70 protein-coding genes and 2 pseudogenes (1 of these 72 only partly in view) are annotated in these 53,441 nt (G+C 44.7%); 40 read left to right on the top strand and 32 right to left on the bottom strand.

Annotation, left to right across the window (positions count from 1 at the left end; translation table 11 throughout):
- Positions 1-190 precede the first annotated feature (190 nt).
- Positions 191-1,774 (bottom strand): S41 family peptidase, encoded by a 1,584-nt coding sequence (locus J6I44_RS01475; RefSeq protein WP_265764163.1) that lies wholly within the window; start codon positions 1,772-1,774, stop codon positions 191-193.
- 217 nt (positions 1,775-1,991) lie between these two features.
- On the opposite strand from J6I44_RS01475, the gene J6I44_RS01480 reads away from it, so the two are divergent.
- Positions 1,992-2,411 carry a hypothetical protein gene (locus J6I44_RS01480; protein WP_265764164.1) on the top strand — a complete coding sequence of 140 codons (420 nt, stop codon included), beginning with the start codon at positions 1,992-1,994 and terminating at the stop codon, positions 2,409-2,411.
- Positions 2,412-2,963: 552 nt separating this feature from the next.
- Here J6I44_RS01480 and J6I44_RS01485 read toward each other — a convergent pair.
- Entirely contained in the window at positions 2,964-3,857 is an 894-nt protein-coding gene (locus J6I44_RS01485) for a DUF72 domain-containing protein (protein ID WP_265764165.1), read from the bottom strand.
- Positions 3,858-3,943: 86 nt separating this feature from the next.
- Between J6I44_RS01485 and J6I44_RS20740 the strand changes: the two are divergent.
- Positions 3,944-4,042: pseudogene (locus J6I44_RS20740) on the top strand (AraC family transcriptional regulator); the annotation flags it as partial.
- A 118-nt stretch (positions 4,043-4,160) separates the two neighbouring features.
- On the opposite strand, the gene J6I44_RS01490 reads toward J6I44_RS20740, so the two are convergent.
- On the bottom strand, positions 4,161-5,225 hold the full coding sequence (locus tag J6I44_RS01490) for a hypothetical protein (RefSeq protein WP_265764166.1): 1,065 nt from the start codon (positions 5,223-5,225) through the stop codon (positions 4,161-4,163).
- A gap of 284 nt (positions 5,226-5,509) precedes the next feature.
- Here J6I44_RS01490 and gdhA point away from each other — a divergent pair, with 284 nt between their 5' ends.
- The gene (gene gdhA, locus J6I44_RS01495) at positions 5,510-6,865 is read left to right on the top strand and encodes an NADP-specific glutamate dehydrogenase (protein ID WP_265764167.1); all 1,356 of its coding nucleotides are present in this window, start codon (positions 5,510-5,512) and stop codon (positions 6,863-6,865) included.
- 21 nt (positions 6,866-6,886) lie between these two features.
- Here the strand turns inward: gdhA and J6I44_RS01500 are convergent, their stop codons facing one another.
- From J6I44_RS01500 to J6I44_RS01540, 9 genes are all read right to left on the bottom strand, one after another.
- Positions 6,887-7,276, bottom strand: coding sequence for a VOC family protein (locus J6I44_RS01500; protein ID WP_265764168.1), 390 nt, complete (start codon positions 7,274-7,276; stop codon positions 6,887-6,889).
- Positions 7,277-7,303: 27 nt separating this feature from the next.
- Positions 7,304-8,068 (bottom strand): SDR family NAD(P)-dependent oxidoreductase, encoded by a 765-nt coding sequence (locus J6I44_RS01505; RefSeq protein WP_265764169.1) that lies wholly within the window; start codon positions 8,066-8,068, stop codon positions 7,304-7,306.
- Between the two features lie 60 nt (positions 8,069-8,128).
- Positions 8,129-8,962 (bottom strand): arylamine N-acetyltransferase family protein, encoded by an 834-nt coding sequence (locus J6I44_RS01510; RefSeq protein WP_265764170.1) that lies wholly within the window; start codon positions 8,960-8,962, stop codon positions 8,129-8,131.
- Positions 8,959-9,549, bottom strand: a complete 591-nt coding sequence (locus J6I44_RS01515; RefSeq protein ID WP_265764171.1) for an NADPH-dependent FMN reductase — start codon at positions 9,547-9,549, stop codon at positions 8,959-8,961. Before J6I44_RS01515 ends, J6I44_RS01510 begins: the two co-directional genes overlap by 4 nt.
- Positions 9,550-9,573: 24 nt before the next feature.
- Positions 9,574-10,170: a DUF6506 family protein gene (locus J6I44_RS01520; protein WP_265764172.1), complete on the bottom strand. Its 597-nt coding sequence runs from the start codon at positions 10,168-10,170 to the stop codon at positions 9,574-9,576.
- Between the two features lie 29 nt (positions 10,171-10,199).
- Complete coding sequence (locus J6I44_RS01525) at positions 10,200-10,616, bottom strand: hypothetical protein (protein WP_265764173.1); 417 nt, start codon at positions 10,614-10,616, stop codon at positions 10,200-10,202.
- Positions 10,617-10,669: 53 nt separating this feature from the next.
- Positions 10,670-11,113: a Rid family hydrolase gene (locus tag J6I44_RS01530; protein ID WP_265764174.1), complete on the bottom strand. Its 444-nt coding sequence runs from the start codon at positions 11,111-11,113 to the stop codon at positions 10,670-10,672.
- Between the two features lie 22 nt (positions 11,114-11,135).
- A complete protein-coding gene (locus J6I44_RS01535) occupies positions 11,136-11,474 on the bottom strand; it encodes an antibiotic biosynthesis monooxygenase family protein (RefSeq protein ID WP_265764175.1) in 339 nt (112 codons plus the stop codon).
- A gap of 67 nt (positions 11,475-11,541) precedes the next feature.
- Positions 11,542-12,147, bottom strand: coding sequence for a superoxide dismutase (locus J6I44_RS01540; protein ID WP_265764176.1), 606 nt, complete (start codon positions 12,145-12,147; stop codon positions 11,542-11,544).
- A gap of 200 nt (positions 12,148-12,347) precedes the next feature.
- On the opposite strand from J6I44_RS01540, the gene J6I44_RS01545 reads away from it, so the two are divergent.
- From J6I44_RS01545 to J6I44_RS01555, 3 genes are all read left to right on the top strand, one after another.
- Entirely contained in the window at positions 12,348-12,974 is a 627-nt protein-coding gene (locus J6I44_RS01545) for a helix-turn-helix transcriptional regulator (protein ID WP_265764177.1), read from the top strand.
- A gap of 210 nt (positions 12,975-13,184) precedes the next feature.
- A complete protein-coding gene (locus J6I44_RS01550; RefSeq protein ID WP_265764178.1) occupies positions 13,185-13,430 on the top strand; it encodes a hypothetical protein in 246 nt (81 codons plus the stop codon).
- A 31-nt stretch (positions 13,431-13,461) separates the two neighbouring features.
- On the top strand, positions 13,462-13,950 hold the full coding sequence (locus tag J6I44_RS01555) for an anthrone oxygenase family protein (protein ID WP_265764179.1): 489 nt from the start codon (positions 13,462-13,464) through the stop codon (positions 13,948-13,950).
- Positions 13,951-14,130: 180 nt separating this feature from the next.
- On the opposite strand, the gene J6I44_RS01560 is transcribed toward J6I44_RS01555, so the two are convergent.
- On the bottom strand, positions 14,131-14,532 hold the full coding sequence (locus J6I44_RS01560) for a DoxX family protein (protein WP_265764180.1): 402 nt from the start codon (positions 14,530-14,532) through the stop codon (positions 14,131-14,133).
- 223 nt (positions 14,533-14,755) lie between these two features.
- Here J6I44_RS01560 and J6I44_RS01565 point away from each other — a divergent pair, with 223 nt between their 5' ends.
- Positions 14,756-15,124, top strand: a complete 369-nt coding sequence (locus J6I44_RS01565) for a winged helix-turn-helix transcriptional regulator (RefSeq protein ID WP_265764181.1) — start codon at positions 14,756-14,758, stop codon at positions 15,122-15,124.
- 141 nt (positions 15,125-15,265) lie between these two features.
- Here J6I44_RS01565 and J6I44_RS01570 read toward each other — a convergent pair whose 3' ends face one another.
- Together J6I44_RS01570 and J6I44_RS01575 are read right to left on the bottom strand one after the other, a co-directional pair.
- Positions 15,266-16,141, bottom strand: coding sequence for a DUF3078 domain-containing protein (locus J6I44_RS01570; protein WP_265764182.1), 876 nt, complete (start codon positions 16,139-16,141; stop codon positions 15,266-15,268).
- A gap of 287 nt (positions 16,142-16,428) precedes the next feature.
- A complete protein-coding gene (locus tag J6I44_RS01575; protein ID WP_265764183.1) occupies positions 16,429-17,412 on the bottom strand; it encodes a GlxA family transcriptional regulator in 984 nt (327 codons plus the stop codon).
- A 156-nt stretch (positions 17,413-17,568) separates the two neighbouring features.
- On the opposite strand from J6I44_RS01575, the gene J6I44_RS01580 reads away from it, so the two are divergent.
- The 7 genes from J6I44_RS01580 to J6I44_RS01610 all read left to right on the top strand — a co-directional run bounded on the left by J6I44_RS01580 (position 17,569) and on the right by J6I44_RS01610 (position 21,811).
- Positions 17,569-18,063 carry a DinB family protein gene (locus J6I44_RS01580; protein ID WP_265764184.1) on the top strand — a complete coding sequence of 165 codons (495 nt, stop codon included), beginning with the start codon at positions 17,569-17,571 and terminating at the stop codon, positions 18,061-18,063.
- A 113-nt stretch (positions 18,064-18,176) separates the two neighbouring features.
- Entirely contained in the window at positions 18,177-18,602 is a 426-nt protein-coding gene (locus J6I44_RS01585) for a VOC family protein (RefSeq protein WP_265764185.1), read from the top strand.
- 66 nt (positions 18,603-18,668) lie between these two features.
- On the top strand, positions 18,669-19,091 hold the full coding sequence (locus J6I44_RS01590; RefSeq protein ID WP_265764186.1) for a VOC family protein: 423 nt from the start codon (positions 18,669-18,671) through the stop codon (positions 19,089-19,091).
- A gap of 66 nt (positions 19,092-19,157) precedes the next feature.
- On the top strand, positions 19,158-19,565 hold the full coding sequence (locus J6I44_RS01595; RefSeq protein ID WP_265764187.1) for a VOC family protein: 408 nt from the start codon (positions 19,158-19,160) through the stop codon (positions 19,563-19,565).
- 47 nt (positions 19,566-19,612) lie between these two features.
- Positions 19,613-20,287, top strand: a complete 675-nt coding sequence (locus tag J6I44_RS01600; protein ID WP_265764188.1) for a DUF899 domain-containing protein — start codon at positions 19,613-19,615, stop codon at positions 20,285-20,287.
- 150 nt (positions 20,288-20,437) lie between these two features.
- Entirely contained in the window at positions 20,438-21,322 is an 885-nt protein-coding gene (locus J6I44_RS01605) for an alpha/beta fold hydrolase (RefSeq protein ID WP_265764189.1), read from the top strand.
- Positions 21,323-21,418: 96 nt separating this feature from the next.
- A complete protein-coding gene (locus J6I44_RS01610) occupies positions 21,419-21,811 on the top strand; it encodes a VOC family protein (protein WP_265764190.1) in 393 nt (130 codons plus the stop codon).
- 82 nt (positions 21,812-21,893) lie between these two features.
- Here the strand turns inward: J6I44_RS01610 and J6I44_RS01615 are convergent, their stop codons facing one another.
- Entirely contained in the window at positions 21,894-22,232 is a 339-nt protein-coding gene (locus tag J6I44_RS01615) for a TfoX/Sxy family protein (RefSeq protein WP_265764191.1), read from the bottom strand.
- A 16-nt stretch (positions 22,233-22,248) separates the two neighbouring features.
- Positions 22,249-22,629: a nuclear transport factor 2 family protein gene (locus J6I44_RS01620; RefSeq protein WP_265764192.1), complete on the bottom strand. Its 381-nt coding sequence runs from the start codon at positions 22,627-22,629 to the stop codon at positions 22,249-22,251.
- A 108-nt stretch (positions 22,630-22,737) separates the two neighbouring features.
- On the opposite strand from J6I44_RS01620, the gene J6I44_RS01625 reads away from it, so the two are divergent.
- The 8 genes from J6I44_RS01625 (at position 22,738) to J6I44_RS01660 (ending at position 27,804) form a co-directional block, all read left to right on the top strand.
- Complete coding sequence (locus J6I44_RS01625) at positions 22,738-23,142, top strand: winged helix-turn-helix transcriptional regulator (RefSeq protein WP_265764193.1); 405 nt, start codon at positions 22,738-22,740, stop codon at positions 23,140-23,142.
- A gap of 250 nt (positions 23,143-23,392) precedes the next feature.
- Positions 23,393-24,166, top strand: a complete 774-nt coding sequence (locus J6I44_RS01630; RefSeq protein WP_265764194.1) for a DUF899 domain-containing protein — start codon at positions 23,393-23,395, stop codon at positions 24,164-24,166.
- A 129-nt stretch (positions 24,167-24,295) separates the two neighbouring features.
- A complete protein-coding gene (locus J6I44_RS01635) occupies positions 24,296-24,784 on the top strand; it encodes an SRPBCC domain-containing protein (protein ID WP_265764195.1) in 489 nt (162 codons plus the stop codon).
- Between the two features lie 72 nt (positions 24,785-24,856).
- Positions 24,857-25,762, top strand: coding sequence for a VOC family protein (locus tag J6I44_RS01640; RefSeq protein WP_265764196.1), 906 nt, complete (start codon positions 24,857-24,859; stop codon positions 25,760-25,762).
- Positions 25,763-25,865: 103 nt separating this feature from the next.
- Positions 25,866-26,534, top strand: a complete 669-nt coding sequence (locus J6I44_RS01645) for a dihydrofolate reductase family protein (protein WP_265764197.1) — start codon at positions 25,866-25,868, stop codon at positions 26,532-26,534.
- A gap of 8 nt (positions 26,535-26,542) precedes the next feature.
- Positions 26,543-27,100 carry a dihydrofolate reductase family protein gene (locus J6I44_RS01650; RefSeq protein ID WP_265764198.1) on the top strand — a complete coding sequence of 186 codons (558 nt, stop codon included), beginning with the start codon at positions 26,543-26,545 and terminating at the stop codon, positions 27,098-27,100.
- Positions 27,101-27,109: 9 nt separating this feature from the next.
- Positions 27,110-27,331, top strand: a complete 222-nt coding sequence (locus tag J6I44_RS01655) for a hypothetical protein (protein WP_265764199.1) — start codon at positions 27,110-27,112, stop codon at positions 27,329-27,331.
- A gap of 86 nt (positions 27,332-27,417) precedes the next feature.
- Entirely contained in the window at positions 27,418-27,804 is a 387-nt protein-coding gene (locus J6I44_RS01660) for a nuclear transport factor 2 family protein (RefSeq protein ID WP_265764200.1), read from the top strand.
- Positions 27,805-27,810: 6 nt separating this feature from the next.
- On the opposite strand, the gene J6I44_RS01665 is transcribed toward J6I44_RS01660, so the two are convergent.
- Positions 27,811-28,122 carry a Dabb family protein gene (locus tag J6I44_RS01665; protein WP_265764201.1) on the bottom strand — a complete coding sequence of 104 codons (312 nt, stop codon included), beginning with the start codon at positions 28,120-28,122 and terminating at the stop codon, positions 27,811-27,813.
- A 163-nt stretch (positions 28,123-28,285) separates the two neighbouring features.
- Here J6I44_RS01665 and J6I44_RS01670 point away from each other — a divergent pair, with 163 nt between their 5' ends.
- The 7 genes from J6I44_RS01670 (at position 28,286) to J6I44_RS01700 (ending at position 31,963) form a co-directional block, all read left to right on the top strand.
- The gene (locus J6I44_RS01670) at positions 28,286-28,636 is read left to right on the top strand and encodes an ArsR/SmtB family transcription factor (protein WP_265764202.1); all 351 of its coding nucleotides are present in this window, start codon (positions 28,286-28,288) and stop codon (positions 28,634-28,636) included.
- Positions 28,623-29,129 (top strand): SRPBCC domain-containing protein, encoded by a 507-nt coding sequence (locus J6I44_RS01675; RefSeq protein WP_265764203.1) that lies wholly within the window; start codon positions 28,623-28,625, stop codon positions 29,127-29,129. The genes J6I44_RS01670 and J6I44_RS01675 overlap by 14 nt, the downstream gene beginning before the upstream one ends.
- An 18-nt stretch (positions 29,130-29,147) precedes the next feature.
- Positions 29,148-29,522 carry a DoxX family membrane protein gene (locus J6I44_RS01680; protein ID WP_265764204.1) on the top strand — a complete coding sequence of 125 codons (375 nt, stop codon included), beginning with the start codon at positions 29,148-29,150 and terminating at the stop codon, positions 29,520-29,522.
- 9 nt (positions 29,523-29,531) lie between these two features.
- Entirely contained in the window at positions 29,532-30,023 is a 492-nt protein-coding gene (locus J6I44_RS01685) for an SRPBCC family protein (RefSeq protein WP_265764205.1), read from the top strand.
- Positions 30,024-30,075: 52 nt separating this feature from the next.
- The gene (locus J6I44_RS01690; protein WP_265764206.1) at positions 30,076-30,555 is read left to right on the top strand and encodes a helix-turn-helix domain-containing protein; all 480 of its coding nucleotides are present in this window, start codon (positions 30,076-30,078) and stop codon (positions 30,553-30,555) included.
- A gap of 134 nt (positions 30,556-30,689) precedes the next feature.
- Positions 30,690-31,259 carry an ATP-dependent Clp protease proteolytic subunit gene (locus J6I44_RS01695; RefSeq protein WP_265764207.1) on the top strand — a complete coding sequence of 190 codons (570 nt, stop codon included), beginning with the start codon at positions 30,690-30,692 and terminating at the stop codon, positions 31,257-31,259.
- A 272-nt stretch (positions 31,260-31,531) separates the two neighbouring features.
- Positions 31,532-31,963: an immunoglobulin-like domain-containing protein gene (locus J6I44_RS01700; RefSeq protein WP_265764208.1), complete on the top strand. Its 432-nt coding sequence runs from the start codon at positions 31,532-31,534 to the stop codon at positions 31,961-31,963.
- On the opposite strand, the gene J6I44_RS01705 is transcribed toward J6I44_RS01700, so the two are convergent.
- The 7 genes from J6I44_RS01705 to J6I44_RS01735 form a co-directional block, all read right to left on the bottom strand.
- Positions 31,956-32,417, bottom strand: coding sequence for a nuclear transport factor 2 family protein (locus J6I44_RS01705; protein ID WP_265764209.1), 462 nt, complete (start codon positions 32,415-32,417; stop codon positions 31,956-31,958). The genes J6I44_RS01700 and J6I44_RS01705 overlap by 8 nt on opposite strands.
- A 43-nt stretch (positions 32,418-32,460) precedes the next feature.
- On the bottom strand, positions 32,461-32,940 hold the full coding sequence (locus tag J6I44_RS01710; protein WP_265764210.1) for a nuclear transport factor 2 family protein: 480 nt from the start codon (positions 32,938-32,940) through the stop codon (positions 32,461-32,463).
- A gap of 26 nt (positions 32,941-32,966) precedes the next feature.
- Positions 32,967-34,424, bottom strand: coding sequence for an efflux transporter outer membrane subunit (locus J6I44_RS01715; protein WP_265764211.1), 1,458 nt, complete (start codon positions 34,422-34,424; stop codon positions 32,967-32,969).
- A 5-nt stretch (positions 34,425-34,429) separates the two neighbouring features.
- Complete coding sequence (locus J6I44_RS01720; protein WP_265764212.1) at positions 34,430-37,606, bottom strand: efflux RND transporter permease subunit; 3,177 nt, start codon at positions 37,604-37,606, stop codon at positions 34,430-34,432.
- Positions 37,603-38,781: an efflux RND transporter periplasmic adaptor subunit gene (locus tag J6I44_RS01725; protein WP_265764213.1), complete on the bottom strand. Its 1,179-nt coding sequence runs from the start codon at positions 38,779-38,781 to the stop codon at positions 37,603-37,605. Before J6I44_RS01725 ends, J6I44_RS01720 begins: the two co-directional genes overlap by 4 nt.
- A 377-nt stretch (positions 38,782-39,158) precedes the next feature.
- Positions 39,159-39,641, bottom strand: coding sequence for a MarR family winged helix-turn-helix transcriptional regulator (locus J6I44_RS01730; protein ID WP_265764214.1), 483 nt, complete (start codon positions 39,639-39,641; stop codon positions 39,159-39,161).
- A gap of 191 nt (positions 39,642-39,832) precedes the next feature.
- Positions 39,833-40,741, bottom strand: a complete 909-nt coding sequence (locus J6I44_RS01735; protein ID WP_265764215.1) for a LysR family transcriptional regulator — start codon at positions 40,739-40,741, stop codon at positions 39,833-39,835.
- 370 nt (positions 40,742-41,111) lie between these two features.
- Between J6I44_RS01735 and J6I44_RS01740 the strand changes: the two genes are divergently transcribed.
- A complete protein-coding gene (locus J6I44_RS01740) occupies positions 41,112-41,723 on the top strand; it encodes an NAD(P)H-dependent oxidoreductase (protein ID WP_265764216.1) in 612 nt (203 codons plus the stop codon).
- Here J6I44_RS01740 and J6I44_RS20745 read toward each other — a convergent pair.
- Both J6I44_RS20745 and J6I44_RS01750 read right to left on the bottom strand, forming a co-directional pair.
- Complete coding sequence (locus J6I44_RS20745) at positions 41,716-42,300, bottom strand: AraC family transcriptional regulator (protein ID WP_265764217.1); 585 nt, start codon at positions 42,298-42,300, stop codon at positions 41,716-41,718. The genes J6I44_RS01740 and J6I44_RS20745 overlap by 8 nt on opposite strands.
- Before the next feature lie 60 nt (positions 42,301-42,360).
- Complete coding sequence (locus J6I44_RS01750; protein ID WP_265764218.1) at positions 42,361-42,573, bottom strand: AraC family ligand binding domain-containing protein; 213 nt, start codon at positions 42,571-42,573, stop codon at positions 42,361-42,363.
- A gap of 152 nt (positions 42,574-42,725) precedes the next feature.
- Between J6I44_RS01750 and J6I44_RS01755 the strand changes: the two genes are divergently transcribed.
- From J6I44_RS01755 to J6I44_RS01770, 4 genes and pseudogenes are all read left to right on the top strand, one after another.
- Positions 42,726-43,760, top strand: a complete 1,035-nt coding sequence (locus J6I44_RS01755; protein WP_350356665.1) for an aldo/keto reductase — start codon at positions 42,726-42,728, stop codon at positions 43,758-43,760.
- Between the two features lie 52 nt (positions 43,761-43,812).
- Positions 43,813-43,992 (top strand): annotated as a pseudogene (locus J6I44_RS01760) (oxidoreductase); the annotation flags it as partial.
- A gap of 140 nt (positions 43,993-44,132) precedes the next feature.
- On the top strand, positions 44,133-45,164 hold the full coding sequence (locus J6I44_RS01765) for an SDR family oxidoreductase (protein WP_265764221.1): 1,032 nt from the start codon (positions 44,133-44,135) through the stop codon (positions 45,162-45,164).
- Positions 45,165-45,182: 18 nt separating this feature from the next.
- The gene (locus tag J6I44_RS01770; RefSeq protein WP_265764222.1) at positions 45,183-45,752 is read left to right on the top strand and encodes a Crp/Fnr family transcriptional regulator; all 570 of its coding nucleotides are present in this window, start codon (positions 45,183-45,185) and stop codon (positions 45,750-45,752) included.
- A 145-nt stretch (positions 45,753-45,897) separates the two neighbouring features.
- On the opposite strand, the gene J6I44_RS01775 is transcribed toward J6I44_RS01770, so the two are convergent.
- The 4 genes from J6I44_RS01775 to J6I44_RS01790 all read right to left on the bottom strand — a co-directional run bounded on the left by J6I44_RS01775 (position 45,898) and on the right by J6I44_RS01790 (position 49,141).
- Positions 45,898-46,614, bottom strand: coding sequence for a ThuA domain-containing protein (locus tag J6I44_RS01775; RefSeq protein WP_265764223.1), 717 nt, complete (start codon positions 46,612-46,614; stop codon positions 45,898-45,900).
- A gap of 312 nt (positions 46,615-46,926) precedes the next feature.
- Positions 46,927-47,862, bottom strand: a complete 936-nt coding sequence (locus J6I44_RS01780; RefSeq protein WP_265764224.1) for an NAD-dependent epimerase/dehydratase family protein — start codon at positions 47,860-47,862, stop codon at positions 46,927-46,929.
- A 114-nt stretch (positions 47,863-47,976) separates the two neighbouring features.
- Positions 47,977-48,813, bottom strand: a complete 837-nt coding sequence (locus J6I44_RS01785; RefSeq protein WP_265764225.1) for an AraC family transcriptional regulator — start codon at positions 48,811-48,813, stop codon at positions 47,977-47,979.
- Between the two features lie 25 nt (positions 48,814-48,838).
- Positions 48,839-49,141 (bottom strand): ArsR/SmtB family transcription factor, encoded by a 303-nt coding sequence (locus J6I44_RS01790; protein WP_265764226.1) that lies wholly within the window; start codon positions 49,139-49,141, stop codon positions 48,839-48,841.
- 115 nt (positions 49,142-49,256) lie between these two features.
- On the opposite strand from J6I44_RS01790, the gene J6I44_RS01795 reads away from it, so the two are divergent.
- The 6 genes from J6I44_RS01795 to J6I44_RS01820 all read left to right on the top strand — a co-directional run bounded on the left by J6I44_RS01795 (position 49,257) and on the right by J6I44_RS01820 (position 53,243).
- Positions 49,257-49,640 carry a nuclear transport factor 2 family protein gene (locus J6I44_RS01795; RefSeq protein ID WP_265764227.1) on the top strand — a complete coding sequence of 128 codons (384 nt, stop codon included), beginning with the start codon at positions 49,257-49,259 and terminating at the stop codon, positions 49,638-49,640.
- A 41-nt stretch (positions 49,641-49,681) separates the two neighbouring features.
- Positions 49,682-50,446 carry an SDR family NAD(P)-dependent oxidoreductase gene (locus J6I44_RS01800; protein WP_265764228.1) on the top strand — a complete coding sequence of 255 codons (765 nt, stop codon included), beginning with the start codon at positions 49,682-49,684 and terminating at the stop codon, positions 50,444-50,446.
- A 231-nt stretch (positions 50,447-50,677) separates the two neighbouring features.
- On the top strand, positions 50,678-51,520 hold the full coding sequence (locus J6I44_RS01805; protein WP_265764229.1) for a sigma-70 family RNA polymerase sigma factor: 843 nt from the start codon (positions 50,678-50,680) through the stop codon (positions 51,518-51,520).
- A gap of 80 nt (positions 51,521-51,600) precedes the next feature.
- On the top strand, positions 51,601-52,062 hold the full coding sequence (locus J6I44_RS01810; protein WP_265764230.1) for a carboxymuconolactone decarboxylase family protein: 462 nt from the start codon (positions 51,601-51,603) through the stop codon (positions 52,060-52,062).
- A gap of 213 nt (positions 52,063-52,275) precedes the next feature.
- Positions 52,276-52,638 carry a hypothetical protein gene (locus J6I44_RS01815; protein ID WP_265764231.1) on the top strand — a complete coding sequence of 121 codons (363 nt, stop codon included), beginning with the start codon at positions 52,276-52,278 and terminating at the stop codon, positions 52,636-52,638.
- A 44-nt stretch (positions 52,639-52,682) separates the two neighbouring features.
- A complete protein-coding gene (locus tag J6I44_RS01820; protein ID WP_265764232.1) occupies positions 52,683-53,243 on the top strand; it encodes a dihydrofolate reductase family protein in 561 nt (186 codons plus the stop codon).
- Between the two features lie 98 nt (positions 53,244-53,341).
- Here the strand turns inward: J6I44_RS01820 and J6I44_RS01825 are convergent, their stop codons facing one another.
- On the bottom strand, positions 53,342-53,441 hold the 3' end of the coding sequence (locus J6I44_RS01825) for a cupin domain-containing protein (protein WP_265764233.1). The gene runs 341 nt beyond the window's last position; 100 of the gene's 441 nt are visible here — the last part of the coding sequence; its start codon lies off the right edge, out of view; it ends in the stop codon at positions 53,342-53,344.

The raw sequence follows: 53,441 nt of genomic DNA on the forward strand, positions 1-53,441 counted from the left end.
GTATTTAGCAGGGGACATTCTATGGTCTATTATAATCCCCATTATATAGTAGGACCGAAAAAGAGGGGAATCCTTACAAATTAATTTAAAAAAGGTCTATTTTTCCAAACAAAAAAGCCCTACATCGCCGGAGAGACGATACAGGGCTGTATTTAAAAAGTATTTTCAAGGAGCTACGGGGTGCGTTAGGCTATTGTTCAGAACCATCTGGCACCATAAAGGGCTCGATGTACATGGTTTGACCGTGGGGGCGTAGGTTCTGGATGCCATCCTTTATCTGTACTTCCTGAAGAACAGTAGGCGCTGCACGTCGTTTAGCCGGCTGGCCGGTGATAATGGCAATGGCACGGGCCAGCAGTGGCTCATCTGTATCACCAATAGCAGGTTTGTTAAGCAGATTCTCTAACGTAACTTCGGGAACGTTGTATTCACCGGTAGGATTGAAGGCATTGACCGTGATTGTGTTTCCATTATATTGAGTGGTGTATTCATAAGGATAGGTTTCTCCGTCAGCGTTAATAAACTGCAATACAATGGGTTGGATAGCTACTTTATGCTCTTCATTAGCTTCAGAGACATCTAAGTAGGGAACAGGGGAATCGGTAAGCAGTAAGGACCCCACATCTTTACCTGACGTCAGGGTCCCGATAACTTCTACATTAATATTATGGGCACGCAAGCCGTTCATTAGGGCTTCACTGGCCGAAGCGGTACCGGCAGAGGTTAACACATAGATGGTATTTAGGGACAGGTTGTTGATGGGCTCCGAGTTCATAAAGCCGCCTTGTGCATCCGTTTCAAACTCTCCATCGCTGTTTTGGAGGGGTACTTCGTCCAAAAAGTACACGCTTCGGTCCCGCTGTTGCGAGCGCTTTTGATTATAGGTAAACCGGGCAAATTCGTCGTTGCTGCCCAATCCAGAGACCAAGCTGGATAACAGCTGGCTGGTCAGAACGGAACCGCCGCCGTTGTACCGAAGGTCGAGCACCAGCTCATCAATATTTTCGCTTTTAAATTCCCCAAACACCTCATTAAGCCGCTGATGTGAATTCCCCTGGAAAGCGTTATACATCAAGTATCCAATTTGAACACCGGTGGTATCAATGACTTCATGGTGGTACACAGGATCTTCAATAACCTGCCTTGAAGCAATCGTAACGGTAGAATCTGTAGGAAAAGAGAGGCCCCCATTGCTGGTATCGATATGGGCCATCGTCAATTCATGCGCGTTATTATTTGTCAAGAGGTCAAGGTAGTTATTTACATTCAGGTCGGTGCCATCAACGGCGGTAAACAGGTCAAGACGTTTTAAACCTGCCTCATCAGCGGGAGAATCCGGAATAACATACCGGACGTAGCCAACCAAGTCTCCTGCTGCGGGGGTTGATTCATAGAAAAAGTTGTAATTAAAGCCCAAGGCTGCATACACGCCGTCGCGTTCATCCTGGTACTCTTCGTAATCGTCAATAAAAAAGGAAAAGCGGTCGTCTTGGTACAACAAATCTTCATAAAGTGCTTCAGCATCGCTGTAATCCAACAAATACTGGTTAAACTCAGCACTATCATCATCAAAGCTGTCATCAAGATCTGGCACATTGTCTTGCCAGTAGTACCAATAATTCATAGCATTCCAGACAAACTTTTTTTCGGCAGAGGCTTCTTCTCCCTGGTTGGGGTTGGGATCTGGATTTGTGTTGGTCGGAGAGTCGTCACCACAGCCCCAAATAAAGAAGACCATAAGTAAGGCGACCCATAAATAATGTGATTTTTTCATAATATCGATATTTTCTCTAACTGCCTTTGCCATTTAACGAATGATCGTGCATTTTTATTTAATACGATAGATAATAAGTCACAGATTTCAAATCAGTGTGCAAAATTTTTACTGATACTATACGTTTATCAATCTCGCTATGATAAAATAGTATACTTTATTTTAACTTCGTACCGTAGCACTTGTTCATTATAATAATCTCATAATCCTTGCTTCTATGAAAATAACTATAATTATGGCCCTTTCGTTTTTTTTATTGCAGGGATGTTCCTCATCAGAGAATATGACTGATGAAGAAAGCATGAAAGTAGTGTACGCAACCTATAAAAAATGGTCTGAACCCTCTCCTGTGGGATCAGATGTACCGGAAAGGGGAACAGATTTAACCCTGAGTGTTCAGCATTGGCCGGAGGAATATACGCCTCAATACATTATTTATGAAAAGCGACAGTCGCATGGCGCTGAGATCGCCAATAAGGCCGGGGTTACGGTGTTTATTGAGGCGCGTATTATGAAGACCTCGTCGGTAATCCAAGGGACGGCCGAGGCGGTGGACCTTTCTGATCGGCTGGTCTATACCAATGCGGAAGGCGATACCAGCTTTGTAGAAATTGAGGAATGGAACCGCGAAGAGTAACTTTTACCGCTTTTGTATCGACATTCCGAATGCACCTAACCAACAAGCTGGAAGGTGGTGATATTAAATTTCTACCTCAATTTTCTATCACCTTTTGCCGTGTCCCGTCCATACGGGGGCTTGACCCATCCGAAGGATCGGAACCAGCGATCTGGGCTCATAAAAACTCTCCCGAGTACTCGGGATAACTCCTCGGTGCTGACAGATTTCATTGTCGCTGATAACGGTTTCCAGTCAGCCCCCTCGTCATACAGAAATTCTTCCGGTGGTTCTTGTCCCTTTGAATCAAAATAAAACTTTCTTCTCCGGCCTAACGAATCATGGGCGGAGGCTCGAAGGATGATCTGGATCATTTCACACCGGTGCTATTTGGGAAACTGTTCCGTAATGGGAAGGACCATTGAAATGATCCCATCCGAGACCGGAGCGGGCCATGATTCTCCGCCGGTGAGTTTTTTGGTTACTTTTTTGCTCATTCAAAAAAGTAATAGAAGTGCGGCATTGTGTTAAAATAGAGCAATAGTTCTCTATCGTCTTTTGGCCGCCCTTAAACTAAAACAAGTTGCCCTGTTCATCGCCGCCGACGACCGGAATGGACAGATCCGTACCCACTTCTTCATTCATCTGTTGAATAAAATGGGCTGCCAATGCGGGTGACTTCTTTTCCTTATTCTGGTGCACAAAAAAGTGAATGTTTTTCAATCCCTGCTCATTCCATGCCTGTAGTCGTTGAGCCCACTCATCCAGGCGGGGTACATCGGTAGGATGGTTGGCACCCACATAGCGGATAAAGGCTTCGTTGTTGGTAAGGCGCATATGCAGCAAGTCGCGCCGGCCGGCGGTATCCACCAGCACATTGGCAATGTTATTTTCTTCCAGTAGACCGTACAATTCGTCGGCTACAATGTCATCATCAAACCAGTCGGGGTGGCGAAACTCTATCGCCAGCGGGATGCCTTCGGGCCAGTGCTCCAAAAACGACTGTACACGGTCAAAGAATTTGGGCTTAAAGTTACCGCGTAGCTGCAGGAAGATCGTGCCCAGCTTCTCTTTGAAATGCACAATGCTGTCAATAAAATTATCGGTAGCATCTTCGATGCCATTGAGCCACTTAAGGTGACTGATATATCGGTTTACTTTGGGAAAGAACTTAAAGTTTTCCGGTACCTTGTCGTGCCACTCTTTAATTTGATCAGCATCGAAGGTATTATAAAACGTGGCGTTGAGTTCTACAGAATTAAACTGCGAACCATAATAGGTAAGCTCATCGCCGGCTCCATCCGGATAAAAATTATTTAAATCCTTTTTGTTCCATTTGGCGCATCCCACATACAAATCAGGCGTTCCTTTTGATCCTTTGTCCGAAAGAACGGTTGCTGTTTCAGGATGGTCTACCGGAAGTGAATAATCAATGTTACCGGGGGTATCTGTGCTGCCAAATTTCATAACGGTGGATTAAGCAGGTTGGGGTTGATACAATTGAGCCAGAAAGTTATTTATATTTTTGATCATTTTCGAGTAGCAGATCGGTACCTAATATCCTGTGGAACGAAGATAAAGATACCACATCACCGGCTTTTAAAAGCGAAATATGGATACCAGTTAAAGAAAGTAACATGTTTAGCAGTTAAAAATCATCCTATATATGATGGAGGACCTGATTATATGATATAGTAGATCCGCAAATTTTTTAAAACTTTGCGGATTTTAATTCAACTCATATTAACATGTATAGCTGCTTTTGTATGCTTAAAAAAGTTCAACCCCCAGCGTTCCGCCGATCCACCAGCGTAACTCGTTGCTGCCCGATGAATGTTTGTAAATAGTGTAGGGCAGGTGTTGAGTAGATAACTCCTCATCGGTGATCAACAGGTTGACACTGGGACCAATAAACAGCCGTACATTCCGGGTGTAGGCGTGTACATAGTGCATCCGCCACTGGATGTGGTTGCTGGTTTCGGACGTCCATTTTCCGTCATAATTCAGGTGATAATTCATGATATCCGTTTCTAATCCCTTGCCTTTTTGATTAAAGGAATAGTGGTAACCGAGGCCGAGACCTACCTGCCACAGGTCATCGCCATAGAATGGATTATAGCCGATGCTGAGCACATTGTAGACTTCTTTGGTGCCGATCCGCATCCCACCGTTGACAAATCCGGTTTCGCTGCCCCATATGTCTACATCAAATCGCCCGTTCCTGACAAAGCTGAGAAGTCCGATCGGTGTTCCTCCATCATTTTCTCCCACGATGTTAATAATTCCGATCTGGGTTCCTTCCTGCCGGTTGGCAGTGTTGATGACACCGAATTGCGTTCCCATCTGGTTGTTTGCCACATTAATAGGGGCGAATGCCACACCTTTTATTTCACCTGCTACATTAAGTCCGCCGGCCATCAATAAACCGCGGGTATGCTTGCCTACAATATTGGCGGCACCGGCCAGTGATATTCCGCCTGTAAACGTATCCGAAATATTGAGTGCTCCTGACAGCAGTAGTCCCCTCGCCTGTTGTCCATTATAGTTAACAGCTCCCGACATCTGCAATCCGCTGATATCGTACCGGTTGCCGTTAAAAACAGATCCCAACTCAATGCCGTGGAACGCTCCGTTATAGCCTCCTATGATATTGAAGGAAATCCGGGAGGTAGAATACGAGTCAGAGGTACTTAATCCGGGTACAAAAGAGACCTGGAAGGTGCTTTCTTTGTCCGGCTTTTGATCGGTGGATTGAGCTACTGCGGAATAACAAAATCCGAAAATTATAAATAGTAGGGTGATGCTGTGCGAGATGAAAGTGCGAGCTGATTTCATAGCTTTATTAATTCTTCTCCTGAAAAATTGTTGATTGGAGTTTATGCCTGATGTATGCTGAATTAACAGCTGTACATATTTACAGAAAAATGTTCTGCCAAAACCAGCTGCTTAACAGGTAATACTACACCCGACAACAAGGCAATAACTATCTTCAGCAAGAATAATTTTCATCTGATTTGAAGATGGAGGGAGGCGACTGCTTTTAACACTACAGGTGGGACTTTTTGCACAACATTAATTGTTCTCCTTCTCTAAAACCATAGTCAAAAGATAACGCAGCCATGGATACAGATAATATAGTTGCCGGCATCAAAAAGAGGAATCCTCATCAGCCTACTTTTTACCAAGCTGTAGCCGAGGTTCTTGATTCTATAAAACCGGTTCTGGATAAAGATGGGCAATACAAGGAGCATAAAATTATTGAACGTCTTGTCGAACCCGACCGGATCATCAGTTTTAAAGTCACCTGGCAGGACGATGACGGGGAAATTCACGTCAACCGGGGCTATCGCGTGCAAATGAACAGTGCCCTGGGGCCCTACAAAGGTGGCCTACGGTACGATCCGTCCGTAAACCAGGATATCCTGAAGTTTCTGGCCTTCGAGCAAACCTTTAAGAATGCGCTGACCGGCATTCCGCTGGGGTCGGGCAAAGGGGGATCTGACTTCAATCCAAAAGGGAAATCAGATGATGAAATTATGCGATTTTGCCAGAGCTTCATGTCAGAACTGTACCGGTATATTGGTCCGGATGTGGATGTACCCGCCGGCGACATAGGGGTCGGCTCTCGCGAAATCGGCTACCTGTTCGGTGCATACAAAAAGTTAAAGAACGAATTCAGCGGGGTATTGACGGGTAAAGGGGTAAACTGGGGCGGCAGCCTGATCCGTACTGAGGCTACCGGCTATGGACTCATCTTTTTTGCTCTCAACATGTTAGCTGAGCAGAATGAATCCCTAAAAGGAAAGAAATGCCTGGTATCGGGGGCAGGGAATGTAGCTCAGTATGCTATTGAAAAGATTATCCAGGAAGGCAGTATGCCGGTTACCGTATCGGACTCTGACGGCTTTATTTATGATGATGAAAGCATCAACGAGGAAAAACTGGAATTCATCAAACGACTAAAAAATGAGCAAAGAGGTCGCATTAAAGAGTATGCCGACGAATTTTCGAGTGGCGAGTATACCGAGGTGGATGGGAACTCCGATTCGAACCCCCTGTGGGATATTGAAGCCGACTGCGCCTTCCCCTGTGCCACCCAGAACGAAGTACAGGAAAAGGACGCCCGGCACTTAGTGGATCATGGTATCCAACTCATTGCTGAGGGGGCCAACATGCCGTTAACACCCGAGGCCCTAGAGGTTATTCGGAATGCTGATGTGCTATACGCGCCGGGCAAAGCGACCAATGCGGGCGGGGTAGCGATCTCCGGGCTGGAAATGACGCAGAATAAGATGGGCGTGTACTGGTCCCGCGACCGGGTGAGCTCTGAGCTGCAAGAAATCATGCGCGAGATCCATGAAAAATGTATAGAAGCAGCCAGTGAATATGATTTGGGTACCGATTACCTTGCCGGGGCTAATATCGCCGGATTTAAAAAAGTAGCTCAATCCATGATTGCCCAAGGCGTGGTATAAGCGAAAAGTGGCATCCGACTTCTAATCCCACATGCCTTGGGGTACAATCTCCAGGGCATGCCCGTCGGGATCTCGGAAGTAAAAGGAATAGTAGTCCTCAAACCAGTGCTGTTCATGCTCGATAGTAATTCCCCAGCATTGAACCTGCTCTTTCATGGCTTTATACTCACTTTGTGGTACCTCAAAGGCAATATGGAGGTTGCCTTCTCCATGATGCGGCGGTAGTTTGTCATCCTGTTGGGTTGCACCGGACAAAAAGCATAGCAATACCGAGGAGCCCACTTTGAAAAAGACATGGCGCCCTTCTTCTTTGGCTATCATCTTAAAACCAAGCTTTTCTTTGTAGAAAGTTTCTGTACGTTCTAAATTCTGCACATACAGGCTGGTCTCTTTGATCTGTGTAATATTCATTACGGCCTTTTTGTCTGCTCTTTTTCGTCATTCTGCTTCACTTACCTCTAATGTAATACCTTCTTCGGCCAGTTGTTCGGTTGATTTTAACTGGATGGACCGGCCATGCTTGTCGCTTATATCCCCGGATGCCAAATGAGAAGCATAGACGCCCGTAGCTTCCCCCGGAATTGCACTACTTGGTTGTGTTTTATGGTTGCGAATATATGCGAAGTTAATCAGTTCGGTCACCGTTACCGGACTGTCGTCCAGCTCCTGGGCCATAACCTTGAACATCATCTGTTGCCCTGCGGTGGCTGAAGAGACGAGTCCCGCGCCCATACCTTCAGGAGAACTCAACGCCAACGGACCATTAATAAAGACATACTGACCTTTGCCACGCTCTCTGAACCGTTTCAGAAAAGTTTGGGCCGTTACAAAATGAGCCATCAAATAATCATTAATAACTTCGCAAAAAGTATCTACAGAGACATCAATCATTGAGGGAGCCCCTTGAAAACGTCCTAATGATGCAATAGCCGCATCGGGTTGCCCAACCTGCTTAGCGATTTTATTTAAAAGCGATTTGGAGGTGGATGGATCTCCTATATTACCGACCATGGTATGAAGCTGTTCAACAGATGTTTTATCCAGATCATGATTTATAATGTCATTCAATTGTTGAAGGCTATCCTTTGAACGAGAGGGTACCACCACAGTAGCCTGCCGCTTTAAAAGCTCTTTAACAATAAAAGATCCTACATTTCCAGTTCCTCCTGCTACGACAACAATCTTATCTTTCAGTGATTCCATAATCGTATAAGGTTTTTAGATTATAACTTATTGATTTATCAGGGGCCTTTGCAAAGCTCCCTATAAGACAGTTTCCTGGTGACCCGTTTTTTGCTTCAGGGTCGATCTTAGCTTTTCTACATTCGGTAGAGCGAGTTTAAATTCATTTTCGAGCACAATCCGTAATTCATTGGCCGTTTCAAGGGTTTGCTCCTCGGTTGGGCCCTCCAAATGGTGGATCTTAAACGTATTGCCAGATAACACATAACGACGCCCCGGAGCGGTTCGGGCTGCTATCAGATCATTCACGAAATGGGATTCCGGGTGATGAGAGAGGTACCAGCTGGTGAGTTCGTAGTCCGGCTGATAATGTTCCTGCAGACCAAACTGGTAAAGCGCCTTCCATTCTTCTTTTATCTGTATCTGTAACAGGTATTCTTCCTCTTTTTGAACAAGCCGATAGGGCTCATGTGGGGTCTGTTGAACCATATCCGGCTCCAGCAACATTGGGGCTGAAAGCGTCGATCCGCCAAAACCCACATCTGCGATATAGCTTCTACCTTCCACCTGAACTAACAGGAGCATATGTCCGCGGGGTGTCATCTCCTCTTCCGATTTATTCCACCGAACCCGGGCGGCCAGCCCCTTCACTTCAAAACCAATCTGTTGCAACACATTGCGGAACAGTAGGTTCTGTTCAAAACAGTAGCCGCCCCGTTGGTTTTGGATCATCTTGTCTTCCAGCGATTGCAAATCCAACTTCACCGGCAATGCCAGTAGTGGATTAAGATTCTCGAATGGGATGGCTTCCGTGTGCTTCTCATGGAGAATGCGTAACGTATCCAGGGTGGGCGTTGGTGTTCCTTCATATCCAATTCGTTCGAAATAGTTGTCCAGATTTATTGCTGACATCATGCAGCCTCCTCATTAATATTAAAACGCAAAGCATCATCAATCTTTTTCTGATATAAGGCATCGGCAAACCACAGGAATTCATCCAGAAATTTTTGTCCCGAACTTTCTATTTTATCACTCTTCGGGCAATAGTTTTCATCAAAGGAACGATGAACCCGGGGCACCAGCCATTTTAACGGCATCGGAAAAGCGCCTATACTCAAAATTATTTGCTGAAGGTGTCGTGATGCATTGATACCACCCATTTTACCTGACGAAGTAGCCACAGCACCAATAGGTTTCTTCTGCAACTCACTCCAGAAATAGTCTAACGTATTTTTGAGCACACCCGAGATGCTGCCATGATATTCTGGTGTAATAAAAATGAGAGCATCGGCCTCGTTCATCCGTTGGCTTATCTTGGAAGCCTGCGTGAGACTGTCTGGATGATTTTGGAGCTTTTCTTCAAATATGGGCAGCGAAGTTTCAGCCAGATCAATCAGATCACTTTTGATATCTCGATCCTGAAGTTCATTATGCAGGTAATAGGCAGCTTTATGTGTTTGTCTTCCCTTTCTAGCGCTGCCCAAAATTATAGCAACTTTCATAATATCAAATGTTTGTGGTTTGTGTTATGATTTATCGGGGAACCCGAATCCAGCATAGAATCCAAAAGTTGCAATGCCTATGGGAACATCCCCATTGGTTACTTCATGGATAGTATCCGCAGTTTCAAAATCGAACCCGCCATATAGTTCAATAAGTGTAGCACCATCTTCGGCTACCTTGCTGGCCAGCCTGACGGCCTGCAGGGTATCACTAACAGCTACGTAAGTCACTTGACCACCCTCATACCGTTCTTCTATGCGGTCGGTTTGTGGATCAGCATGTTCGTCCAGGATAATGAATACTTCCTTTTCTTCTGTCTGGTTAGCTGTGGATTGGTACCGTTCTTTCAGTTTTGCGATATCGATGAGTACCTCAAAAGGATAAGTCACCAGTCCCACGGGAATATCATCCTCCACGACCGAACGAACAGCGGAAATCCAACCAAGGCCTGTGCCTCCACAAAGTTCGATGGATGCCACTCCCTTGTCTTTGGTTAACGTACCGGCAAGTTCTGCTGCTGAGGATGGGTTGGGCGCATAGGCAATGTAGTTATGATTCAGAGCGCGAAGTTCGGAGTATTCTCCAGCAAAAATAAGGGCTCTGCTTCTGTTCTTATCCATAGCTTTTCAAGTATTAATAGTTATTTATTTTAGGATTCCGGACGCGTAGGTTGCACACGCAGCATCGGTTTATATGCAGGCAAGTAGGCTACCAACAGATATAAATTGAGTACAGCTGCTACTACACCGGGTACAATACTGGCGGGAGCCAGCGACAGATGGAAACCGATGATATTTACGATTACGGGCACCAGCAGAATGAGCGCCAGTGGAACGAACCGGTTAGCAAGGAGTGAAATGCCGGCGAAAAGCTGTACCGCAAAAACAAGCGGCATCATATACCCGGATTGGACCAGGGCACCCATAAACTGAGCCGCTTGCTCGGGCATGGCTGGCTGAGGCAAGAAATGGAAAAATCCATTGAGGCCGAAAACGAAGAACATAAATCCTAACAAAAATCGGCTTACTGTTACTACTTTCTTGGGAAATAATGAGTGGTTAAGCATAATAGGTAGATACTATTTGGTAATTAAAATTAATTAAGAGGTTAACTTTAAAATTAGTCTTGGTTCTTATCCTGCTGCTTGGCAGCGATGGCTTCTACTTCAAACAACATACCTTCTACAGCCAGCCGTGATACAGGAATGAGGCTTTGGGTTGGAAATTTCTTGTCTGACCAATGGTTTAGAGACTCTTCAATGAGCACCCGGTGTTTATCCTTATTGTGGTTAACCACCAGCGTAGTAAGCTTCACAACATCCTGCATAGAGCTATTTTGGGAAGCAAGCGCCAGCCTTAGATTTTCAAAGGCCTGATGCACCTGGCTTCGGAAGTTGGCAATAGTATCTTGCTGGTGCTGCCCGCCGCCTTGTCCGGCTACATAGATCATGGTACTGTTGGGCGGTACGGTAGCTATATGCGAGTAGCCGAAGTCCGTAGGATCATATAATGTTGTTGGGTTGGATATTTCGTGCTTCTTCTGTTCAGCTTGATTGGTGTTCATAGTTTCTTGCGTATTCTCAGAGTTATATATTTTCTTTCATTATAGAGTAAACTCCACGATCGGCGGTAATACCGAGGCGTTCAAACATTTCAGCAGGATCGAAATTCTCTTCCTCATACGCAGCCTTCACGGTCTTCTTAGCATTTTCCAGTGCTTCTGCGCTTTCCCACTCAGCTATCGTCATGCAAATTAGGTTGCCCGACTCATCCCTCCGCTGATACACCTCGTGCTTAATAAATCCGGGGAGCTTTTTGATGATATTCGGGTTTTTCCGCAGTCGTTTGGTGAACTCCTCAATTCCTTGCTTTGGAACTGTAAACTTGTCAATGTGGATGCGTTTTTCTGGTTGACCCATGGGCATAATATCAGAGATTAAACCTCCGGGGATTTTGAATTCCCCGGAGGTTTCGGAATTACAGTTTTAGTCGTTAAGCTTCTTGGTAGTTTACCTCTACAGCATCCCAGTCTACGACCTTCCAGAACGCCTCGACATAGCTACCGCGCTTATTTTGATAGTTGAGATAGTAGGCGTGCTCCCAGACATCAAGCCCCAGGATCGGTGTGCCCTGCGTACCTGCGACATCCATCAATGGATTGTCCTGATTAGCTGTAGATGTAATCACCAACTCATCATCAGCAGTCACGACCAGCCAGGCCCATCCCGAACCAAATTGACTGCCGGCTGCATCCGCAAATTGTTCTTTAAAGGCCTCAAACGAGCCGAACGCCTGATCAATAGCTTCCGCTAACGCTCCTTCAGGTGCCTCTTTTCCTTCAGGAGCCAAAATACTCCAGAAAAGACGGTGGTTATAATATCCACCACCGTTGTTACGGACAGCATCCGAATGTTCAGATGCATTGGAGAGGACCTCCTCAATGGAGGCATCCTCCAACTTAGTACCTGCTATAGCATTATTGAATTTGTTGGTGTATCCCTGATGGTGTTTGGTGTGATGGATCTCCATTGTTTGGGCATCGATAACGGGTTCCAGGGCGTCGTATTCGAATGAAAGTGTTGGAAGTTGGTAACTCATAATTGATCTTTAGTTTCAAGTATTGTTCCTGTTCACCCGCTAATCTAAAAATTCTCGCTATTAAACCAAATAAATGCTTTGTTTATTGTGATAATTTCTTTTTATGCGGTCGATAAATAATTGCAAAGGGGCTTTTAATTTCTTTTTGAAGGCTTATTCAGTACTTTGAAAAAGTTGTCCAATTAAATGCTTTGTTTATTATGAAAAATGAATTGCCAAGTCATGAACGCGCCGTCTGGATTCTGAAGACCCGGGGGGCTCAGCCTCTTTCTGCTATCGCGGAAGAGATGGATGTGACCAAAGAGGGGGCTCGATTTCATCTTCTGAAGTTGGAAAAAGAAGGATTAGTGCAGTCGCAGTCGAAAGCAGAGGGACGTGGCCGGCCTAAAAAAATTTGGTCACTCACAGAAAAAGGACATGCCCGGTTCCCTGATCGACATGCAAATATGACTGTCAACCTTATAGCCATGATGCGACAAACACTGGGGGATGAAGCCGTTCAAGACGTTATCAATGCGAACGAAAAGCGTACGCTGGCTGAATACGAGGAGGAGCTCAAAGAATGCGATACCCTGGAAGGAAAAGTGGCTAAACTGACGGAAATCCGAAGCCGGGAAGGCTATATGGCCGAGTACCAGGAGAAAGAGGATAGTTTCCTGTTTGTTGAAAATCACTGCCCCATCTGTGCAGCTGCTGAAACATGCCAACAATTCTGCCAGGCTGAACTTAATATTTTTGAAGAGGTGCTGGGAGAGGAGGTCGATATTCAACGAGAGGAACACATCATAAAGGGAGCGCGGCGCTGTGCCTACCGTATTGCCAAATAATGACAGCGGTGACTTTTCGATATCTAGGAAGGCCTCTCATAGATCAAAAAAATGTCGCATTTGTACAATTTGGTATGGTCATTGATAGCTAAATTGGGGTAATACCCTGTTACAAATGCTATAAGGATAACTTTTCAGATTATTGACATAGGGTTGTCAGTTCGAGCATTTATCATTGAAAAAAGACAACTATTGGTGTAAATACGATCTATGATGGGAAATAACATTATCGCGGATAACCTGAAGGTTCTGGTCTTTAAATCAAACATTGATACTCCGGCTAAGGTCAATCATATTCAAGGCACTTTGCTTGATGATGATTACATTTACCAAGTAGATGTGGATTTAGAAGATTGTGACAATGTGTTAAGGGTAGAATGTCATCCTCGAAGTAGTGCACAACGTATGATTGAACAGCTACATAAAGCCGGCTTCACCGGGGCTCGATTAATGTGAACTGGAAAAAAAACTTTTTAAAAGCATTTCTATGGAAACGATAAAGCTGATTATCCTTATTGGTATGGTAACCTTTACGGGACTTACGGCCGGACTGTTTTTTGCCTGGTCGTGCTCGGTAATGCCCGGATTATCCCGGGTCCCAGACAGGGTGTTTATAACAGCTATGCAATCCATGAATCGAGCGATTCAAAATCCACTCTTTTTTAGCATTTTCTTCGGTGCAGCCCTGCTTCTTCCGCTATCGTCATACCTATTCCATGGTGTTGCATTGGTTTTTGAGTTATTGGTCGGCGCCACCATTGTCTACTGGGTCGGCGTCATAGGCGTAACTATTTCTGGTAATGTACCACTTAATAACAAGCTTGAAAGTTTTCAGTTAGCCTCAGTTTCCGAAGATGACATGTTTAAGATTCGCGAGGGATTTGAATCTCGCTGGAACCGATTAAACCATGTACGAACAATTGCTTCTACCGTAACGCTGGTGCTGACCATTACCGCAACCCTTCTTTTGCATTAGCAATTTTAAAATCCATTGACAAAGGGAGCTGCACAATTCCTTGGCTTAATCTACAGGCCAGCAAGGAAGCTGTCGGGAGTAATGTTTTAGAATTTCCCCGGAATTTTCCGGGGAGCCAAGTTTAGGTTATGTGTTCATAGTAGAAGTAATTTTGTGTTGACTAAAGTGACATTAATAGCTCTATCTAAGGACCAATTTAAACTTCTCATCTGTCCAGAGAATGACCAGTGGCATGGTACAGACCAGCAACGAATTCAAATAAACGGAGAATGGATGATGATAACTCATATGGACGGTGAAGGCGCCTATCGCAAATGGCCATAACAAGAAGAGCGATATTATTTTGAGGGGCCGGTAGTAAAGACCAGCAATAATGCCTATTACACCAAGGGTTTCGGCAAGCCCTATGAGAAATGTAATAGTGGTTCCAAAGCCCATGCTGGCCATTCCCTCCATCATACTGGGAACACCCAAAATCTTGTAGGGTCCGGCATAGCCAAAAATATAAATGACAATAGCTAATGCAATCCAATGAACTGCTTTTCTTAATGATTGTGGAACGGATATTTTCTGACTTTTCATAATGTGTGCTTATTTACGTTTAGCGTTTTCTGTGGCTAAACCTATCCGTTTTAAAAGTCGTATGTAAGTACTTACAGAGTTTATAACTCCTTACAATTTTGTAAGTTTTGGCTCCAGAGCATGTAAACAGTGAATACCATTTTAAGTTGAATGGTTTGGGCGATTATTTTGATTATGTAACTGACAGAAGTTTTTGAACACTTGGAAATAGTTAATAATAGCTATGAGAAAAAAGAACTCAACCAATTGGATTAATGAAAAAAAGATAACCGCCAATTGCGGGATGGGCTACACGCTGAACTTAATTGGCGGGCGGTGGAAGGCCGGGATCCTATGGGCTATTGTAGAGAAGGGGACCCTGAGATTCAGCGAAATTCGAGATCAGCTTTCCGGCATCTCAGAACGTATGCTTGCCAAACAGCTGGATGAACTGGAAGAAGATGAGCTTATCAACCGTATCGTCTACCCGGAAGTGCCCCCACGCGTTGAATATGAGCTGACCAAGCTGGGTGTATCCATGCGTCCCATGCTGCAGCAGATGTCCGAATGGGGAGAGATGCATCAAAAACAAACGGAAGAGGCCGCTCAGTAGCTAAATGATATCACATTCCTATTTTAATACCTCAGGGCAGAGCCCCGAGGATTATTTATTCTTAATAAGATAGAATTCTGGCAAATAGTACACTAACTATAGCTGATATCACTCATCCGATGAGCAGGAAATATCGAAAACTTAGATTAGGATAAACGAAACCCCGAGCGATAGCACTTGTAACATCTGAACCTCTTCCGAGAAATCGTCATCATACACCAGTTCAAACCGGAGCGAGGTATTCATAAAACTGTTGATCTTTCCGGTAAGCTGATTTGAAAAATATATGTCCGTGCTTGAAATAGCCCGATTGACGTTGGTAAAACTTTCTAAGCTCGAGCTGAGTACAAAGTTTTTAACAATGGGATGTTCATAGCTGGCCCCAAGGGTAATGCCTGCTTCATTTCTGATGTTTGACCCTTCATCTAACCCATAGACTGTTGCCAGATTATCATCCGTCACAATGGTCTGTTGCATTCCCAAACCAGCTTCAAAACTATAAATATCATTGGGTACATAGGCTAAGCCTGCATTCTGGGAAAAATAAGCCGGCGCCATAAATTTTGATATCAATACATCTCCTCCCTCAGGACCAGCACCATATTCGAAGCCTTTGTCGAATTGTGTTCTGAAATCAATATTTCCGAACAGAGAAAAGTCACTTTCTTCTTTTGCAAGATTGTAAAGGAACCGATTTTTAAGTAATAGCAGGTCATCAGTTTTTCGCGTCCCTTGATCTTCAATTTTTGATTTCCCATACCGGGTACTCAAAAGAGAGCCATAAGAAAACCGACCTTCTCGATACTTGCCGGTGATGGCTGAATGTGCATTTCCACTAATATTATTAACCCCTCCTTTAGCCCAATTCGAGTAGGAAGCTTGTGAGCCATTCAATCCTGCTACCCAGCTGTAATCCCACCCGGAAAGGGTGTCGCTAAATGTAATCTCTTGAGCCTTTAGTTGGTTGGTACTTGCTGCAATGGCAATAATAAAAATTAATAGAAGCGTTTTTTTCATCTTACTAATATTTGTATATGTGACTATTATCGTTGATAGGATTTACTGAAATAAAATTTGATAAAATATTATCTGCCTGTAAATATAAACTTTATTAGGAGGTATCGTTAATACTAATTGATGGTAGTATTGATACCTATTTTATGTCCCCTAATATGCCTATATATTATAATGGAGGTTAGCAAAATTAGTTCCTCGTAAATAGACTGTGTGAACCAAAGGAATATTTTAGCCGTTCCAATTTTTAGATAATGAGAAACAAGATGACTGAGAAAAGCTAAGTAATTTTAGACCGCCACTGCTTCTTTGTTATATTTCTCACGGTATTCCACCGGCGTCAATCCCGTTATACGACTAAATAAATTGCGGAAGGACTTTGTATCTGAATAGCCCACATCATACATCACCTGGGAAACATTTTTGCGACTGGTTTCCAACTCTCGCTTGGCCGCTTCCACTTTTACTCGCTGCTTGTATTCCGTTACCGTGTTATGGGTAGCCTTTTTAAACCGGCGCTCCAGGGTTCGTCGACTCATGGCCAGTTCGTCAGCGATGTTATCAACCCGAATTTTCTCCTGGTAGTGACTTTCGATATACTGCTGGGCCTTTTTAATTGCTTCATCCTCGTGATCTTTTTGTCCCTCGAAAATGATAAAATCCGACTGGCTTTCCCGGCTGATATCCAGAGAAAACGCTTTTGAGGCCATAATGGCTTCTTCGCGACCGGCATACTTTTCGATAAGGTGCAGCAACAGATCCGTGAATGCATAGGCTCCACCGCTAGTATAGATGCCGTCTTCCTCTGTCATAATTTTTTCATCCACCAGATTAACATTGGGATACATCTGTTTAAAGTTTTGGGCATGCATCCAGTGGGTGGCACACTGCTTGCCATCAAGCAGACCGGTTTCCGCCAGGAAAAACGCTCCCACACACATGGTTGCTACTTCAGCACCCTTTCTGTACTGATCGATTATCCATGGCACAAACTCCTTATTCTGTTCATACCCTTTTTGCGGATCATCGTGAATGGCTGGAATGATCATCAAATCTGTCTTATCCACATCCTTCAGCAGGCAGTCCGGCCGTGCCGAAAATAGCCCGGTCGATTGCGGAACCTCTTTGTCAAGCCCCACCAGGTGCACATCAAAAACGGGCGGCTTACCCATATCAGCACGTATTCCGTTCACCTGATTAAAAATCTGGTGCGTGCCTGCAATATTGACTAAGCTGGTGTGTCCCCTCGGGATAAGTATAGATATGTGTGTCATGGCCTTGAATCTTAAGTAATAGTTATCTGCATTTTACAGAATCAGTTTGTCGTATTCAACCCGTGAGGTTGGCGCATTTACACCCCGCAACATAGTGCCAGGAGTTATACATTAATATTGAAAGCCAAGAGAAGTTTAAAAACAGGAAAGGGACTTATGATGAAGAATCAACTTTTGACGCAATTCGATTTACACCAACGCTTGTATAACAACGTGCTGGATGGGTTTACCGATACCGAAACCAATCAACGGCTTTATGATGATTCCAACATCAACCATGTAAAATATTTGGCCGGACATATTTTGAACTCTCAGTACGGCATTGCCCTACTGGCGGATGCAACCTCCATTGTACCTAAGTGGAATAAGTTATTTGCCGGTGCCGGGCAGTCGGAGGCCAAAGATGACATCGATTATCCATCAATCAACGAGATAAAAACCGAATGGAACTCAGTTCATGATCCCATCCGGAATAAGCTGGTTAACCTAAGCCCAAAATTCCTGAGTCAAAAACCACCGGCACCGATGGATGACTTTGCAGATTCGCGCGGTGAACTTTGGGCCTTTCTCAATCATCATATTGCCTACCACATCGGTCAAATAGGTATCCTGCGGCGGGGATTTGGGAAGCCACCCATGAGTTTTGATTAAGCAAAAAGCTATGAATATGAAGCCGTCAGCTTTTAGTGTATTCATACTGAAAGCTAATGGCTGATCGCTAAAATTACACTTAGTATTAACAACCATTACCAAATAATAAAATCATGAAATCAGTAAATCCATATCTCAACTTTGACGGAAATTGCGAAGAAGCCTTTAAATTCTATCAATCTGTATTTGGCGGTGAGCTCGATATCGTTCGCTTTAAAGATATGGGCGATAACATGGGAGCATCGGGCGACGACCTGGATAAAATTGCTAATGCAGGGCTACCTATCGGCGGGGGCACTATGCTCTTGGGCTCAGATGTTATGGGCTCGTGGGGACAGTCGTATGATCCCGGCAACAATTTTTATATCAATCTTGAAGCGGAAAGTTTGGACGAAACAAAACGATTGTTCCATGATCTGTCGGATGGTGGAGAAGTAGAAATGCCGCTCGAAGAACCCGAATGGGCGGAACTGTTTGGCATGGTTATCGACAAGTATGGTACCCGCTGGATGGTGTACTATCCCGGAAATAAAGCGTAGAAGCTAATTTTAAAGATGCCAGTCAGCCTTTAAAAGACTAACTGACCTATAAAAAGAAAAGTTATCATGATACAAGCGAATCCATATTTGACCTTTGGCGGCAACTGTCGTGAAGCCATGACCTTTTATCAAACTTGCTTTGGAGGTGAATTGACCTTCCAAACCATTGCCGAAACACCCATCGCCGACCAGTGTCCTGAGGGCATGCAAGATCAGATTATGCATTCCCTGCTTTCTAAAGGCGATTTTGTGTTAATGGCAACGGATATGACCCAAGCCGATGAAATCATCACAGGAAATGACATGGCTATCTCTCTAAATTTTGATAACGAAAAGGAAATCAAGCGGTGCTTTGACGAGCTCTCCGATGGCGGTACTATCATCGAGCCACTGGAAGAAAAATCCTGGGGTGCCCTTTTTGGAGTAACAAACGATAAATTTGGAAAAGTGTGGATGCTAAATTTTGATAAAAAGGAAAAGCATAAATAAAAGAGCTTCTCAGGGCTATGAACGAAATTTTGATAACAATCCAACTCAAAAGAGGAAAAAATGATTATGAAAACAAAACAAGTTTGGGCCAACCTGTCGGTAAAAGATCTGGAACGTACCCACAAGTTCTATACAAAGCTGGGATTTAAGCCCAATGGGGAATTTTCCAAAGAAAATGAACTGGTTAGCTTTTTGGTCGGTCAGGATGAATTTGTGGTTCATTTTTTCTTGGAGGAAAGCTTGAAACCATCCATGGGTGGAGATATAGCGGATTTGGAGAACGGCAATGAAGTGATGTTTACCCTTTCCGCAGATAGCAAGGAAGAAGTGGATGAATGGGCGGAAGCAGTTAAAAAAGCAGGCGGCACCCTGTTTAGCAAGCCGCAGACAATAAAGGGGAATAAGCATTGGTATGGCTGTGGCTTTGCAGATTTAGACGGCCACAAATGGAATGTGTTTTATAACGGTAAATAACATTTACCGGAAATACTCTGTCACTTTACAACTTAGGAGAAACCACTATGAAAAACGAAAAAGAAGCACTACCCGAAATTGTATCACAAGAGGAATGGCAGGAAGCCCGTAACAAACTTCTTGCCAAAGAAAAAGAATTGACTCGGGAGCTGGATAAACTGGCTGCCGAACGCCGTCGCCTGCCCATGGTTCTTGTAGAAGAGGACTACACTTTCACTGGGCCTGAAGGAGATGTTACCCTGCTGGACCTTTTTCACGGTCGTCGGCAGCTTATCGTTTACTGCGCAATGCTTGAACCCGGCGCCTCGCCCTGTGAAGGCTGCTCCATGGTCATGGATAACATCGGTCATAACCTGGTACATGTAAATGCACGCGACACCACCTTTGTATTTACGTCACCGGCACCCCAAGAAGAAATCACTGAATTGCAGCAGCGGATGGACTGGGATGCCCCCTGGTACACGGACCAGGGTCGTCGTTTTGCTGATGATTTCGGTGCTGGCAAAGGGTTCGCGGTCAACGTTTTCATTCGTGATGATGAAAATAATGTGTATCGCACCTACTTTACCACCGCGCGTGGCGGAGAATTGTTTGATACCAACTTCAGGCTGCTCGACCTCACGCCCTACGGACGGCAAGAAAACTGGGAGGATTCACCGGAAGGATGGCCACAAAGCGAGCCCTATACCTGGTGGAAACTTCATGATGAATATGAAGACTGAGAGGTGAAGCTATGTGTCCTGCATGCATCGCTTTAATCATAGCCGGAGGTAGCTCGGCAGGAGGGCTGACGGCCTTCACAATAAAAAAAGCTCGTCAACAGCAATCTTCAAAACAGAACAGAACCCAATCCAACGTAGAAAACAATCAGCATGAATAGTCAATACGTTATTATCAGCGAAGAAACGACCAAAAATTGGCTATTTGTCTTACCAGTGGTCTTGTGGTTTGTTGCCTGTGCCCCAGCTTTTGCACAGACTGATAAGCCTGTTACTGGTTATGCTCCCATCAATGGGCTCAAGATGTATTATGAAATTCACGGAACAGGAGGCACACCGCTGGTCTTGATCCATGGTGGCGGTTCAACTATCGAAACCAGTTTTGGGAATATCCTCCCATTTCTTGCTGACGATCGTAAAGTCATTGCAGTTGAACTGCAGGCCCACGGACGTACCAGTGACCGGGCAGGAGCTTTATCCTTCGAACAGGATGCAGATGATGTAGCCGGCCTGATGGCTCACCTTAATATCAAGAAAGCAAATTTTTTTGGCTTCAGTAATGGTGGTAATACGGCTATGCAAATTGGAATCAGGCATCCGGATGTGGTTAATAAACTGATTGTTGCCTCAGCCCTTTATGAAAAAGAGGGATTAGTACCGGGTTTTTGGGAACAGATGAAAAAAGCAACACTGGAGAATATGCCTGCACCTTTAAAAACAGCCTATATACAAGTGGCCGCTGATATAAATAACCTGAAGGTTATGCACGATAAAGACAAGGAGCGGATGCTCACATTCCAGGATTGGCCGGATGATGACCTGCGCTCCATAAAAGCAAGCACCCTGATTATGGTTGGAGACCGTGATATTATAACAGCTGAGCACGCCGTAAAAATGTCGCAGCTCATACCCGATGCACGACTGATGATATTACCGGGCACCCACGGTTCCTATATCGGAGAAGTCGTTACCACAAAAGAAAATAGCAAAATGCCTGAAATTACTGCTGAACTGATCGATAAATTTCTAAATGAATAAACGATCAATAGTTGAAAAACCTATTTCGAGATAAGAACACAATTAGCGTCAATCATCATTTCTTATATCGAGCTGACGTTAAAAAATAACATTACCATGATTATTAAGTCGAGCCAAGTTAGCATTCCGGTAAAAGACCTGGATGAAGCCAAAGAATTTTACACCGGAAAATTAGGATTTGTTGTCCGGACAGAAATGGAATTTTCGCCGGGCTGGCGATATTTGACGGTGGCGCCATCCGAGAAAAGCGAAACAGTGCTTGAGCTTCAAAAAGTCAATGATCCCGAAAGGCAGAAACGCATTGGAAAATCACCGGTCATGGCGCTTGTCATGTTTGAGACCGATGATATTGAGAAAGATTATCAAGTCATGAAAAAGCGGGGTGTCTCCTTTATGAATGCTCCTCGGGAAGTACCCGGCGGCAAAGGCGCAGCATTTGTAGATCTGTACGGCAATAAGCTTGACCTGTACCAGCCAATGGACCATTAATGAAAAGTTGTCTTATAGCAACACATTTTTTGAAATCAAAGGCTTGTAATAAACGGAGTACAATTCAGCGTTGGACCTGACTTTACTCCTCGTCCATAGAGACCAACTTTTTATTATAGTCAAGCGCCAGATCTATCCAGTAGTTAAAATCAGCCTCGGACTGTATATTTTCTTCATTTACATACACCCATCCTTTGTATTCCCGCTCTCTCATAATTACAGTCTGGCAGCCTTCTTTATCGATCACAGTTTCATGCATATCCGGGGCAATACGGCACATGATCCGATCAGCACCTGCTGTTACACACATTTTCCCATGAACCATAAACGCCAGTCCGCCAAACATTTTTTTCTCCTCAACGTCCCGCTGGTGGCCAAGCGCCTGCCGGATTCTATCCGCCAATTTTTCGTTATAAGCCATACTTGAAAGTTAAATGTTATGTTGGCGTATTCTCTTCAAAGGTAAGGGTGTCGAAAAATATGCGCAATGAAGCAAGCTTCCCGTTCTTTGCCTCCCAGACTTCTGCTACATCTCCATTCATACTTACTCCGTTGGGAAACATCAGGTCATAATTCCCAACTACAAAAGCACTGTCTCCTTCAACAACCATTTTCTTAACGCGCATCGTTTGATATACTTTGGAAAATCGATTGATCACTTTTATGTAGGCGTCTTTTCCGATGGTCGGAGTGGTCTCGGTCATATCTCCCCCAATGTACTCAAAGTTCTCGGCAATGACCGACTCCCACCCGACCTTTTTTGCAAATCCCTCATAATATGTTTCCAGAAGCTTTCTTGTCGATTCTGAATTTCCCATTTTATTGTTTCGTATTAAATATTTAGTATTTATTTCTAAGTGCTTGCATTACACAAGTACAATAATTAAAGTCATTGCAAATTGCAAGTACTTAAAACTATTGACAGCATGAAAAAAGCCAGATCAAATTGTCCCATAAGTTGTTCTTTGGAGATATTCGGAGATAAATGGACCCTGCTTATTCTCAGGGATGTTATGCTACGGGGAAAGTCTTCTTATGGAGAATTTTTAGAGTCAGAAGAAAAGATAGCAACGAATATCCTTGCAGACCGGCTAAAACTGCTTGAATCAGAAGGGGTTTTATCCAAAAAAGTATCCCCGGAGAATAAATCGAAATATATTTACAGTCTTACAGAAAAGGGGGTAGATCTTCTGCCTGTCATCATAGAGATTATGGACTGGGGAGCAAAGTATAACGCTAATTGTCCCCGCAGAGAGCTCGGCAAACGTATCGAAAAGGATAAAGCAGAAGTTATTGAGGAATATCTTGCAAAACTAAAAGGAGACGTCTAACAGAGAACTCTATCCATACCTATGTAATTCCTTCTGTGCTGAGACTCAAGGTGGATCATATCCTCCAAAAGAAGAATTTAATTAAAAACTATCAGCTTCATACTCGTCCAGCTGTTCTCTCTTTAGCCCTTTATATCTTGGAACTCTCACACTGTCGCAATTAGCCCGGAAGGTTGGCGTATTTCCACCGCACATACCACCTGAAAAGGTGCTAACTTTATTTTGTAAATAATCACAAAATAGGGGAACTATGAAAACAAATACTATAACACTCCCGGAAATCACATCGCGGGAGAAGTGGTTGGATGCCCGCAAAAAACTCCTTAAAAAAGAAAAGCAACTGACCCAAGCCAGGGATGCTGTGGCCGCTGAACGCCGCCGATTGCCCATGGTAAAAGTTGAAAAGGATTATCAGTTCAACGGACCTGAAGGTGAAGTTGAGCTGTTAGACCTGTTCAATGGACGCCGGCAACTCATTATTTACCACTTTATGTTTGATCCGGACTGGGATAAAGGCTGTCCAAGCTGTTCTGCGTGGGCCGATCATATTGCCAGGGGGCATCTCAACCACATCAATTCCCGTTCCACCACGCTGGCATTAGTTTCAAGAGCACCATTCCATAAACTAAAGATATTTAAACAGCGGATGGAGTGGAAAATTCCCTGGTACTCCTCCTACGGCAGTGACTTCAACTATGATTACCACGTAACAACCGACGAATCGGTGACGCCCGTGACGTACAACTATCGGGATAAAGCCACCCTGGAGCACTTAGGGCAACATTATCATGTGGAAGGAGAACAGCCCGGAATAAGTTGCTTTTTACGTGATGGAGAGCAGGTCTATCATACCTATTCAACTTATGGACGAGGAATGGAAGCGGTTGGGGGTGCCAACTACTTCCTCGATCTGACGGCCTTCGGCCGCCAAGAGGAATGGGAAGAACCCAAAGGCCGTGCCACCGGACTGGGAACCCCGGCCGGAAGCGGAAAAATTCGCTATCCCAATGAATATGACGAGTAACGTCTCATATTGTCGCAATCGGCCCGTAAGGTTGGCGTATTTCCACCGCGCAAGCTTCCTATCCATCAACTATACTACTTAACAGGATATACAAACGACGCACTTAATCTAAAAAACAGGGATAAAACCATGACCAATGAGAGCACGGAAGTAGCGAGCAAGGAAATCGTAATTAGCCGCACATTTGATACGCCGCGTCAAGACCTTTGGCAAGCGTGGACTCAACCTGATCAAATAGAACAGTGGTGGGGACCGCGTGGATTTACAACCCGGGTAGATGAAATGAAGTTTGAGCGCGGCGGTAACTTCAAATATACGATGCTGGATGCGGACGCAAATGAGTACCCGTCAGTGGGTGTATTTCAAGAGATAACTGAGCCCCAACGTATTGTTGCAACTGACGAGTTTGGAGATTCTGCTAATAATGACCAGGCTGCCCCGGAAGGCTTGCCCACCGGTATGATTACAACGACCGCCTTTGATGAAGAAAATGGAAAAACAACCGTGACCATTTCCATTATGCACCAATCCGTGGCGGATCGCAAAAAACATGAAGGGATGGGCGTAGTGACCGGTTTTAACGAGCAGCTCGACAAACTTGAGGAATATTTAGGTTGAACCTTAGTGTATTGGTTATCCGGTTAACTATTAACAAATAACCATTGACTTCAATAAACAGGGATTATCACCATGACAACACAAAACACAAAGAACATAAGCACTTGCCTGTGGTTCGATGACCAGGCTGAGGACGTTGCTAACTTTTATGTTTCTATATTTGAGAACGCCAAAATATTACACACCATCCCTTATCTTGTTGAAACTCCATCAGACAAGCCCGTCGGTAGTACGATGAGTGTGGACTTTGAACTGGAAGGCCTGCGATTTACTGCCCTGAACGGGGGGCCACTTTTTACCCCGAACCCTTCCATCTCTTTCTTTGTAAACTGTGACACCGAAGAAGAAGTAGATCGGCTTTGGGAAAAACTTTCGGATGGAGGAACTCCTTTAATGCCGCTGGATTCCTACCCCTTCAGTGATAAATACGGCTGGGTGCAGGACAAATATGGCATCTCCTGGCAAGTAATGATAGCAAATTGGGAACATGGTCAGCCGCCAACATTGGTACCATCTATGATGTTCACCGGCCCGAATGCCGGCAAGGCCCAAAAAGCAATCGATTATTATCGATCAGTGTTTAAGGACTCACAAAAGGGTACGTTCTTTCCTTACGGCCCTGACCAGCCCCCAAATAAAGAAGGCACGGCTGCATACGCTGACTTCATGCTTGAAAACCAGTGGTTTGCCGCCATGGACAGTGCTCAAAATCATGATTTCAATTTCAGTGAGGCCATTTCGCTTGTGGTACACTGCGAAACCCAACAAGAGATCGACTACCATTGGGAGAAACTCTCCGCTGATCCCAATGCCGAGCAGTGCGGCTGGCTGAAGGATAAGTTCGGCGTTTCGTGGCAGATTGTGCCGGCAGAAATGGGTACTATGTTTCAGGATGATGAGCAGGAGAAATCCAAACGAGCGATGGAGGCTATGCTCAAAATGAAGAAACTGGATATTAAAATGTTGAAAAACGCTTAAGAACTAAGGAGTTAGGACTCACCATTCAGAATAAAAACTCTTGGTTTCTGAATCCTGAATTCGTTGCTTTAATACGTATGAATTTCTACTAATAGGATTAAAAATGCAAAAATTACGTGTCGAAAGTTTTTCTATTTCTATTGATGGTTTTGGGGCCGGTCCAAACCAAAGCCTTGACAATCCTTTAGGGGAAGGGGCGGAAGACCTGCATCAGTGGTTTTTTCCTACTAAGACATTTCAACAAAGTAGTATGGGTAAGGATGAAGGTACCACGGGCACCGATAATGATTTTGCTTCCCGGGGATTTACCAACATCGGGGCATGGATTATGGGGCGGAACATGTTTGGTCCTATACGTGGTCCATGGCCGGATGAAAAATGGAAGGGATGGTGGGGAGAAAACCCTCCATATCATGTCCCGGTTTTTGTTTTAACCAATCACAAACGCCGGCCCATTGAAATGAAAGGGGGAACTACTTTTTACTTTGTAACCGAAGGCATTCATAACGCGCTTGATCGAGCGCGTGAAGCTGCCGGAGATAAGGACGTTAGACTTGGTGGTGGGGTTAGTACGATCCGGCAATATCTTACTGCTAAACTGATAGATGAGATGCATCTCGCCATTTCTCCTGTACTTTTAGGAAGAGGAGAGCATCTTTTCTCAGAAATTGATCTACCGGCGTTAGGCTATTTATGTACGGACCATGTAACAACAGACCAAGCCACACATGTAGTGATAACAAAGGAGCTTGCGAATTCTTCTGGTAAATAAATAATGATATGCGAAAAATCATCTATGCCCAACTGGTTTCTGCCGACGGATACATCGAAGACGACGAAGGGAAAATCGATTGGACCGAACCGGGAGAAACGTTGCACCGTCACTTTAATGAGCTCGAAAAAAGTATTGCGATTAATTTCTATGGCAGAAGAATGTCCGAAACGATGGACTATTGGTTAACCGCCGATCAAAATCCGGATCTGAAAGACTATGAACGTGAATACGCCCGATTGTGGCAAAACACGCAACGAATGGTATTTTCAAAAACCCTGGATAAGGTAGAGGGTAAGGCTCGGCTGTTGCGCGAAGTGGATCCGGAAGAAATTACAAAACTTAAAAGTAAGCCTGGAAAGAATATGGCAGTTGGTGGCGCAAACCTTGCTTCAACCTTTATTAAATATGGTTTGATTGATGAATTTCGGCTGTATATCCATCCGATTGTGCTGGGCAAGGGTAAACCCATGTTTCCAGAGAATGCCAACATTAATCTTGAGCTCCTCAAAACCCAGACTTTTCCCCGTGGAGTGGTTCTTTTGCAATATCAACCTAAGCACTAACATTATTTCATGGAAAGAATTGGCGTTTATCAAACCGATGTAAATGATCTATCAGAAGCAGATTCAATTTTGGATGAAATACGGCACAGGCTTCCCGGAAGCGATGCAAGCTTTGATTTAGACGACTGTGACAATGTTCTGCGTATTGAATACAATGCACCAGAGGCGGATAGCACAAAAGTTGTGAGTATACTGGAAGACAATGGATATCAAATTAATCCCCTGCCCTGATTCTTACATTTCTTGACTGGTCTATTTTTAATTTCAAACATCATCCGGTTCCACCGAGACATTGAATGACACAGAAAAGAGGCACTATGGCAAAAATTACAGTTAGTGAAGATTGCGGCAACTCACCAAAAAAATTACACCTTAAGAAGTTTAATATTGCTTTTGTAAAAAATGACCGGACATTTATTAACCAGAACGTTACCGATGATATTAGCTGGAATATGGTCGGAGAAAAGCATCGCCAGGGCAAGGAACAGGTCGCTGCTGAACTGAAAAAGATGAGAAGTATGGATATTACTGAGCTGGTAATCCACAATATTATTACTCATGGCTACAATGGCACCACCAATGGCCTGCTCAAGTTCAAAGGTGGGGTGACCCTTGCTTTTTGTGATGTATATACCTTTAGTTCGCCCAGAAATAATGCGAAAATTAAAGGAATAACTTCGTATGTGATTGAAGTAAAAGCGTAATCCTTATTAAGTATCAATCAGCTCTGTATCATAGACCTTTACATCTGCCCAAAGCGAATTGTATTGGTCAATGAAATCCAGGTGTTCCGGGTGCTCGGCATATGTTTCACAATCTTCTATGGTTTCGAACCAGGTGTAAATGGCATAGGCAAACGAATGATCGGTTACGTCGCGCTCTTTGGTATCTGCGGGCGTACCCAGCTCAGCGTGATGTATTTCAGCTATTTGTAACAGCTCTTTGAGTCCTTCTTCGAACTGCTGTTTTTCTTTGGATGTAACATCTTCATTCAGGTAAAAATAGACGGTATGCTGTAGCATGTCTGTTGTATTTTTAGATTCATTTTGAATGATAACTCTATAAAGCCGTCATAAAATACACCTTGTAAACTATTTTGCAATAAGAATGTACTTGGTTTATATGTTTTCAGGCATTACTTTACTATCAGGTTAAATAACCAGGTAGTAAAATACAGAATCATTTATGTCATCCGATCAACTGAGTAATACTTTTTCAGCACTTGCTGATCCAACACGCCGGGCCATCCTGGCTAAGTTAACAACCGGTGAGAAAACCGTTTCTGACCTGGCCGAGCCATTTGACATGACGATGCCTGCCATCACCAAGCATCTGAAAGTATTGGAAAAGGCACATTTAATTGAGCGCAGCAAGCAGGCACAATATCGGCCCTGCAAACTCCATCCAGAGCCACTCAAAGATATCGATGAGTGGATGGAGCAGTACCGCCAATTTTTTGAGGCGAGCTTTGACCGGCTGGATGACTATCTACAACAACTTCAATCAAAAAGTGAAGACATCAATGGGAATGAATAAAATGAATGTAGAGACCAAAGAACGGGAACTCATAATAGAACGTATTTTCGATGCTCCACCCGAACTCGTTTTTGAAGCTTATTCCAGCTGTAACCATTTGAAACACTGGTGGGGACCCAAAGAGTGGCCCATGGAAGAATGTGAAATGGATTTCCGGGAAGGAGGCAAATGGCATTACTGCCTGCGCGGGCCGAATGAAGGAGATGAGTCGTGGGGCAAGGCAATCTACAAGGAGATTGATAAGCCGGGGAAGCTTGTATATGAGGATTACTTTTCGGATAAGGATGGCAACATCAATGAAGAGATGCCGGGGATGCTGATAACAGTTGTGTTTATTGAGCACGGAGGCAAAACCAAACTATCCAGTACTACACTTTTTGACAGCCCCGAAACACTCAAGAAGGTTGTGGAGATGGGAGCTGTTGAAGGAATGACCAGTTCGCTGGATCGACTGGATGAGTACCTGGCTCAACTCACGACCAACAATCAGTAAACAAAGGAAAATACTATTATGAAAAAGAAAATTCTATTCGTTGCCTGCCTGCTTTTTGGACTGATGTTCATCAACGCAGGGCTGAACAAATTCTTCAACTACATGCCTGTGCCCGAAGATATGCCCGAACAAGCCACGACGATGTTCAACGCCATGATGCAAATAGGCTGGCTGATGCCGTTACTTGCCGTAGGTGAAATTGCGGGCGGTTTGCTTTTTATTATCCCGAAGACCAGGGCGCTGGCCGCGGTGATGCTGGTACCGATTATGGCAGGAATATTGTGTTCTCACTTTTATTTGGGAGAAGGATTTGTGATTCCGTTTGTGATGACAGCCGTCTTGGCCTGGGTGATTGTAGAAAACCGGGAAAAATATCTACCGATGATTAAGTAATTATAAGATATGAGCAACAAAAATAATAACATTTCAGATACCAGGGATAGAGAAATCCGTCTGACACGCGAATTCGATGCTCCTCGCGAACTCGTATTTAAAGCTTTTACGAATCCGAAGCATATTGGTCAATGGTGGGGACCTGATGGTTTTTCTACCACTACTGAAAGTATGAGTTTTAAAGTAGGCGGCGAATGGATTTTTACCATGCATGGACCCGATGGAACTGATTATCCTAACCATATTGTTTACACAGATATAAAAAAGCCGAAATATTTAAAATATGATCACTATGGTCATAAAGATCAGGAGGGCGATCCACCGCATTTTAAATCAACCATTACTTTTGAAAATTTAGGAGAGAAAACAAAGATCGAGATGCAAATGTTCTTCCCCACTGCTGAAAAACGAAATGAAGCGGCTGAGTTTGGTGCCATAGAAGGAGGAAAGCAAACATTGAATCGATTAGCTGAATACCTTAAAGAACAGTCGGCCTCGTGACGCTCAACCGGAACTGAACCAAAGTATAAATACCGAATTAACCAAGAAAACTATGACAACCCTCGACCCAATTAAACATGATTACCAGCTTTTTTTGTCTAAATTACAGCTCCTGCTAACAGGATCCGGAATTAAATCGGGTCGGCCGACATTCCAATATGAAAGGGATCCAAAAGAAGAACAGTCATCGGATACGAATCAAGCTCTGCCGCGGGTAGGACGTGTCATTGTTTATATAGAGGAGAATCTAACCGAACAGCTCAGCCTTGAAAAGTTAGCGGAAGAAACACAACTCAGTAAATACCAGCTAATACGTCTATTCCGGAAAGAGCAAGATACTACTCCATGGAAATTTCTGATTGCCAAGAGAATTGAAAAAGTAAAGGAGCTCCTGAAAGAGGGAATGTCCCCTGGACAAGCTGCTGTTGAGGCCGGCTTTTACGATCAGAGTCACTTAAATAAGACCTTTCGGGAAAAAGTAGGACAGACGCCTAAAGAATACCAGGAGCAAAATTTTAAAAATCGAAATTAAACTGAAATTCCTGAATATGAATGGTGCTTAAGTTTTTGGAGCCTGACTTTTTCTTTTTTCTGCAATATTTTACAATACGTTCATTGAAAGATATTATAAGCTTGTATTCCATCTCGTTAATAAAACCTTAAACTATGGAACAAGAAAAAAAGAACCGCCTTCATAAATCAGTAACCGAACGACTCTTTAAGTCTCGCATTGTCATTATCAACGGGGAAATTACTCAAGAACTGGTGGGCCGAGTGGCCGGAGAGTTATTAGCCCTGGCATCAGAATCCGATGAGCCCATCACGTTGTTTATTCATTCACAGGGTGGCCACGTGGATTCCGGACATGCTATTTATGATGCTATTCGCTTCATTGATGCACGGGTCCGGATGGTTGGCAACGGATGGGTAGCCAGCGCCGGAGCTTTAATCTATGTGTCCGTTCCGCCCGAAGATCGCTACTGCCTGCCCAACACCCGCTTTTTACTACATCAACCGAGCGGAGGTGTGCAGGGTAGTGGAAGCGATATCGCTATTGAAGCAGAAGAAATCGTCAAAATGCGTCAACGGTTGAATGAAATTCTTGCGGAAGCAACAGGCCAACCTCTCGAAAAAGTACAGGACGATACCCAGAGAAACTTCTGGCTCACTGCAGAAGAGGCCAAAGAATACGGATTGGTGGGCTCCATTGTTGAACATATCTCAGAGGTAAAATAGACTAGTAACACCAATCGTTTTAACTGAAGTTGGGGTCCCTCCAACGATAAAAATTAATAAGCTAAGCCAACAGTTTTGAGATACCTTTGGTGCCTGGCGTTTTCAACGCATTGTAAAGCGGGTGGACCTAACTTGTAATGATTCGGAAAGTAAAATCGTCCTTAGAAATCGCTGGATAAATTTTCCAAATTTTAGGCTTTCAATTGTTGAATAATTCTTTTAGAATAGTTGTGTTTTAAAAGAATTTATTTTAAGTAATAATTGTAAAGTTTATGAGTAAGGGCTCTGCTTGCCTTGGCATATGTAGTATCTTATTGGGTATCTTAGCTTTGGCAGGATGTGAGGTCACAGATGTACCGGAAGGAGGACCTCTGAACGTCAGTTTTAAAGTGGAAAAAAGTAATTATGAGATTGGTTCTTCCATTAAAACCATACTCAAGAATGGCTCGGGGCTACGGATTACCTATAATCCCTGCTCCTCCACGCTAGTTCATAAAAATGAAGAAAGCTGGCAAGAAATGGACTCCTTTTTACTTTGTACCTATGATCTAAAAAGTCTTGCTCCCGGTGACTCAGCTTCGTATCATATCGATCTAACGGACAACATGAACTTGCCAGAAGGCGTTTATAAAGTCAGAACCAACATAGAGGCCCAAGAAGAAAAAACGATTGCCACCCAATCTTTTAAGGTTACCGTTAATTAACATTAACGGCTTGGGCCACCGCAAAACTATCTTCATAGAGCCGGTATCGGACAATTAGCCCGTTGCGCACCTCAAACTCAATGGCAAATTCGCTTTCAATAATTTGTCCTGTATCATTGACACGCGACTTTAAAGATCCCAGAGCTACGGCTTGTTCGTCATCCACCAGGGTTGAACGGACCGAAAAGTCAATGGGTTCGATCTTCGTACGCAGATCACGAATAAAATTTGTGACCCCAACCCGTCCTTTGCGACGCCCAACCCAAGGCACATCCTCTGTATTTCCGGGAATATAAAAATCTACACTCTTGCTGAACAAGGATGCAATGGATGCGGGATCTATGTTCGACCGTACAGCTTCCAGGTAAAGATTAACGACATTTTCTGTTACTTCAGTTTTTGTTTTTTGCTGCGAACTCTGCAATGAAGAATGAGGATATTGCTGGTTAATCATATTAGACAGAAAAGTTTAAATACTGATGACATTTAATTTCTACTCAGTTGGATATATTCGCATATTTTTGCTCTTCAGGCTTATCTTCCAAGCGAGTAATATCGTTCTTGTAGATCCGGAAGCGCGTTATTTCTCCATTATGAACCGTAAACTGGAAAGAAAACTCCTCATAAATAGCCTCACCCGTTTTGCGTTGTCGGGCTGTCAGCTTTGCTAATACAACGGCTTCTTCGCCATCTATATCCATGGATTTAATATTAAAGAAAATAGATTTCATCTTAATTTTTAGCTCCTGGACACAGTTTATCACTTTTTTATATCCGTCAGTCATAGCATTTGTCGGCTTATCATGGTCGGGTGAATAAAAGTTGACGTCCTTGCTAAACAATGAAGCGATGGTATCCGACTCAGCACCTGTATTCATCGCTTCAAAGTATTTTTCGATTACATAACGCGTTACATCGCTGGTTACTTTACGAATAAATGCTTTTTTAAACTCGTCAGTATAATTTTGAGCCTTCATAACATCACCATCTTAAGATATTTTCGTTACTGCTTCTTAACATTTTGCTGGTCCGCATACTGTTGATTACTTACCTGCCATCCTCCGCCTAACGAGCGGTAAATCCGAATCAAATCGGTGGCTACTTGAATCTCGCTAATGGCCAGCTGATCCTGGGCCTGCAACAATTGGCGTTCGGCATCCAGTACATCCAGGAAGCTGTCGATGCCCGCCTCATATCGCTGACGGGCGAGCTCGGCCGCTTTGGCACTGGATCGGGCTGCAGTAGTCAACCGGCGGCGCCGTTCTTCTTCCCGGCTGAAATCAGACATCGCAGTGGATACCTCCTCCAATGCCTGCAATATTACCTGCCTGTACGTGGCTAAGCGTGCTTCGGTTTCAGCGTCAGCCGCATCCACACGAGCATCAACCCGACCCAGGTCGAAAGCCGACCAACTAATAGAGGGACCCACTGCCGCGCTTAAGGCTCCGCCCGAGAAGAGGTCCCCGAACGTGGTAGCGATAAACCCGAGGTTCCCCAAAATACTTACGCGGGGAAAATAGTCAGCAGCCTGTACGTTATAACGGGCTACGGAAGCGGCCAGCTGTCGCTCCGCCTCCCTGATATCCGGGCGCCGCCGCAACATCTGTTCGGGCTTACCCACCGCAACCGACAGTGGAATGGAAGGCAGGGGTTGCTCTTCTTCCAACCAGCCATGTAATGTTGATGGAGCTTGCCCGGTAAGTACGCTCAGGCGGTTCATCACCTCTTGAACCTGCGCCTTGAGCGGTGGTATCGTGGATTTTGTGAGTTCCAGTTGTGCACGCGAGCGTGACACATCCAGCTCGGAACCACTGCCGTTTGTTTCAAGCTGCTTGCTCAATTCATAGGTCTCCTGCTGATTTTCAACATTTTGTTGGGCGACATCCAGCCGATGCTGGGCACCCCGCAATTGCATATAATTTAAAGCCACTTCAGAAGCTACGCTCACATAAGCTCCCCGCAGTTGAGCAGCACTCGCCTGATAAGTGGCTTTAGCTGCTTTTTTACGCTGGGAGACTCGTCCAAATAAATCCAGTTCCCAGGAAGCACTCAGACCGACGTCATACGTTTCAATGTTACGATCGGCGATTGGGACGCCGGATTTCTCGCTTTGCCGCTGCCAGCTATATCCACCTTCGGCCTGCACAATCGGAAACAGCTCAAAACCTTTTTCACGGAGCTGGGCCCGGGTCTGGCGCACATTGGCCACGGCCACGGCAATATTCAGGTTGTGATTGAGTGCCTGACTCACGAGTGAGTCCAACGTTTCATCCTCAAACCGGCTCCACCAGTCCTCTACCGGCTCGGCCACTTCAAATCGCTTGCTTTGCTCCAGCTCATACCGCTGCTGATCCGTCATCGAGGATGACGAAGGCTCTTGATAATTCCGCACGCTGCAAGAAGCTAAAAATATAGCAGCAGTGAGGATTAATACGATGTTACTGTTTTTGATTCGATACATATCAATTATTCTTCTGAAGTTGATGATTCAATAGCAGGGGTTGGAGGCCGGGTATTACGCTGATCTTTGGCCAAACTTCGCACCACCACATAGAAAACGGGGGTCAGAAATAAGCCCAGTAGTGTAACGCCCAACATACCGGCAAACTCGGTCAGGCCAATGGCAAATCGCATCTCCGATCCCGCGCCGGTAGATATCAGCAGAGGAATCATGCCAAGGATAAACGCAAAGGCGGTCATCAGGATGGGACGCAGGCGAATCTTAGCGGCCTGCACGGCAGCTTCCCATCGACCTACCTGCTGATTTTCTTCAATCTGTTTGGCAAATTCAACAATCAGAATCGCATTTTTACTGGCCAGTCCTACCAGCACAACCAAACCGATTTGTGTGAGCACATTCACATCCTGTCCCATCAGTCCCAGCCCAATAGCAGCCGAGAGCACACACATCGGGACGATGAGAACGATGGCCAGCGGCAGCAGCCAGCTTTCGTACTGAGCTGACAAGATCAGGAAGGCAAATACGACAGCCAGAATAAATACCAGGATCGCCATATTGCCAACCTGTTTTTCCTGGTAGGCCAGCTCCGTCCACTCATAGCTGATACCTTGCGGAAGGGTCTCGGCAGCAAGTTTCTCCATCTGGTCCAAGGCTTCGCCGGTACTGTAACCAGGCGCAGCTTCGCCACTCAGGGCTGCTGCAGGGAATAAGTTAAACCTGGGAACCCGCGGCGCGCCTGTAGTTTGATCTACATCCGAGACCGAGCCCAGGGGAACCATCCCACCCTGATCGTTGCGAACCCTCAGGTTAAGCAGGTCGGATGGTGTACTTCGATACGACGCATCCGCCTGTGCCGTAACCTGATAGGTGCGCCCCAAGTAGTTAAAGTCATTGACGTACGAAGATCCGACCATTAAATTCAGGGTTTGAAAAAGATCAGAAACATTCACGCCCAGTCGTTCGGCACGCTCTCGATCCACATCCAAAAATATTTTGGGAGTATTGGTGCCAAAGGTTCTGAAAGCATTGACGATAGCCGGATCCTGGTTGGCCGCCATTGCCAGTTTTTTCGTGGCTTCATCCAATGCCTTCGAGCCAACACCTGACCGGTCCTGGACCATCATTTTAAAGCCGCCGGCATTCCCAATACCCTGCACCGGTGGAGGTGGAATGACAAACACATTGGCCTCCTGGATTTGCGCGGCGGTCTGGTTCAACTGGCCGAGTAAAGGACCAAATCCAATGCCATGCTCCTCTCGATAAGAAAAATCTTCGAGCGGGAGGAAGATCACCGCTTCGTTTGGAGCATTGGTAAATGTGGCCCCGGATAAGCCGGTAAAGGCAATGGTGTTCTCTACCCCCTCAATGTCTAAAAACTTGTCGGTCGCCTGTTGTACCACCGCATCGGTACGATCCAGAGAAGCCCCCGGCGGAAGCTGCACAACCGTAATAAAATACCCCTGATCCTGGGGAGGGATAAATCCACCGGGCAGCCGGTTGAAGAGGAAAAAGGCCAGCCCAATCAATACCAGGTAGACCAGCAAGACCGATCGCTCCCGTCGGACGCCCTTCTCAACGACCGATGCATATTTCCCGGAGAGCCGGTCCATAAGGCTGTTGAACTTTCCAAACAGGTAGTCTACGGGTTTAAGCAGTCCTGAGCGCTTAACGTTCGACTCGTCTTTCAAAATCAGGGCACTTAAAGCCGGGGTGAGCGTCAGTGAAACCACCAGCGACCACAGCGTAGCCGTGGAAATCGTCAGGGCAAACTGGCGAAAAAACTGTCCGGAGATGCCCTCTAAGAAGGCCGTGGGAATAAACACACCCGCCAACACCAATACCATGGAGACCAGCGCCGCGCCGACTTCATCCATCGTTTTGTGGACCGCCTCCCGCGGGCTCATGCCTTCCTCGATATTGCGGGCAGCGTCTTCGACCACGACAATGGCATCATCCACCACAATACCGATAGCCAGCACGAGACCAAACAGCGTCAGGTTATTGAGCGAGAAGCCCAGCAAATTCATGATGGCAAAGGTCCCGATCAGCGAGATAGGGATAGCCAGGATGGGGATGATAGATGCCCGGAACGACTGCAAAAACAAAACGATGACGATAACCACCAAGATGATTGCTTCGATAATCGTGCGGTACACTTCATTCAAAGATTGCTCTACGTATTCGGTCGGATTGTACAATACCTTGTATTCCAGTCCGGCTGGAAAATCTTCCGAAAATTCCTCCATTCTCGCCAACACCTCATCTGCGGCTTCAATGGCGTTGGAACCGGGGCGCTGAAAGACACCCAGGGCTACTCCTGGATTCTTGCCCAGATAGCTGCGGGTAGTGTACGATTGGGCGCCGAGCTCAACCCGGGCGATGTCTTCCAACCGGACAATTCGCCCGTTTTCTTCTTTAACAATAACCTGCTCAAATTCCTCTTTTGATTCCAGTCGCCCTTGCGTCTGCACATTAATCCGGAAGGCTCCACCCTCCGCATTATTGGGCTCCTGGTTGAGGTTACCACTCGCTACCTGCACATTTTGAGCACGCAGAGCTCCCAACACATCACCGGAAGTAATATTCAGTGTCGTCATACGATCGGGATCAACCCATACACGCATGGCATACTCGCTACCCCCGAAGACCATCACATTACCAACGCCGTCGATACGAGACAGCTGGTCGCGGATGCGGAGGGTGGCATAATTTGAGATGTACAACTGGTCGTAACTCTTATCCGGTGACAGCAAATTTACCACCATCAAAAAGTTGGGCGAATTTTTTAAAGTAGTCACGCCCAGCTGGCGTGTCTGCTGTGGCAGTCGGGGCTCAGCGCGGGCTACCCGGTTTTGAACCTGTACCTGGGCATCATCAATATCGGTGCCCAGTTCAAAGGTTACGGTAATGGTCAGATTTCCATCATCCGTTGCCTGAGACTGCATGTAAATCATATTTTCCACCCCGTTGATCTCCTGCTCCAGGGGCGTAGCAACGACTTCTGAAACGGTCTTTGCGCTGGCACCCGGCAGAGAGGCTCGTATCTCAATTGTGGGGGGAACGATATCCGGATATTGATTGACCGGCAGTGAAAAATAAGATAATGTTCCGATAATGATTATGACCAGCGAAAGTACGGTGGCAAGAATCGGGCGATCTGTAAAAATATGCGGAAGTTTCATCGTTGTTGATCCTCTGCAACAAGTGCAATTTCATCTTGATTAATATTCACTGTTTGTCCCGGGCGCACTTTACTTGCTCCGTTGATAATGACACGATCGGCTTTGGTAAGACCCCGTTCTATAATCCTCAGATTATTATGCAGCGAACCGGTTTCCACAACTTTGCGGCTTACCTTGCTGCTGTCATCAACCGTAAGCACAAAGCGCTGCGACTGATCGCTGGCAATAGCCTTGTCAGGGACCAGCAACTCGCGGTGCCGGCCCGTCGCCGAAAAACGGGCCTTGGCAAACATTCCGGGCGTCAACTGTAAGCTATCATTGGGAAAGATCGCCCGTACCAGAAGCGTTCCGGTGCTTTGATCAATTTCATTGTCGATAAAGTCTATCTTTCCCTGATGGGTGAATTGCTCTTCGCCCAGTAGTTTGGCCTGCATCCACTGACCACTATCCTGAATAGTCGCCAGATTACTTTTAAATGATTGATTTTTCATATAAGAAATCAGCTTATTTTCACTGGTTTCGAAAGTGAAGTAAATGGGGTCAAAAGAGACAATCCTTGTAAGCAACGTAGCCGAGGAAAGTCCTCCGCTCACGAGATTACCCACACTGACAAAGTTCTCACTTATTCTGCCGGAAACGGGCGCTTTGACTTCCGTAAACTCAAGGTCGAGCTCGGCAGAATGAACCGAAGCCTCGGCCGAAGAAACGGCAGACTGGGCCGACAGAAACTCTTGGTTTCTACGGTCAATCAATTCCTGAGAAACCGCACCGCTTGCCCGGAGGTTCTGGGCTCGCTCCAATTCTTTCTGGGCAAGCTCCAGTCGTGTCTGGGCGCTTTCAAGATCGGCTTGCGCCTGCTCCAGCGCAATTTTGTACGGACGTTGGTCGATGACAAAAAGTACATCACCTTTTTCTATCAGCTGACCATCCTCAAATTTTATCTCTTCCAGATATCCATCGACCCGGGCACGAACTTCAACACGTTCAACCGCCCGAAAACGGCCGGTGAATTCATCATACTGTGTCACAGCTTCCTCCAGCGGAGCACTAACGGTTACCGTGGGTGGAGGAGGAGTGGCCTGCTGTCCTTCTGAACTGCTACAGCTGTTCGCCATGACAACAATTGCCACTCCAACAAGAACAAATTGTAATTTGGATAAGATTGAATTTTTCATAGTGAAACTCTCTGTTGATGTTTTTCTGCTGTAAAACGGCATGAGCTTTAAGATTATCAATTAAAAAAGTGTGCAGGCAACAAACTATTGCCGCCAATTATGTGTTCGAACAATATATGTTGCAACAAACTTTGTTTCAACACATAATTATTTTTTATGTCTATTGGGGTCATTGTAAAAATTGATGAAGGGCTATTTTGTCCAGTTCGTGACTTCTATTTTTGTATTAACCTATCCTTAAAAAAGTGAAGAGCACTCTCTCGGTTAATACAGCGGTTGGTTAACTACTCTACAAAATTTATCGACTGGATCTCACAGGAAGGAAAGGGAAGAAAGAATGGATAAACAAAATTAAAAACTGTGGAAACCTGAACCTTTTAAGCTGATTTTTCAAGTGCTTTACTTCGGGTCATCTCTTTACTTATTTTTTTGCAGAAATCAGACATAATATCACACTCTTCTTCGGTAAAAAGTTGCCCCATACGTTCCAGGTAACCAATATAAGCTTCACGTGCTTTGTCAAAGATAGCGATACCTTTATCAGTAATTTTGGCAATTGAAACGCGGGCATCTTTTTCGCAACGGTAGCGGGTTACATATCCTTCATCTTCCAGGCGGTCAATCAGGCGGGTTACATCAGGACAGGTATCCACCAGGCCGTCGATAATTTCTCCTCTGGAGCGACCTTCCGGATGGGCTTCTTTCAGGATATACAAGACGCCCAGTTGTGATCGGCTGATCCCAAAATCGGAGGAGATGGAATCCAGATCATGCCGAATAGAACAAGCTGCCTCCAATAAATTATGGATGGTTTCTCGTTCTACCTTGGTCGATTCGCTATTTTTTATAAATTGCCCCATATGCACTGAGTCTGTTTAGAATAAATACTACTTAATATTAAACTATTTTTCAATGCTAATCATTTCGTCACTTACGCTGGATTCGTTAAACGCCATTTAAGCGATAAATATTGCTTTCAACGTATCCAAAGCCGGTTAATACCCTATTTTGCCTTCATCATCATAAACCACAATCGTAGTATCTCCTAGGACTATTCTTCAAAACGATCGTAAATCTGCTGCTGTTTTTCTTTTAATAACTGGGTAAAGTGTCGGATATATGACGGAGTGTGCTGATCTTTCAGTGTAGCGATTTTCCACTTTCGTAAAAGTCCTTGTCTTGTCAATGGCAGGTAGCTTAATGCTGTGTGGTTCAGGTGATTACTGGCCATCCAGTAGGGCATAACGGTGACACCAAGATCGGCCCGTACCATCTCCAAAGCGGCTCCGGTCAGCTGTACATAAGTAATATTTGCAGGCGTGATATTATATCTTTTTAGAACTTTCTGGTTCAGCGTACTGGACTCAAAATTTTTGGAGTGGGTGATCAGCGTCTCCTCTTTAAAATCGCTGGGAAGAACGACCTCCTTCTCACTGAACGGGTGATCGGCATTAAAAATAGTGACCAACTCATCATCCAGTAGCTTTGTATACCGGATATTCGAATCTTTAACCGCCTCATGCACCAGTGCCACATCCAGTTCTCCTTCCAAAAGATTTTTTATCGTTGACGTATCACTGTCCGTCTTAATTTCTATCTCTACTTTGGGATACCGCTTATTAAACGCCTTAATGATGGGTGGCAGCCAGTGATAGGAGGTATAACATTCGGTGCTCAGGCGAATCAAACCCGATTCTCCATCCATCAGTTGAGCAATTTCTCTTCTCGTTTTGCTGAGTTCATCCAGAATTTTTCGGGCAGATTCCAGTACCTTTTCCCCGGCCTGTGTCAATACAAGCTTCTTGTTAATCCGATTGAAAACCGATGCGCCCAACTCTTCTTCCAGCTTTCGCAACTGGTGGCTGAGCGCAGATTGTGACAGATGCAGTTGCTCTGCTGCACCGGTAAGGCTTCCTTCCTCGGAAACAGCTTTGACTAATTTTAGGTGGCGTAACTCCATGAGTTCAACATTTGATCGCTTACCTATTAATTATTTTCAACCAAAATATAAAAACAATTCATTTTATTCATACATATGCGACTGATATCATGTTATCAGAAACAAAACCGATTGCCGGGTGACACTCTGGCAAAAATGAAATCGTCGTTACAATGCCAAAATTCAACAACTCTGATAACCGAACAGAAGCTGCTGAAGTAAAGATTAACAACAGAGAGAAAGCTCCTAATAGCGATAACGCCGCTAACTGCAAGTCGTTATCGGATGGTTGCTCAATAACTAAATTACCAGTGTTCTCTTATGAAAGCTTAGCCCGATTGAAGTAGTGCATAACAGACAGCTATAATCCTAAAATTTACCTAAAACACCCATGGAAAACGTTTTTATCATCAATGGAGGGCAAAAATTTGCTCATGCCAAAGGAAAATTCAATCGGACAATTACAGATGTTACAGCCTCATTTTTTACCGAAATTGAAGGCTGTAACGTCATTGTCACTCATACCGACGAGCCCTATGACCCGGAGGACGAAGTCGACAAATTTATTGATGCTGATATCATCATCTACCACACGCCCATTTATTGGTTTCAACTTCCTCACGGACTTAAAAAATATTTTGATGTGGTATTCCGCGAGGGGCACTACAACGGCATCTGGACCAACGATGGGCGTTCGTCAAAAAATCCAGAGATCAATTACGGCACAGGCGGACTTTTAACGGATAAAAAATACATGCTCACCACCAGCTGGAATGCCCCGAAAGGCGCCTTCACCATTCCCGACGAATTTTTTATGCAAAAAGGTGTGGATGAAGGTCCGATGTTTGGATTTCATCGAATGAACGCTTACCTCGGTATGGAAAAATTGGAAAGTTTCCACTTTCATGACATTGTTAAAAATGGGGAGATGGAAACCTTTAAAAAAGAATACAAAATCCATCTAAAACATACCTTTGCTGCCCAACATGCCGCAATTAGTTAGTCGCGTTAGCCCCAGATAATTGCATCCGGTAATCGGTAGGACTTTCTCCGCTATACTTTTTAAAAAACTTGTTCAAATGACTCGCATCGAAAAAGCCAAAATCCATTGCAATTTCATTGATGGAGTCTTGGCTATAGCGGAGCCGCTGTTCAATTAATTTGTACCGATATTCACCAATATAATCACTCAGGGTTGTGCCAACATTTCGCTTAAAATACGATCCGATATAGTTTTGGGATAAATAAAATTGATTGGCCATATTTTCTGTATTCAAAGCATCAGGATCATGAATATTGCATTCTATGTAGTACAGTATAGATTCTATTTTTGAGGTATCATCCTCCCCAGAAATTTTATGAGGCCGTGATTGATTGCGCTTGATCAGCGTCAGTATCACTGAGAATAGTTGAAAAATGGTTTCTTTATACCGCTTTGCAGACCGGCGACATTCCATGGATATCATCTCCATTAGCTTACGGGTCATCGCTATGTCCTCGGCAGAATTAATGAGGCTCCCGTGGGATATTTGTGACTTTCGAAGAAGCAGGTCTATCTCTCGATTCCAGTGTTCGGGCACCTGAAATGTATTGTTGGAAACATATAGCTGTGTGAACTTGAAGTAGATAAAACGCGTGGTTTAATCGACTTTAAACTCATGAAAATCTTCTGGCCGGAGCAAGAAAAGATCTCCACTCGTATAATCCATTTTATGCTCATCAACAATATGCTTTCCGCTCCCATACATGATGAAGATAATTTCAAAATGGTTATGCCGGTGTTTCGGGTGATCCCAGTTATCCGTCTCAAAATCTTCAATGATGAAAGGATCAAACTGTACGTATCGCTTCATTTTGCTGTCTATTTACAAAAGGATATCAAAATTATACAACGGTCGGCATTTCCTCGCGCCGTTTATTGAGGTACGACACTGCGTGGTGACAGTTTTAATCAGAATCTGCAAACAAAACTTACATAAAAATGGATTCACAATCTGACAACAATATGGAGTATCGAAATCTTGGCGCGTCGGGACTGAAAGTGCCTGCCCTGAGCTTTGGAGCCGGAACCTTTGGCGGACGGGGACCGCTGTTCAGTCACTGGGGCGATACTACTGTAGCCGAAGCACGCAAGTTAATCGACATCTGCCTGGAGGCGGGTGTAAATTTATTTGATACGGCGGACGTCTATTCTAATGGGGCTTCAGAAGAAATCCTGGGCCAAGCTCTTAAAGGGCGACGCGATCAACTCATGATCTCCACCAAAACAACCCTGCCCATGAGTGAAGGTCCCAATGATGCCGGGCCCTCACGATCTCGTTTGCTCCGAGCCGTAGATGCTTCCCTGAGTCGCCTCCAAACCGACTACATCGATCTGCTACAGATCCACGCTTTTGATGCAAAAACCCCGATCAAAGAAGTCCTTGCCACGCTTGATGGTCTGATTCGCGCCGGCAAAGTGCGCTATGTGGGTGTCTCTAACTTCTCGGGCTGGCAGCTGATGAAATCACTTGCCATCTCAGAGAAGTACGGTTACCCGCGCTATGTTGTCAACCAAAGCTATTACTCACTTGTGGGACGAGATTATGAGTGGGAACTCATGCCGCTGGGCCAAGATCAAGGTGTTGGCGCGATGGTCTGGAGTCCGCTGGGCTGGGGACGTCTGACCGGTAAAATCCGCCGCGACCAGCCGCTACCTGAAAAAAGCCGCCTGCATAAGACTGCCGATGCCGGGCCCCCTGTCGATGAGGAGTTATTGTATGATGTGGTTGATGTTATGGATGAAATTGCGGAAGAGACGGGCAAGTCGATTCCGCAAATTGCCATCAACTGGTTACTTCAACGACCCACGGTTTCATCAATAATTATCGGTGCCCGAAATGAAAAACAGCTGCGAGATAATCTCGGGGCAGTCGGCTGGAATCTTACTTCCGACCAGGTATCCCGGCTGGATAAAGTCAGCAAGAAAACAGCCGCTTATCCCTACTGGCCCTACCGGCGACAGGAAGGATTTAGGCAGCTTAATCCGCCGTTAGTCTAACCTCCCATCAAAATTCAATAAAATCATTTATCCTATGAGTAGCGATTCCAATATTCTATTTACTTCTCATTCATTAGGACCTTACGAAACAAAAAACCGAATTGTGATGCCGCCCATGACTCGTTCTCGGGCAGGCAAAGGCAATATCCCAACTGATCTGATGGCTCGTTATTATCAACAGCGAGCAGATGCCGGTCTGGTTATAACCGAAGGTACACAAATCAGTCATAGGCTTGCTTTTTGGGTATAGCATTCATTGAATTTATGTTCAGCTACCCCAATAAACCGCCATTTCTTACCAAATGTTAAAAGAAAAGACTGCTCTGGTCTTTATCTTGGTAGTGTCATTTTAATTCTAAGCTAACCAACACTATGGAAGGTAAACCAAACAAAGTGCTCCTCACCGGGGTTACCGGATTCTTGGGATCACACACGACTATTCAACTGCTGGAAAAAGGATATGAAGTCACCGGCACACTGCGAAGTATGGACCGGGCGAAAAGTATCAAAAAGATAATCGGCCGGCATACTTCGCATATGGACCGTTTGCATTTCGCCAAAGCCGATCTGACAGATGACCAGGTTTGGGATACGCTAATGCCCGGCATGGATTTCGTTCAACATATCGCCTCTCCTTTTCCACGAGAGCTCCCGGACCACGAAGACGACCTGATCATCCCGGCCAAAAACGGTGCCCTAAATGTACTCAAAGCCGCGGCGGACCATAATGTAAAAAGAGTGGTGCTCACTTCATCAATCGGTTCCATTGTTTACGGCAGGACGAACGGTAATCGTGGCGGTATGTATTCCGAATCTGACTGGACGAACATCCAAAATACAGAGGATACAACCCCTTACTTTCGCAGCAAAACCATCGCCGAAAAGGCCGCCTGGCAATTCATGGAACAAGATCGCAGTGAAATGGAACTGGCAACCGTCTGTCCGGGCGCTATACTCGGGCCGGTACTAGAGAAGGATTTCGGAACCTCAGCCAATATCATCATAAAAGTGATGGATGGCAGCATGCCTGCCCTGCCCAACCTCGGCTTTGACATTGTGGATGTACGATCTGTTTCCGACCTGCAGATCCGGGCGATGGAACACCCTGAAGCTGCCAACGAACGCTTTATTGGCTCGGCTGGGTTTCTAAAATTAAAAGAGATAGCCGATATGCTACGGCAGGAGTATCCTGACAAAAAAATCCCAAAACGGACACTGCCTAACTTCTTAGTTCAACTGTTCTCCTATTTTGATGCTTCACTCCAGCCGGTGCTCATCGATCTGGGAGTGGAACGAAAAGTTGATCACTCGAAAGCTAAAAATTTGTTAGGTTGGGAGCCGTTACCCAACCGCAAAGCCGTACTCTCCTGTGCCAAAAGCATCAACAAGTTGGAACTGGCATAAATCTTATTGCTAATAACTATGGAAAACCTGATTAACGCCCTGAGCTTTGGAGGCATTCTATCTGATGGAGCGCTGGAATATGTAGCGGGATTCTTTGAAGCCAAGATCTACAATCCGGGCGATCATTTCCTGTCCATCGGCAAGAGGTCCAACCGTATTGGTTTTGTGGATGAAGGAATTTTTCGGGCCTATACCGTTGGGGGTGATGTGGAGGAAGCAACGAAATACTTTATTCGAAAAAACCAGTTTGCTGTAGAAATCGAAAGTTTTTACGAGAATGAACCCAGCAGTTCCGCCATCCAGGCTGTGACGCAAAGCAAGACCTTGGTTATTCAGCGCAGAACCTGGCACAGGCTCTGTGAGGAAGTCCCAAAGCTTTACATTCTCACTAAAAGTTTAACCGAGGCGGCGCTCCTTAACAAAATAAAGGATAATGAATTCCTGCATTTTGGCTCTGCCAAAGATAAATACCTCGAATTCATAAACAGATATCCCAATCTGGCTGTGAAAGTCCCTCAGCAATACATCGCTTCCTACCTGCAAATTACCCCGCAATCCCTCAGCAGAATACGTCGGGAATTAGCATGAGGCTTATAACTGCTTATCTATCCACTGATTCTTCGAGCGCTGTCGTCCATTTACAAAGAAACTATAATATTTCATACCGTTCTTGCCCGGTATTTCATCAGTAACCCTTTAATGATCAGGCTACAGATAGTCAATTAAGATGCACTTATAGCCGCTCCACGGCCCATAAAATACCATTTGAAACCATGTTTAAAAATTCTTCCTGCCGGTATATCTCGTTATGATGTCCCAATGTAGTGGCAAAAACTCGTGTTTGTGTACTATCAACTTCGTGGGTCCAGGTAACGGGTTGATAGGTTCCTGTTTCTTCGCCATAAGCTCGCGCCAGCAGGGTGATATCTCCCCATATTTTCTCGGCAATAAAAACTTCATCCTCCGGGATAGCAAACGTTTTGGGCAGGCCTTTCATAATGGGATGGTCGGGAGCCATATTTTCAATCTCCGGTCTACTTTCATCTTCCGAAACCATCGATTGGTAGCCCATAAACGTAAACCAGGGATCGGCAGGCTGGGCATAGCGGTAACTCTGGATTGCTGCGTGAACAAGCACCGCTGGCGTACCCCTGTGCTCTTCAACGAACCGAGCCAGAAAATCGCCATCCCGCATACGGGCAAAGCCTGTGTTATGGACTACTACGTCGTATTGATCCGCCCAATTGGCCTGCTCGAATATTGATACTTTATGCGCAGGACTTCCCTCACCTTCATGGATAACCGTCCATTCGATCTGGCTGCCCAGCCGCTTTTTGATGCCTTCTGTGAGTAGTTTTTCCTGGGCTTCATAATCATGCCAGCCACCACCTGTAATAAGTAGCGCTTTTATCGGAGAGTCCTGACTATTCGCTGAAGGTGCTGTTGCCATTAAAAAAAACAGTACCAGCAAAGACAAAAGAAGAGAGCTGTTATTCATTTCTACTAAAAGTGTTTCTATACAAGTGGTTATACATGTTTATGTAATAGAAGGGGTGATAGCCTTCCACTTAATCTACGATGATTCGGGCAAAATTCAATCATTTTTAATTGTGATAATATACCATTTATAGGTTTGTTTGAAATAGTAAAAGATTAAATGGTGAATAAAAATTAAATTCTGAACTTAGCCCTTAATTGCTTGAGAAGTGATGAGGGATCAAAGAAGGTATCAACTGTTTAACTCCTTAGGCTACAGCATGTTTCATTTAAATTTTCTCGGATTATGTTTCTGTTTGTAAGAGCCCTCCTCAATATCGTCCAAGATAGAACGGTGTTTGGGATTCCAACCCAGCAATTTTCGTGCCTTATCGGCATTGATCCGACTGTTGGCTCCAAAAGCAAAATGGGCGGCTTCAGGCCCCCATCGATCGATAGCCTCATCAATGGAAATAGACGTGGTTTCATCGCCCAAATCCAACATACGGCCAATAGCTTGGGCAATATCTTTGAGGGATGCTTCTCCATTCTCAGCATAAAAGAATGATCCAGCCGGTGCTTGCTCCATGGCCAACAAATAAAGATCGACCAGATCATCGATATGCACATGCGACCACCTGTTTGCTCCTTTGCCAATGTGAGCACCCTGCTGCTTTTCTTTGGCTAACTCAATCAGCCAGGGCACCTGTATGCTTTCTTTTTTAATACCCAGTCCTTGGCCATAAATCATAGGTGGACATATTGCAATTGGCCGCATCCCCCTTGCTGCATAGGATAGCACCGACCGGTTGATAGCGACGCGCCCTTTTTTCTCAATAGCCGGCGAAAGGGGCATATCCTCATGGTATTCAATATCAGATTTTTCGCCACGGCTCCTGGATCCCACCAAGCTTGAGCCTGTAGTGTGGATTAAGGTTTTTTCTGTCCCTCTCAGGGCTTCCAAAATCGTTGCTACAACAAACGGGTTGTCAGCATCCGCGGCATTCACGACGGCATCGAGATTTTGGACCTGCTTCCGTATCGTTTCAACTTCATTAATTGAGCCTGTTACCGCATTTATTCCTTGTTTTTCAACCGCTGGAACATCGTCAGCGGATCGTACTAAGCCGGTTATCTTATATCCATTTTCGAGCAGCCGGTGAGCAATAGATCCACCGATATACCCGGTTACGCCGGTGACAAAAATATCTTTAATATCCATAATCTGATAGTTTTGAGTTCATTATCATTTGTTCAAAACTATCAGCTGACGCTGAAGGCTGCGTAGTAATTTTGGGGGTAGTTATGGTAAAAAAACAGGCGATCAGGATTGGGCCTAAACAATTTCTGAGGGAAGCCTGTCTTGGTATTTCTGGAATGTCTTATTCAAGTGACTGACATCTGTAAAACCAAGTTGAGCGGCTATTTCAGAGATTGTCAGATTCGTATATTTGAGCTTTGATTCAGCCAACTTCAGTTTATAAGTAAGCACATATTGTTTAAAAGACGTGCCAAAATTCTTCCTGAAATATTCACTGAAGTAATTGGGAGAGATAGCAAACTGCTCTGACAAATGAGTTACCGACATTTTATCGGAATCCAAAATGTGATAGTTAATATAATTCAACAAATCTGTGCTTTTGTCGCTCTTTTCTTGTGCCTGTTGATTGGTCGACTGCTCATTCAAAATATTTCTTGCCACAATATTCAACAACGTAAATAGCAGTGCTTTTAAATTTAGGCTCGAAAACTTTCCTGAACGGTCTTCTTCATCCAAAATTACATCAAACAGGCTCTGGATTGTATCCCTATCTTTATCAATGGTGATGATATTTGGTTTCTGGTGATGATTCCCTGACAAGATGAATTCAATATTGCTGAACCATTCCGTTATTTCGAGTACGTCTTGACGATTTTTATCAAAAAAAGCTTTCTGGAGTTTTATGAAGTGGAGTACTGAATACTCATTAAGCGTAATGGCATTTTTCTCACTTGGTAAATGCAGGAATAGATCTCCGGCCTCAAAAGGAATGGAATAATTGCCAACGGTTCTGCTGCCACTGCCAGTCTCTACAAAAACGAGCTCAAAAAAAGCATTAGACTGCGGCGGACATTCGATATAGTCCGTCTTATAACTTTCGATCTTTACCGGCTGGAATATGACTCTCTTCATCCGGAAACACTAAAAGTTGGGATTTCTACTCTATCGCTTTAATGACCGAATCCAACAAGTCTGGAAACCGCTTGTCAAGCTCTTCACTCCTCAATGAAGCAAAGCGCTGCTTTCCTTCAGCACACATCATAATGATGCCGGATTCGCGTAATATTTTGAGGTGATAGGATTTTGTAGAGGTCGCCACATCTACCTTAATTTCTCCGCAACTTTGGTCAGGCTGGGCGGCCAAACTTTTCACGATCTCCAATCGAACGGGATCACTCAATGCATAGAGCACCGAAGCGAGGGTGACGGTATCGATATTTGGATGTACTAATTTTCTCATAACCCTTAAAATAAGATTTTGGCTCTTTATCTTCTAATATTTTATATTTCGACAAACGTAAAACTATAAAAATAAATACCGTCTTAATTTTAATTCAATAAATTTCCCCATCATTATGCTTAACCAAGAACTTGTTGACGCAGTTAAAAAACTCATACAAAATGCAACGCGTTATAACATTGAAGCGCTAGATGCCATCTATCATGACGACCTGCGCATAGCAAAAATGGAGTCGAATCAAGAAATACGTGTCATGGATAAGGGCGAAAACATCGCATTGTTTAAATCCAAAAAAGAAGCGGGCGATGATCCTCTGAGCACCGAATCTACCTTCCGGTATGCTCATGCCTCGGGGCCCGTGGGACATGTGGCGGTGGAGCGCCGAATGAAGCTCCATGACCAAGAAGAGCACTTGTTGTTTAATCTTGTCCTGCGAAAGGTTGATGAGGAGTGGAAAATTGTTAGTGAGTTTGCAATCCCACTAGACAGTGAAGGATAAAGCATATCATCTCATAAAATAATGAACACCGAAAATCTCTTATGAAGGATCAATCAGTAGATTTCAAAAATAAAGTCATCATTATAACCGGAGGCAGCTCTGGCATCGGCCAGGCTGCTGCCTTTCAGTTCGCTGATCAAGGAGCCAAGGTACTTATCACCGGCCGACGGCCCGGTCCGCTTGAGGAAACGGCCAGTCAACATCAAAATATTAAAAGCTTGCAAGCAGATGCGGGCAACCCTGAAGATACTCCGAAAACAATTAAGCGAGCCGTTGAACTTTGGGATCGGATAGATGTACTGGTCAACAATGCCGGAGCAGGCTTTCCTATGTCTCTTGAAGAATCTACAGCGGATGACGTCAACGACATTTTTACCACAAACGTAACTGGTCCTACTCTTTTGGCCAAAGAAGCGCTTCCCCACCTTAAAATAAGTGAAGGGAGCATCATCAATATATCCAGTACATTTGGGCATAAAGCAAGTGCGGGGATAGGTCATTATGCGGCGAGTAAGGCCGCCCTTGAGCACCTGACCCGCTGCTGGGCTTTAGAATTAGCCCCCGAAAATATACGGGTCAACACCATTGCACCGGGGCCGACCGAGACCGCTGCACTGGAGCAAATGATGGGGCTTTCAAAAAAAGAAGCCGAAGCTGTAAAAGAACAAGAGCGCAACACAATTCCACTGGGACGGCGTGGTAATCCGGAGGAGGTAGCCCACTGGATTCTTTCTCTGGCTAACCCTGCTTCATCCTGGATTACCGGACAAACTATTACCGTAGACGGCGGTTTTGATATAGCCTGAATCTATAATCTCTTCCATCTTTTGAATTGAGGCAAAGACCTGATTATAGAAACTTACTAAATGATTGAAAGCGAATAATCCTTGCAAACAATTTGGCCGCATGTTATTCAAACTGGTCGGGCCGAATAGATAACAGCTTTACTTTTTAGAGATGCACACTTTAATGTCACGTTTTAGGCTTTGGGATTGTCTTATTATATAGAGCTCTCTTTTTAAATAACTGTTTCCAAGATGGAGAATTATCAGAATGTATTATTTCCCTACGCTTATAATATTCTCGGATCCCGGACCCTCGCTCAGGATGCTATCCAAGAGGTTATGGCGAAGTATTTTTCCGGATCTACTTCGGAAGTGAATAATCCCGAAGCTTATCTGAAACGGGCCGTCATCAATCAATCCATTAATCTTAAGAAGAAAAACCAAAAAACGATTTCTTCTGAGGAGGTGTGGCTGCCCGAGCCGGTGGCAACGGATCATACCGACAAAAATATTATCCAGGAGAACATTCTTTCTTACTCTCTGCTGTTTTTGCTGGAGCAGCTGAATCCCAAAGAGCGCGCCGTGTTTATCCTCAAAGAGGCTTTTGCCTACAAGCATAAAGAGATTGCAGAAGTGCTTTCCTGTTCCGTGCCCTATTCGAGGAAGCTGTTGAGCCGGGCACGGTCGAAGGTCCGGGGTGCCGATCAAAGTTCTGCCACAATCCCCCAAGCCGATGCTCCTGCAGTACAGATTGATAAATATCTCACAGCTATTCGAAATCGCGATCTGGAGACGTTGCAATCGCTGCTTTCCGAAGATGTGGCGCTTTATGCAGATGGGGGTGAAGCGGTAAAAGTGGTACAACATATCTGCAATGGCAGACCAGATGTTTCGGACCTGTTGATGTATGTCTACCAAAAATTCCAGCAGTCACAGATTGTTCAATCAGCTATCGTCAATCACCAGCCGGCCTTGCTCTTTTATGAAGATCAGCTGCTCAAAGCTTGCCAGGTCTATCATTTTGATAGGAACGGTCAACGGATTAAGCGTATCTGTAATATTTTGGATCCGGAAAAATTAAAAAATATCGATTAGTTCTGGTTTGCTGTCACGTTTTGAGGAGCTGGGTTGTCTTAATAGTAGAAGTCAATCATAAACCTTCAAAACACAATACAATGGACGAACGAATTTCATATCAGGATCTCAATCCCAATCTTTTGAATAGTGTTAATCGGGTTAACCAGTACCTGGCACAATCAGATTTGGATCCCAAACTAAGAGAATTGATAAATTATCGTGTTTCGCAAATCAATGGCTGCGCTTTTTGCTTGGATATGCATCACAAGGAACTCATACATATGGGAGAAGAGGAGTTACGGTTACACTCGTTACCAGCCTGGCAGGAATGCCCATTTTACACCAGGAAAGAAAAAGCAGCCCTGGCTTTTGCAGAAGCCGTTACCAATGCCAATAAGATGGATGTTGGTGACAATATCTACGATCAACTGAAGGAGTTTTTCTCCGAATCTGAAATTGCGGACCTGACGCTGGCTGTTACCCAAATTAACGTCTGGAACCGGGTTAACAAGGTATTCCGGCCCACGCCCGGTAATTACGAAGTAGGGCAGTTTGGATAATCAGCGGGTCTTGTTAGATCGGTTCTATTCAGCTGATCCACTTAACTTTTCATGAACTTCAGGCCTGTCAAAAAATTTGGCAGGCTTGATTTTTAATATAAAAGACAGTACCAACCATAGTTAGTCCCTCCGTTGAATGTGTATTAAAATATACTGAACTTGCTTTACCTAATAGAGGATTTTGCAAAACCCTCCAATATCAAATTAATCGTTATGAGACCTAACCATGTAGGAAGTGTTATTTGGATCATCGGAATTGGTTTGCTTTTCCAGGCCTGCTCTCTATTTGGCACCGATGCTTCAGGAGATATTCTTTCCGATCAGGCCGGAACGCTATTGTGGAGTGGCTCTCCCGCTGCTGATGGAGCTGGCATGTTATTTAAGACAGAAGATGAAACATACTACGGAGTGCCCGGCACCCGGGAAGACTATGCTGACTATTTTCCTGAAAATAAAAATCAGATTCAAATTATAGCCGATATTAAGCGTACCGGTGAGAAAACCGTGAGGGGCTGGGGCGTGGAGTATCCTGAGATTAAAATATTAAGAATAAAAGGGTTACAGGATCCCGAATAATGGAATAGCTAAACAATTACACAATAAAGAGTAAAAGATAACGGATGAAGACGCAATATTTTACCGCTACAACCGTGAATGGCTACATCGCAGACGATAATCATTCACTTGACTGGCTTTTCCAGTTTGAGAAAATAGAAAGTATGGAAGGCCAATATCCCCAATTCATTAGCCAAGTAGGTGCTATTGCCATGGGCTCTACGACCTATGAATGGATACTGGAATATGAAAACCTGTCAGAAAATCCGGATAAATGGCCCTACGATATGCCCACGTGGGTCTTTAGTCGGCGTAATTTGCCTGCTGTTGAGGGAGCAGATATCCGTTTTGTCCAGGGCGAGGTTGCACCCGTCCATGAAAAAATGGTGGAAGAAGCTGACGGAAAGAATGTCTGGCTCGTCGGTGGCGGTGATTTGGTCGGACAGTTTCATGATCAAGCCCTGCTCGACGAGATTATCCTCAGCGTGGCCCCTGTTATGCTTGACACAGGAGCCCCGTTATTGCCGCGCGAGATCACCACGCCACCTCTGAAATTAGTAGATGTACAAAAGCATGGCGATGTGTTTGCGGTTTTAACATATAAAGTGCAAAAAAAGCCCAAGTGATAGGCATCCTGCCAAAGTGTTTTTTAACTCATGTAGTGATAGGTAAGAAACACATTTTCATGTCACCTATATGTAGATCGAAATTTATATTGTTCATCTCAAGGCTTGTACTCTTTACGATAGTCTGCTCTTCTCTCCTTGATGATATAGACTAAAAGAATGTTTGACCACCTTTCCTCATCCATATTCTGTAACAAG

This window comes from Fodinibius salsisoli (assembly GCF_026229185.1).
GTDB classification, from domain to species: domain Bacteria; phylum Bacteroidota; class Rhodothermia; order Balneolales; family Balneolaceae; genus Fodinibius; species Fodinibius salsisoli.

Coding starts and splice junctions, on each gene's coding strand:
- J6I44_RS01730 (WP_265764214.1), bottom strand. CDS start 39,641: ATGGGGCAATTTATAAAAAATAGCGAATCGACCAAGGTAGAACGAGAA.
- J6I44_RS01650 (WP_265764198.1), top strand. CDS start 26,543: ATGCGAAAAATCATCTATGCCCAACTGGTTTCTGCCGACGGATACATC.
- J6I44_RS01500 (WP_265764168.1), bottom strand. CDS start 7,276: ATGAATATTACACAGATCAAAGAGACCAGCCTGTATGTGCAGAATTTA.
- J6I44_RS01755 (WP_350356665.1), top strand. CDS start 42,726: ATGGAGTATCGAAATCTTGGCGCGTCGGGACTGAAAGTGCCTGCCCTG.
- J6I44_RS01550 (WP_265764178.1), top strand. CDS start 13,185: ATGATGGGAAATAACATTATCGCGGATAACCTGAAGGTTCTGGTCTTT.
- J6I44_RS01665 (WP_265764201.1), bottom strand. CDS start 28,122: ATGCTACAGCATACCGTCTATTTTTACCTGAATGAAGATGTTACATCC.
- J6I44_RS01475 (WP_265764163.1), bottom strand. CDS start 1,774: ATGAAAAAATCACATTATTTATGGGTCGCCTTACTTATGGTCTTCTTT.
- J6I44_RS01605 (WP_265764189.1), top strand. CDS start 20,438: ATGAATAGTCAATACGTTATTATCAGCGAAGAAACGACCAAAAATTGG.
- J6I44_RS01545 (WP_265764177.1), top strand. CDS start 12,348: ATGAAAAATGAATTGCCAAGTCATGAACGCGCCGTCTGGATTCTGAAG.
- J6I44_RS01720 (WP_265764212.1), bottom strand. CDS start 37,606: ATGAAACTTCCGCATATTTTTACAGATCGCCCGATTCTTGCCACCGTA.
- J6I44_RS01510 (WP_265764170.1), bottom strand. CDS start 8,962: ATGATGTCAGCAATAAATCTGGACAACTATTTCGAACGAATTGGATAT.
- J6I44_RS01520 (WP_265764172.1), bottom strand. CDS start 10,170: ATGGATAAGAACAGAAGCAGAGCCCTTATTTTTGCTGGAGAATACTCC.
- J6I44_RS01620 (WP_265764192.1), bottom strand. CDS start 22,629: ATGGGAAATTCAGAATCGACAAGAAAGCTTCTGGAAACATATTATGAG.
- J6I44_RS01705 (WP_265764209.1), bottom strand. CDS start 32,417: ATGATTAACCAGCAATATCCTCATTCTTCATTGCAGAGTTCGCAGCAA.
- J6I44_RS01640 (WP_265764196.1), top strand. CDS start 24,857: ATGACAACACAAAACACAAAGAACATAAGCACTTGCCTGTGGTTCGAT.
- J6I44_RS01820 (WP_265764232.1), top strand. CDS start 52,683: ATGAAGACGCAATATTTTACCGCTACAACCGTGAATGGCTACATCGCA.
- J6I44_RS01785 (WP_265764225.1), bottom strand. CDS start 48,813: ATGAAGAGAGTCATATTCCAGCCGGTAAAGATCGAAAGTTATAAGACG.
- J6I44_RS01530 (WP_265764174.1), bottom strand. CDS start 11,113: ATGAACACCAATCAAGCTGAACAGAAGAAGCACGAAATATCCAACCCA.
- J6I44_RS01740 (WP_265764216.1), top strand. CDS start 41,112: ATGGAAAACGTTTTTATCATCAATGGAGGGCAAAAATTTGCTCATGCC.
- J6I44_RS01575 (WP_265764183.1), bottom strand. CDS start 17,412: ATGACACACATATCTATACTTATCCCGAGGGGACACACCAGCTTAGTC.
- J6I44_RS01700 (WP_265764208.1), top strand. CDS start 31,532: ATGAGTAAGGGCTCTGCTTGCCTTGGCATATGTAGTATCTTATTGGGT.
- J6I44_RS01800 (WP_265764228.1), top strand. CDS start 49,682: ATGAAGGATCAATCAGTAGATTTCAAAAATAAAGTCATCATTATAACC.
- J6I44_RS01480 (WP_265764164.1), top strand. CDS start 1,992: ATGAAAATAACTATAATTATGGCCCTTTCGTTTTTTTTATTGCAGGGA.
- J6I44_RS01795 (WP_265764227.1), top strand. CDS start 49,257: ATGCTTAACCAAGAACTTGTTGACGCAGTTAAAAAACTCATACAAAAT.
- J6I44_RS01685 (WP_265764205.1), top strand. CDS start 29,532: ATGAGCAACAAAAATAATAACATTTCAGATACCAGGGATAGAGAAATC.
- J6I44_RS01735 (WP_265764215.1), bottom strand. CDS start 40,741: ATGGAGTTACGCCACCTAAAATTAGTCAAAGCTGTTTCCGAGGAAGGA.
- J6I44_RS01770 (WP_265764222.1), top strand. CDS start 45,183: ATGGAAAACCTGATTAACGCCCTGAGCTTTGGAGGCATTCTATCTGAT.
- J6I44_RS01790 (WP_265764226.1), bottom strand. CDS start 49,141: ATGAGAAAATTAGTACATCCAAATATCGATACCGTCACCCTCGCTTCG.
- J6I44_RS01625 (WP_265764193.1), top strand. CDS start 22,738: ATGAAAAAAGCCAGATCAAATTGTCCCATAAGTTGTTCTTTGGAGATA.
- J6I44_RS01590 (WP_265764186.1), top strand. CDS start 18,669: ATGATACAAGCGAATCCATATTTGACCTTTGGCGGCAACTGTCGTGAA.
- J6I44_RS01645 (WP_265764197.1), top strand. CDS start 25,866: ATGCAAAAATTACGTGTCGAAAGTTTTTCTATTTCTATTGATGGTTTT.
- J6I44_RS01585 (WP_265764185.1), top strand. CDS start 18,177: ATGAAATCAGTAAATCCATATCTCAACTTTGACGGAAATTGCGAAGAA.
- gdhA (WP_265764167.1), top strand. CDS start 5,510: ATGGATACAGATAATATAGTTGCCGGCATCAAAAAGAGGAATCCTCAT.
- J6I44_RS01560 (WP_265764180.1), bottom strand. CDS start 14,532: ATGAAAAGTCAGAAAATATCCGTTCCACAATCATTAAGAAAAGCAGTT.
- J6I44_RS01695 (WP_265764207.1), top strand. CDS start 30,690: ATGGAACAAGAAAAAAAGAACCGCCTTCATAAATCAGTAACCGAACGA.
- J6I44_RS01635 (WP_265764195.1), top strand. CDS start 24,296: ATGACCAATGAGAGCACGGAAGTAGCGAGCAAGGAAATCGTAATTAGC.
- J6I44_RS01630 (WP_265764194.1), top strand. CDS start 23,393: ATGAAAACAAATACTATAACACTCCCGGAAATCACATCGCGGGAGAAG.
- J6I44_RS01710 (WP_265764210.1), bottom strand. CDS start 32,940: ATGAAGGCTCAAAATTATACTGACGAGTTTAAAAAAGCATTTATTCGT.
- J6I44_RS01525 (WP_265764173.1), bottom strand. CDS start 10,616: ATGCTTAACCACTCATTATTTCCCAAGAAAGTAGTAACAGTAAGCCGA.
- J6I44_RS01660 (WP_265764200.1), top strand. CDS start 27,418: ATGGCAAAAATTACAGTTAGTGAAGATTGCGGCAACTCACCAAAAAAA.
- J6I44_RS01490 (WP_265764166.1), bottom strand. CDS start 5,225: ATGAAATCAGCTCGCACTTTCATCTCGCACAGCATCACCCTACTATTT.
- J6I44_RS01675 (WP_265764203.1), top strand. CDS start 28,623: ATGGGAATGAATAAAATGAATGTAGAGACCAAAGAACGGGAACTCATA.
- J6I44_RS01810 (WP_265764230.1), top strand. CDS start 51,601: ATGGACGAACGAATTTCATATCAGGATCTCAATCCCAATCTTTTGAAT.
- J6I44_RS01670 (WP_265764202.1), top strand. CDS start 28,286: ATGTCATCCGATCAACTGAGTAATACTTTTTCAGCACTTGCTGATCCA.
- J6I44_RS01595 (WP_265764187.1), top strand. CDS start 19,158: ATGAAAACAAAACAAGTTTGGGCCAACCTGTCGGTAAAAGATCTGGAA.
- J6I44_RS01555 (WP_265764179.1), top strand. CDS start 13,462: ATGGAAACGATAAAGCTGATTATCCTTATTGGTATGGTAACCTTTACG.
- J6I44_RS01765 (WP_265764221.1), top strand. CDS start 44,133: ATGGAAGGTAAACCAAACAAAGTGCTCCTCACCGGGGTTACCGGATTC.
- J6I44_RS01610 (WP_265764190.1), top strand. CDS start 21,419: ATGATTATTAAGTCGAGCCAAGTTAGCATTCCGGTAAAAGACCTGGAT.
- J6I44_RS01535 (WP_265764175.1), bottom strand. CDS start 11,474: ATGCCCATGGGTCAACCAGAAAAACGCATCCACATTGACAAGTTTACA.
- J6I44_RS01565 (WP_265764181.1), top strand. CDS start 14,756: ATGAGAAAAAAGAACTCAACCAATTGGATTAATGAAAAAAAGATAACC.
- J6I44_RS01805 (WP_265764229.1), top strand. CDS start 50,678: ATGGAGAATTATCAGAATGTATTATTTCCCTACGCTTATAATATTCTC.
- J6I44_RS01515 (WP_265764171.1), bottom strand. CDS start 9,549: ATGAAAGTTGCTATAATTTTGGGCAGCGCTAGAAAGGGAAGACAAACA.
- J6I44_RS01655 (WP_265764199.1), top strand. CDS start 27,110: ATGGAAAGAATTGGCGTTTATCAAACCGATGTAAATGATCTATCAGAA.
- J6I44_RS01715 (WP_265764211.1), bottom strand. CDS start 34,424: ATGTATCGAATCAAAAACAGTAACATCGTATTAATCCTCACTGCTGCT.
- J6I44_RS01570 (WP_265764182.1), bottom strand. CDS start 16,141: ATGAAAAAAACGCTTCTATTAATTTTTATTATTGCCATTGCAGCAAGT.
- J6I44_RS01725 (WP_265764213.1), bottom strand. CDS start 38,781: ATGAAAAATTCAATCTTATCCAAATTACAATTTGTTCTTGTTGGAGTG.
- J6I44_RS01505 (WP_265764169.1), bottom strand. CDS start 8,068: ATGGAATCACTGAAAGATAAGATTGTTGTCGTAGCAGGAGGAACTGGA.
- J6I44_RS01815 (WP_265764231.1), top strand. CDS start 52,276: ATGAGACCTAACCATGTAGGAAGTGTTATTTGGATCATCGGAATTGGT.
- J6I44_RS01750 (WP_265764218.1), bottom strand. CDS start 42,573: ATGAAGCGATACGTACAGTTTGATCCTTTCATCATTGAAGATTTTGAG.
- J6I44_RS01775 (WP_265764223.1), bottom strand. CDS start 46,614: ATGGCAACAGCACCTTCAGCGAATAGTCAGGACTCTCCGATAAAAGCG.
- J6I44_RS01600 (WP_265764188.1), top strand. CDS start 19,613: ATGAAAAACGAAAAAGAAGCACTACCCGAAATTGTATCACAAGAGGAA.
- J6I44_RS01780 (WP_265764224.1), bottom strand. CDS start 47,862: ATGGATATTAAAGATATTTTTGTCACCGGCGTAACCGGGTATATCGGT.
- J6I44_RS01615 (WP_265764191.1), bottom strand. CDS start 22,232: ATGGCTTATAACGAAAAATTGGCGGATAGAATCCGGCAGGCGCTTGGC.
- J6I44_RS01485 (WP_265764165.1), bottom strand. CDS start 3,857: ATGAAATTTGGCAGCACAGATACCCCCGGTAACATTGATTATTCACTT.
- J6I44_RS01680 (WP_265764204.1), top strand. CDS start 29,148: ATGAAAAAGAAAATTCTATTCGTTGCCTGCCTGCTTTTTGGACTGATG.
- J6I44_RS01690 (WP_265764206.1), top strand. CDS start 30,076: ATGACAACCCTCGACCCAATTAAACATGATTACCAGCTTTTTTTGTCT.
- J6I44_RS01540 (WP_265764176.1), bottom strand. CDS start 12,147: ATGAGTTACCAACTTCCAACACTTTCATTCGAATACGACGCCCTGGAA.
- J6I44_RS01580 (WP_265764184.1), top strand. CDS start 17,569: ATGATGAAGAATCAACTTTTGACGCAATTCGATTTACACCAACGCTTG.